The organism is Xanthomonas arboricola pv. guizotiae, assembly GCF_002940205.1.
Classification (GTDB): domain Bacteria; phylum Pseudomonadota; class Gammaproteobacteria; order Xanthomonadales; family Xanthomonadaceae; genus Xanthomonas; species Xanthomonas arboricola_C.
In genome coordinates this window covers 57,672-115,342 of sequence record NZ_MDSK01000010.1, presented here as the reverse complement: position 1 = coordinate 115,342, position 57,671 = coordinate 57,672, and the positions used below count along the sequence as shown (strand labels likewise).

Below are 57,671 nucleotides of genomic sequence, written 5' to 3'. Positions count from 1 at the left end.
GTACACCCAGCCGGCCTTGCTGGCCGCCGGCGTGGCGGTGTGGCGGCTGTGGAATGCGCAGCGCGGGCAGCGCCCGGCGGTCCTGGCCGGGCACAGCCTGGGCGAATACACCGCGCTGGTCGCTGCCGGCGCCCTGTCGCTGCACGATGGTGCGCACCTGGTCCGGCTGCGCGGCCAGTTCATGCAGGCCGCCGCGCCGGCCGGTGTCGGTGCGATGGCGGCTGTGCTGGGGGCTGAAGACGCGGTAGTGCTGGAGGTCTGCGCCGAGGCGGCCGGCAGCCAGGTGGTGGTGCCGGCCAATTTCAACTCGCCCGGTCAGATCGTGATCGGCGGCGATGCGGCGGCGGTGGATCGCGCGCTGGCCCTGCTGGCCGAGCGCGGCGTGCGCAAGGCGGTCAAGCTGGCGGTGAGCGTGCCCTCGCACACGCCGTTGATGCGCGATGCCGCCAACCAGCTCGCCGAAGCGATGGCCGGGCTGAGCTGGCACGCGCCGCAGATCCCGGTGGTGCAGAACGTCGATGCGCGCGTGCACACCGGCAGCGCTGCCATTCGCCAGGCGCTGGCCGAGCAGCTGTACCTGCCGGTGCAGTGGACCGGCTGCGTGCAGGCGCTGGCCGCCCAGGGCATCACCCGGATCGCCGAATGCGGCCCCGGCAAGGTGCTGAGCGGGCTGGTCAAGCGCATCGACAAGCACCTGGACGCCCGCCCGCTGGCCACGCCTGCCGATTACGCCGGCGCGCTCGAGGCGTGGACGCACTGATTCGACGCACCTGCCGGCGCTGCCGGCAGCCCTCACCGTTCGCGGCTGCGGTCGCGGGCTCCCCATTCGAGGAACAGCATTCATGAGCAAGCCTCTGCAAGGCGAGATCGCCCTCGTCACCGGCGCCAGTCGCGGCATCGGCGCGGCCATCGCCGACACGCTGGCCGCCCAGGGCGCCACCGTGATCGGCACCGCGACCTCGGCCTCCGGCGCTGCGGCGATCGGCGCGCGCCTGGCGGCCCAGGGCGGCCACGGCCGTGAGCTCAACGTCACCGACGCTGCGGCGGTCGATGGCCTGATCGATGCGATCGGCAAGGAATTCGGTGCGATCTCGATCCTGGTCAACAACGCCGGCATCACCCGCGACAACCTGTTGATGCGGATGAAGGACGACGACTGGCAGGCGATCATCGACACCAATCTGACCAGCGTGTTCCGCACCTCCAAGGCGGTGATGCGCGGCATGATGAAGGCGCGCAAGGGCCGCATCGTCAACATCGCCTCGGTGGTGGGCGTGACCGGCAACCCCGGCCAGACCAACTACGCTGCGGCCAAGGCCGGCATCATCGCGTTCTCCAAGTCGCTGGCCAAGGAAATCGGCTCGCGCGGGGTCACCGTGAATGTGGTGGCGCCCGGCTTCATCGATACCGACATGACCAAGGCGCTGCCGGACGAGGCCAGGACCGCCTTGCTGCAGCAGATCGCGCTGGGTCATCTGGGCCAGCCGGAGGACATCGCCAATGCGGTGGCGTTCCTGGCCGGCCCGAGCGCCGGTTACATCACCGGTGAGACCCTGCACGTCAACGGCGGCATGTACATGCCGTGAGCGTGCGCCGCCGGGAGGCGCTAAGTGGCTGATCGGCCGGGAGTTGTGATGCAATGCAAGGCCCGGTCGCTTCCACTACACTATCCAACGCGGCCATCGCAGCGGCGATGGCGTTTTGTGAGTCCCTCACAGGAGCACCGCACATCCGTGTGCGGGGATCCTAAAACTCGAACCACCACTACTCCATCTGGAGCGATATCCCCAATGAGCACCATCGAAGAACGCGTCAAGAAAATCGTCGTCGAACAACTCGGCGTCAAGGAAGAGGAAGTCACCACCAGCGCATCGTTCGTCGATGACCTGGGTGCCGACTCGCTGGACACCGTCGAGCTGGTGATGGCGCTGGAAGAAGAGTTCGAGTGCGAGATCCCGGACGAAGAGGCTGAGAAGATCACCTCGGTCCAGCAGGCGATCGACTACGTCAAGGCTCACGTCAAGAGCTGATGCGTTGTTCCTGGCTGCGGTGGCGTGCGTCAAGCCGCTGCTGCGTCAGACATCCATGGGGCCGCTGATGCGGCCCTGTGTTTTTCAAGCGTCATCCGCAAACCGCAAGCACCGTCCGTTCCGTGGTGAGGAGATCTGCAATGAGTCGTCGTGTTGTCGTTACCGGCATGGGCATGGTGTCGCCGCTGGGCAATGATCTGGCCACCAGCTGGGATGGAATCATCCACGGGCGCTCAGGCATCGGCCCGATCGCGCAGATCGATGCCTCGCAGTTCACCACCAAGATCGCCGGCGAAATCAAGAGTTTCGATCCCACGCTTTTTGTGTCCGCCAAGGACGTCAAGAAGATGGATTCGTTCATCCATTACGGCGTCGGTGCCTCGTTCATGGCGCTGGACGATTCCGGCCTGGAAATCGATGAAAGCAATGCCGAACGCGTCGGTGCCATTCTCGGCTCCGGCATCGGCGGGTTGCTCGGCATCGAAGAGCAGACCATCAAATTCCACGAGGGCGGCGCCCGCAAGATTTCGCCGTTCTATGTGCCCAGCACCATCATCAACATGCTGCCGGGCCAGGTCAGCCTGATCAGGGGCCTGAAAGGCCCGACCTTCTCGGCGGTCTCGGCCTGCGCCACCTCCAACCATTCGATCGGCACCGCGATGCGCATGATCCAGCACGGCGATGCCGATGTGATGCTGGCCGGCGGCGCCGAGCGCGGCTCCTCGCCGAGTTCGGTGGGCGGCTTCTGCGCGATGAAGGCCATGTCCACCCGCAACGACGATCCGACCGGCGCCTCGCGTCCGTGGGACAAGCAGCGCGACGGCTTCGTGCTGGGCGACGGTGCCGGCGTGCTGGTGCTGGAAGAGTACGAACACGCCAAGGCGCGTGGTGCACGCATCTACGCAGAACTGGTTGGCTTCGGCGCCAGCTCCGATGCGTTCCACATGACCGCGCCCAGCGAAGACGGCGAAGGCGCGGCGCGCAGCATGGTCGCGGCGATGCGCGATGCCAAGCTCAATCCCGAGCAGATCGGCTACCTCAACGCGCACGGCACCTCCACGCCGCTGGGCGATCTGGCCGAAACCCTGGCGATGAAGCGCGCGCTGGGCGAGCACGCCTACAAGACCATGGTCAGCTCGACCAAGTCGATGACCGGCCACCTGCTCGGCGCGGCCGGCGGCGTGGAAGCGATCTTCTCGGTGATGGCGCTGCATACCGGCATCATTCCGCCCACCATCAATCTGGAAGAGCCCGGCGAAGGCTGCGACCTGGATTACGTGCCGAACGTGGCGCGTGAGGTGCAGGTGGATGCGGTGATGTCCAACGGCTTCGGCTTCGGCGGCACCAACGGCACGCTGGTGTTCAAGCGCGTCTGACGTCCCGGCGGTGGCGTACCGCGGAGGATGCTTCGCGGTACACGCGCATGCGGATACCGGCCGTCGCGCAGGGCGCGTGTACGTGGCTGAGCGTCGCTCCGCGAGCTGATCCCTCTCTTCATGCCTGCCCTGCCTCTCTCGCAGGGCGGCGCCTCTCAGCACCCCACGCCCAACCCGGCCGATGACGCTCACCAGACCCCTGCACGCCGACATCGACCTGCTGGCGCTGCATCGGCTGGCGCCGCAGCGTTATCCGGCACTACTCGAATCCACCGCCTCCGGCACCGCGCACGGTCGCTGGGACGTCTTGCTGCTGGCAGACGGCGCAAGCCTGCGGCTGGATGCCGACGGGCGCACGCGCGACGGCGATGGACGCGTGCTGGACGGCGGCTTTCTGCAGGCACTGGATGCGGCCTGGCAGGCCGAGCGCCTGCCGCACGCTGCGACCAGCCCCTGGCCATTTCGCGGCGGCTGGGCGGTATTGCTGGATTACGAACTGGCCGCGCAGGTCGAACCGATTCTGCAGTTGCCCACGCGCAGCGATGGCCTGCCGAGCGCACTGGCCTTGCGCGCGCCTGCGGCGGTGCTGCGCGACCGGGTGCAAGGCCACTGCATCGCGCTGGCCGAGCCGGGCCGCGCCGATCTGCTGACCCGCATCGTCGAGGACATCGCCGCCTGCGCCGCGCTGCCGCCGTTGCCCGGCTGGATCGGGCCGCTGGTTGTCGACGAGGATGCGCCGGAGCGTTTCACCGATGCAGTGGAGCGCGTACTCGCGTATCTGCGCGCCGGCGACGTGTTCCAGGCCAATATCTCGCGCGCCTGGCATGCAACGTTCGCCGCGGCGGTCGATCCGGCGGCGTTGCATGCGCGCCTGCGCGCAGCCAATCCCGCCCCGTTTGCCGGCCTGTTCGTCGCGGCAGGACGCGCGGTGGTGAGTTCCTCGCCGGAGCGGCTGGTGTCGGTGCACGGCGATCTGGTGCAGACGCGCCCGATCGCCGGTACCCGCGCGCGCTTTGTTGGCGACGACGATGCCGCACGCATCCGCGAGCTGGTCGGCCATCCGAAGGAGCGCGCCGAGCACGTCATGCTGATCGACCTGGAGCGCAACGACCTGGGGCGCATCTGCGCGCCCGGCACGGTGGAGGTGGACGAGCTGATGGGCGTGGAAAGCTACGCGCACGTGCACCACATCGTCAGCAATGTATGCGGCCGTCTGCGCGCCGACGTCACTCCGGGCGAGGCGATCGCCGCGGTGTTTCCCGGCGGCACCATCACCGGTTGCCCGAAGGTGCGCTGCATGCAGATCATCGCCGAGCTCGAATGCACCGCGCGGGCCGCCTATACCGGCGCATTCGGCTGGCTCAATCGCGACGGCGACATGGATCTGAATATCCTGATCCGCACTGCCGAGGTGGCCGGGGAGCAGGTGCATTTCCGCACCGGCGCCGGGATCGTGGTGGATTCGGACCCGCAGCGCGAACTGGACGAGACCCGCGCCAAGGCGCGCGGCGTGCTGCGCGCCTTGGACCAGGCATGAGCGCTTCAACGGGACATCACCGGCGCGCGGTATCCTGCGCGGCGCTGGGGTAATGACGAGGTGCGTGTGGCGGTGACTGGCAAACGTGGATGTCTGGCCGTGCTGGGCACGGCCCTGTTGCTCGTGGCGCTGCTGGCGATTGCGGGGCTGGTGGCGTGGCGGCATTACCTGCACTTTGCCGAGACACCGGCGAGCGCGAGCGCGCCCAGCGTGGTGATCGCGCCCGGCGATTCACTCAAGGCCACATTGCGCAAGTTGCGCGCCGCCGGCGTGGCGCAGGGCACCGATCTGGAATGGCAGTTGCTCGCGCGCCAGGTCGATGCGGCCGGCAAACTCAAGGTGGGCGAATACGCGCTGGCGCCGGCGCTGTCACCGCGCGAGCTGCTCGAACGTATGCGCCAGGGCCGGGTGATCCAGTACCGCTTCACCATCGTGGAAGGCTGGAACTTCCGCCAGCTGCGCGCCGCGATCGCCACCGCCACGCCGCTGCAGCAATCCACCGCTGCGCTGGACGATGCGGCGTTGATGGCGCGGCTGGGGTTCGCCAACCAGCACCCGGAAGGGCGCTTCCTGCCGGAAACCTATCTCTACCAGCGCGGCGACAGCGATCTGGACGTGCTCAAGCGTGCCCACCTGGCCATGGACAAGGCGCTGGCGCAGGCCTGGGAGCAGCGTGCGCCGGATCTGCCGCTCGGCTCGCCGGAACAGGCCTTGATCCTGGCCTCGATCATCGAAAAGGAAACCGCGCTGGGCGCCGAGCGTCCGTTGATTGCCGGCGTGTTCCTGCGCCGCCTGCAACTGGGTATGAAGCTGCAGACCGACCCTACCGTGATCTACGGCATCGGCAGCAGTTACGACGGCAATATCCGCCGCCGCGACCTGACCACCGATACGCCGTACAACACCTACACGCGCACCGGCCTGACCCCAACGCCGATCGCCATGCCCGGCCGTGAGGCCTTGCTGGCGGCGGTGCGTCCGGCGCCGGGGAACGCCCTGTACTTCGTGGCGGTCGGCGATGGCACCGGCGCGCATGCGTTCTCGGCCACCCTGGCCGAACACAATGCCGCGGTGGCGCGTTACCTGCAGCGCCGTCGCCTGCCGCAACCGGAGCCCACTCCATGACCACTGCGTTTTCACCCTGGCAGCAGCGCGCCTACGAGCAGACGCTGGCGGCACTGGACGCTGGCCGGCTCGGGCACGGCCTGCTGATCTGCGGGCCGGATGGCCTGGGCAAGCGTGCGGTGGCGCTGGCGCTGGCCGAGCATGTGCTGGCCAGTTCGCCGGACCCGGCGCTGGCGCAGCGCAGCCGGCAGCTGATCGCCGCCGGAACCCACCCGGACCTGCAGCTGATCTCGTTCATTCCCAACCGCACCGGCGACAAGCTGCGCACCGAGATCGTGATCGAGCAGGTACGCGAGATTTCGCAAAAACTCTCGCTGACCCCGCAATACGGCATCGCCCAGATTGTGATCGTCGACCCGGCCGATGCGATCAATCGCGCCGCCTGCAACGCCTTGCTCAAGACGCTGGAAGAACCCTCGCCGGGGCGCTACCTGTGGTTGATCAGCGCGCAGCCTGCGCGCCTGCCGGCGACCATCCGCAGCCGCTGCCAGCGTCTGGAATTCAAGCTGCCGCCAGCACACGAGGCGCTGGCCTGGCTGCTGTCGCAAGGTGTCGACGAGCGGGCTGCACAGGAGGCGCTGGATGCCGCACGCGGTCATCCGGGGCTTGCGGCGCAGTGGCTGCGCGAGGATGGCCTGGCGCTGCGCCGCGCGGTGGCACAGGACCTGGAGCAGATCGTCGCCGGGCGCGCCAGCGCAGTGGAGATTGCGCAGCGCTGGACCAACGACGGCCAGGCCGACCAACGTCTGCGCCACGCGGCAGACCTTGCGCTGGCGCAGGCCTCGGCCGGCTTGACCGATCCATCGCGGTTGCACAAGCTGGCGACCTGGTTCGACGCCGCCAACCGCACCCGCGACCTGCTGCGCACCACCGTCCGCGCCGATCTGGCGGTGACGGAATTGTTGCTGGCCTGGCGCGAGGGAGAGCGTCAGGCACGTTCTAGGGGAACTCGATGAGTGCAATGAATGCACGCCAGGGCATCTTGTCGCTGGCGTTGAAGGACAAGCCGGCGCTCTACAGCGCCTACATGCCGTTCGTGAAAGGCGGCGGCATCTTCGTACCCACGCCCAAGCGCTACATGCTCGGCGACGAAGTCTTCCTGCTGCTGACCCTGCCCGACTCCAGCGAACGCCTGCCGGTGGCCGGCAAGGTGGTCTGGACCACCCCGGCCGGTGCGCAGGGCAACCGCGCCGCCGGCATCGGCGTGCAGTTGCCGGACGGCCCGGAAGGCGAGGGCGTGCGCAACAAGATCGAGACGCTGCTGGCGGGTCTGACGACCTCGGACAAGCCGACGCATACGATGTGAGGCGATGTGGTGCGGGTGCGGAAGCAAGCGTGATCGCAGTCGTGTTGGACGCGGGTCATCGAAGCTGCGTACCCGGCGTTCGAACGGCGCCGAATCGATCGCCGCGTCATCGCTGCCAGCTGGCGGGAATGCCGCGCCCGGTCACCGGAACGCGGCGTTTTCGACCGCATCATCGCCGCAGTGGATGAACCTGTTGACGATCGCCGCGGCTGCCCTATAATGTGCGGCTCGCGTCATCGGGCGGTTAGCTCAGCGGTAGAGCATTGCCTTCACACGGCAAGGGTCACAAGTTCGAACCTTGTACCGCCCACCATCGAAACTCAACAGCAGCAAGGGTTTCAGCGCGAGAAGAAGAGCCGGCCATGAGCCGGCTTTTTTGTGCTCTGCAGCTGTCCTGCAGAGCCCCGGCATCTGGACCGGCTGAGGCAGTCCCATGGACCTGGCCGATGCCTTCGAATCGCTGTTGTCGTCTGGTGCCACACCTGGTGAGTGTGGCTGGCAGTCGTTGGTCTGACGCTACCGGTAGTGATAGCGCAGCTGGGCGATCAGCAATATGCCGTTCTCGGCCTTGTAGACGATCCGGTGTTCGTCGTTGATGCGTCGTGACCAATAGCCCGCCAGTGCATGACGCAATGGCTCGGGCTTGCCGATGCCCTGGAATGGATCGCGCTGAATCACTTTGATCAAGTCGTTGATGCGTTTGAGCAGCTTCGTGTCGGTCTGTTGCCAATAGAGGTAGTCCTCCCAGGCGTGGTCCGAAAACTGCAGAATCACTCAGCCAGTTCCCGTACCTTGCCGCGACCGTCCTCAAGCTGGGCGATGGATTCCAGCAGACGTTGTGCGCTCTTTGGGCTGCGCAGCAGGTAGGCGGTTTCTTGCATGGCCTTGTAGTCCTCCAGTGACACCATGACGACGGCCCGCTCACCGCTGCGCGTGATGATCACTGGCTCGTGGTCGTTGACGACGCGGTCCATGGTGTCTGCTAGCGAAGCACGCGCGGCGCTATAGGTGATGGTGTCCATGCGGTGATCCAGGTATGTACAGGAAATTGTACGTTTATATCCGGCTGGGTCAACTGCGCGACCTGTTGGACCAAGGCCTTGTTCAAGTCGCTGACAGCCGCGTTCATCCGGTTGTGCCTGCTTGTTGCAGGCTGGGGAACGAATCGCCATCCTGCGATCCCCCGCGTTGAAGAAGGAGTGGCGATGAAGGCGCTGCTTGGAAGTGCTCTGGTTGCAACGATGTTCCTGGCGGGCTGTGCCCGTGACGTGGGCGAGCAGTACGTGGGCAAGTGGGTCAACATGAAGTCGGAGAAGAACGTGCTCAGCATCGAGCACAACGGCGAGAGCTTCATCATTCGCGACACCACGCCGGCGCTGTTCGGCGGTGGCGTCAGGACCAGGAATCATCCGGCGATCTTGAACAAGGGTGTGCTGCAGGTATCCAACGCCGGTGGCACCGTCAACTACGCGATCGACCAGGCCAGCGGGCACCTGAGCACGGGCGATACCGAGTACACGCGGGTCAAATGAGCGCTGCACGCTCGCTCACTGGGCGAGTGCTGGGTAGCGTGCTGCATGTGCGGCGGGATCACGCCACCAACGTCGCAGCGACCCTGTGGTGTGGATCGCATCGCATGACTGGTCGCCGCCGACCGTGAGTCTTGCGTGCCGAAGACTTGCGACCAAAGGCTGCGCTCGCGGCCTACGCAGGCGCGGCCAAAGCCCGCACGCCCATCTCAGGCAGGCGATGCCGACGCGTGCGTCTGCATCCAGCGCCACAACGTCGTGCGCGAGACGCCCAGCGCCTGTGCGGCGAGGGCGCGATTGCCGTTTGCGCGATCGAGCGCTGCGCGGACCGCTGCGGCAGTGAGTTGCATGCGCGAGGTTGCAAGATCGCCGTGTGCGGGGGCCGTGACGCTGCCATCAATGCGAATGTCGAACAGCTCGGGTGCCCAGCGTTCCAATCGATCCAGGTCCAGGCTGTCGTGCGGTTGGGCCTTCCAGTGGATGCACAGGCGTTCGACCAGGTTGCGTAGTTCGCGCACGTTGCCCGGCCAGGTGTGCTGTTGCAGCCGCTGCAGCGCTGCTGGAGACACTGGCGACGACAGCGCGCCGAGTTGCTGGAAGTAATGCGTCAGCAACAGGGCGATCTCGTGGGGGCGATGACGCAGCGGCGGCAGGGCGATGCGTAACGCCGCCAGGCGATAGAAAAGGTCGCGGCGGAAGCGCCCCTGTTCGACCAGGGCCTGCAAGGGCTGCAGGCTGGCGGCGACGACGCGTACGTCGACGGCGACCGGCAACGTAGCGCCGACACGCAGCACTTCGCGCTCTTCCAGCACGCGCAACAGGCGTGTCTGCAGCGGCATCGGCAGTTCGCCGATCTCGTCGAGAAACAGCGTGCCGTCCTGCGCGGCTTCGATCAGGCCGACATGGCCGCCGCGGCGTGCGCCGGTAAAGGCGCCGTCGCTGTAGCCGAACAATTCCGCCTCCAGCAGCGATTCGCTGATGGCGCCGCAGTTGATGGCGACGAAGCGGCCGCGCCGGCGGCTGCCGGCATGCAACTGGCGTGCGACCAGTTCCTTGCCGGTGCCGGTCTCGCCGCTGATCAACACGGTGCCCGGATGCGGGGCGTACAGCTGCACCAGCTCGCGCACCTGCGTGATTGCCGCGTCTTGGCCAAGCAATGCGTCGGTGTGCCGCACCCGGCGCGTGCCGGTGCGGCTGCCGCCGCGCTCGTTGCCGGGCGCGGTACCCAGCGCGATGGCGTGTTCGAGCGCCAGGCGGACCGAATCTGCCGAATACAGCAGCACGCCGGGCAAACCGGCCTGTTCGGCGAAATCGATCGCCATGCCGGTGCCGACGATGACCTGGATGCCGCTGGCGCGCAGATCGGCAATGCAGTCGCGCGCGTCTTCGGCGGTGACGAAGCGGCGGTGCTCGATGTCGAGGTCGAAGCTGTCCTGGAAGGCGCGGAACGAGGGCACGTCGGTGGCATGGGTGACCACGCCGATGCGCGGTGCGATGCGGCGTGCGCGCGCCAGCGCTTCCATCAGATCGAACCCGGTGGCCTGGATCGGCGCCAGTGGCAGTGCGAGCCGGCTGCGCAGATAGGCGGCATTGGAGCCGCCGGCGACCAGCACGTCGCAGCGCTCGCGGCGCAGGCGCTGGCCGATGACCTCCACCGCCTCGGCAAAACCGAGGTTGACCTGCTCGATGCGCGCGCGCTGGTCGAACTCGGGAATGACGTCGGCCAGCAGGCCGGTCAGGCGAGAGACGCTGACGGTCCAGATGACCGGTGGAGCGGTCTCCATCGGCTCGGTCAACCTGGGGCTGCGCATCGTTGGTGTCGCGTTGCAAGGATGTTGCATATTGTTCGTTGCGTTGCAGATTTGCAACATCTGACCCGTTTTGGCCGAATCGAATCAATGACTTGGCGTTGGCATGCCATTTGCGCCCTGTCCCGCATCCCAACCCTGGAATCGCCATGACGTCCTCACCCACCGCTTCCGCCGGCACGCGCTTCCGCGCTGCGCTGGCTGCCGAATCGCCGCTGCAGGTGATCGGCGCGATCAATGCCAACCATGCGCTGCTGGCGCAGCGTGCCGGCTACCAGGCCATCTACCTGTCTGGCGGCGGTGTGGCGGCCGGTTCGCTGGGGTTGCCGGACCTGGGCATCAATACGCTGGAAGACGTGCTGATCGACGTGCGCCGCATCACCGATGTCTGCGAGTTGCCGCTGCTGGTGGATGTGGACACCGGCTTTGGGCCGAGCGCGTTCAATATCGAGCGCACCATCAAGTCGCTGATCAAGGCGGGTGCAGCCGGCTGCCATATCGAGGACCAGGTCGGCGCCAAGCGTTGCGGGCATCGGCCGGGCAAGGAGATCGTCAGCCAGGCCGAGATGGTCGACCGGGTCAAGGCGGCAGCCGATGCCAAGGCCGATGCGGCGTTCTTCCTGATTGCGCGCACCGATGCGATCCAGATGGAAGGCGTGGATGCGGCGATCGAGCGCGCGATCGCCTGCGTGGAAGCCGGTGCCGACGGCATCTTTGCCGAAGCCGCGTACGACCTGGACACCTACAAGCGGTTTGTCGATGCAGTGGGCGTGCCGGTGCTGGCCAATATCACCGAATTCGGCAAGACACCGCTGTTCACGCGCGACCAGCTTGCGCAGGCCGGCGTGGCGATCCAGCTGTTCCCGCTGTCGGCATTCCGCGCGGCCAACAAGGCCGCCGAGGCTGTCTATACCGCGATTCGGCGCGATGGTCATCAGCAGGCCGTGCTGGACACCATGCAGACGCGCGAAGAGCTGTACGAGCGCATCGGCTACCACGGCTACGAGCAGCGCCTGGACGCGTTGTTTGCGCGCAAAGGCGCATGATCGCGCCTTGCTGCGTGCAGGTTTGGCCACTTCATCCGTGACACCGCAACACGACACCGTTTGGGAGCGCATCGCATGAACGACACCGTCAATCCCGGCTTCAAGCCGAAGAAATCCGTCGCACTGTCCGGCACTGCTGCAGGCAACACCGCGCTGTGCACGGTGGGCCGCAGCGGCAACGATCTGCATTACCGCGGCTACGACATCCTGGATCTGGCCACCACCAGCGAGTTCGAGGAAATCGCCTATCTGCTGGTGCACGGCAAGCTGCCCAACAACGGCGAACTGCGCGGTTACAAGGCCAAGCTGCGTTCGCTGCGCGGCGTGCCGGCGGCAGTGAAAACCGCACTGGAGCAGCTGCCGCCGTCGGCGCATCCGATGGATGTGATGCGCACCGGGGTGTCGGTGCTGGGCTGCCTGCAGCCGGAGAAGGACGATCACAATCATCCCGGCGCGCGCGATATCGCCGACAAGCTGATGGCCTCGCTGGGATCGATGCTGCTGTACTGGTACCACTACAGCCACAACGGCAAGCGCATCGAGGTGGAAACCGACGACGATTCGATCGGCGGGCACTTCCTGCATCTGCTGCACGGGTTTGCGCCGAAGGACTCGTGGGTGCGCGCGATGCACACCAGCCTGATCCTGTACGCCGAGCACGAGTTCAATGCCTCCACGTTTGCGAGCCGGGTGATCGCCGGCACCGGCAGCGACATGTACAGCGCCATCGCCGGCGGCATTGGTGCGCTGCGTGGGCCCAAGCATGGCGGTGCCAACGAGGTGGCCTTCGAGGTGCAGAAGCGCTACGACACTCCGGACGAGGCCGAGGCCGACATCAAGGCGCGTGTGGAACGCAAGGAAGTGGTGATCGGCTTCGGGCACCCGGTCTACACCGTGTCCGATCCGCGCAACAAGGTGATCAAGGAGGTGGCGCGCGAACTCTCCGACGAGCAGGGCAGCCGCAAGATGTACGACATCGCCGAGCGCCTGGAGACGGTGATGTGGGACATCAAGAAGATGTTCCCGAACCTGGATTGGTTCAGTGCGGTCAGCTACCACATGATGGGCGTGCCGACGGCGATCTTCACGCCGCTGTTCGTGCTGGCGCGTACCGCCGGGTGGAGCGCGCACATCATCGAGCAGCGCATGGACGGCAAGATCATTCGTCCCTCGGCCAATTACACCGGCCCGGAAGATCAGGTCTTCGTGCCGCTGGATCAACGCTCCTGAGGACGCGCCAGCGGTTGGATTGATCCACCGTGATCGCCTTCGTTCAACCAAGGCGATCAGGCGATGGCAACCGCAACGAGAGATGGCAATCCCCCGCACGCCTGAAATCCTGAATCCGATTCCCGATTCCCGATTCCCGAATCCCGAATCCCGAATCCCGAATCCCGATTCCCGATTCCCGATTCCCGAATCCCGAATCCCGAATCCCGAATCCCAAAATACCCCCGCCCGCTTCGATATCGCCAGCCATGAACAGCCAGTACCGCAAGCCCTTGCCGGGCACCTCGTTGGATTACTTCGATGCACGCGCCGCCGTGGATGCGCTGCAAACCGGCGCCTATGCAACGCTGCCGTACACCGCGCGAGTGCATGCCGAAAACCTGGTGCGGCGCGCCGAACCGCAGATGCTGGAGGCCTACCTGCGCCAGCTGATCGAGCGCAAGCGCGACCTGGATTTCCCGTGGTTTCCGGCGCGTGTGGTCTGTCACGACATCCTGGGGCAGACCGCGCTGGTCGACCTGGCCGGGCTGCGCGATGCGATCGCCGAGCAGGGTGGCGACCCGGCGCAGGTCAACCCGGTGGTGCCGGTGCAGTTGATCGTCGATCACTCGCTGGCGGTGGAACACGCCGGCTTCGACAAGCAGGCCTTCGCCAAGAATCGCAGCGTGGAAGATCGCCGCAACGCCGACCGCTTCCACTTCATCGAATGGACCAAGCGCGCATTCGAAAACATGCAAGTGATTCCGCCGGGCAACGGGATCATGCATCAGATCAATCTGGAGAAGATGTCGCCGGTGATCTGCACGCTCGATGGCGTGGCGTTCCCGGATACCTGCGTAGGCACCGACAGCCACACCCCGCATGTGGATGCGCTGGGTGTGATCGCAGTGGGCGTGGGCGGGCTGGAAGCGGAAAACGTGATGCTGGGGCGCGCCTCGTGGATGCGCCTGCCCGACATCATCGGTGTGGAACTGCTGGGCCGGCCGGCGCCCGGCATTACCGCCACCGACATCGTGCTGGCCCTGACCGAGTTCCTGCGGCAGCAACGTGTGGTCGGTGCCTATCTGGAGTTCTACGGGGCCGGCGCCAGCGCGCTGACCATCGGCGATCGCGCGACCATCTCCAACATGACGCCGGAATTCGGCGCCACTGCGGCAATGTTCTATATCGATCAGCAGACGCTGGATTACCTGCGCCTGACCGGGCGCGAGGACGCACAGATCGCCTTGGTGGAGACCTACGCGCGCCACACCGGCCTGTGGGCGGAGGATTTGGTCACAGCGCAGTACGAGCGTGTGCTGCAGTTCGACCTGTCTAGCATGGTGCGCAATATGGCCGGGCCGTCCAATCCGCACAAGCGCGTGGCCACCAGCGAGCTGGCCGAGCGCGGCATTGCCGGCGCCTGGGATGCCGTGCCGGGCCAGATGCCCGATGGTGCGGTGATCATCGCGGCAATCACCTCGTGCACCAATACCTCCAACCCGCGCAATGTCATTGCCGCGGGCTTGCTGGCACGCAATGCGAATGCACGCGGATTGACGCGCAAACCCTGGGTGAAAAGTTCGCTGGCGCCGGGCTCCAAGGCGGTGCAGTTGTACCTGGAAGAGGCCGGGTTGCTGGGCGAGCTGGAACAGCTGGGTTTCGGCATCGTCGCATTTGCCTGCACCACCTGTAACGGGATGAGCGGCGCGCTGGATCCTGCGATCCAGCAGGAGATCATCGACCACGATCTGTATGCCACCGCGGTGTTGTCGGGCAACCGCAATTTCGACGGGCGCATCCACCCGTATGCGAAGCAGGCGTTTCTGGCATCGCCGCCGTTGGTGATCGCCTATGCCATCGCCGGCACGGTGCGCTTCGATATCGAAAAGGATGTGCTGGGCATCGATGCCGATGGCGTGGCGGTGACGCTCAAGGATCTGTGGCCCAGCGATGCGGAGATCGATGCGGTGGTGGCGCGCAGCGTCAAGCCGGAGCATTTCCGTAGCGTCTACGACCCGATGTTCAAGCGCAGCGCGGGGCAGGGCATCCAGGTGAGCCCGTTGTACGACTGGCGGCCGGCCAGCACCTACATCCGCCGCCCGCCGTACTGGGAAGGCGCGCTCGCCGGTGCACGCAGCTTGCAGGGCCTGCGCCCGCTGGCGGTGCTGGGCGACAACATCACCACCGACCATCTGTCGCCGTCGAATGCGATCCTGCCCGGCAGTGCGGCAGGCGAATACCTGGCGCAGATGGGCGTGCCGGAGGAAGACTTCAATTCCTACGCCACCCATCGCGGCGATCACCTCACCGCGCAGCGCGCCACTTTCGCCAACCCCAAGCTGGTCAACGAAATGGCGGTGGTCGATGGACAGGTCACCGCCGGTTCGCTGGCGCGGCTGGAACCGGAAGGGCAGGTGCTGCGCATGTGGGAAGCGATCGAAACCTACATGATGCGCAAGCAGCCGCTGATCATCATTGCCGGTGCCGATTACGGCCAGGGTTCCTCGCGCGACTGGGCCGCCAAGGGCGTGCGTCTGGCCGGGGTGGAGGTGATCGTGGCCGAAGGCTTCGAGCGGATTCACCGCACCAACCTGATCGGCATGGGCGTGCTGCCGCTGGAGTTCAAGCCGGGCACCGACCGCAAGACGCTGGGCATCGACGGCAGCGAGACCTTCGATGTGGTCGGCGAGCGCACGCCGGGTGCCACGCTGACGCTGTCGATCCATCGGCGCAACGGCGAGCAGCTGCAGGTGCCGGTCACCTGCCGCCTGGATACCGCCGAAGAAGTGTCCATCTACGCGGCGGGCGGCGTGCTGCAACGGTTTGCGCAGGATTTTCTTGAGAGCCGGGAATCGGGAGTCGGGAATCGAGATTTGTTGAAAACGACATCAGCACCGCAAGCGCACTAGCGTCCATGGCCCTTGCCGTGGGTCTGCCACCCAATCCCCATTCTCCAATCCCCAATCCCGGCCCTCCCATGACCCATCTCCCCCAACTCCGCATTCCCGCCACCTACATGCGTGGTGGCACCAGCAAGGGCGTGTTCTTTCGCCTGCAGGATCTGCCCGCTGCCGCGCAGCAGCCCGGGCCTGCGCGCGATGCGTTGTTGCTGCGGGTGGTCGGCAGCCCCGATCCCTACGGCAAGCAGATCGATGGCATGGGCGGGGCGACCTCCAGCACCAGCAAGAGCGTGATCGTCTCGGCCAGTACGCGTGCCGGGCACGATGTGGACTATCTGTTCGGGCAGGTGTCCATCGACAGCGCATTGGTGGACTGGAGCGGCAACTGCGGCAACCTGTCGGCGGCGGTGGGGCCGTTTGCGATCGCCAATGGCCTGGTCGATGCCGCGCGGGTGCCGCGCGACGGCGTGGCGACGGTACGGATCTGGCAGGCCAATATCGGCAAGACCATCGTGGCGCATGTACCGATGACCGATGGCCAGGTGCAGGAAACCGGCGACTTCGAACTGGACGGGGTGACCTTTCCTGCCGCCGAAGTGCAGCTGGAATTTCTCGACCCGGCCGACGATGCCGAAGGCGAGGGCGGGGCGATGTTCCCCACCGGCCAGCTGATCGATCAGCTGGAGATTCCCGGCCTGGGCACGATCGCCGCGACGCTGATCAATGCCGGCATCCCGACCATCTTCGTCAACGCGCGCGACCTGGGCTATACCGGTACCGAACTGCAGGAAGCGATCAATGGCGACCCGCATGCATTGACCATGCTCGAGACCCTGCGCGCGCATGGCGCAGTGCGGATGGGCTTGATTGCGAAGGTGGAAGACGCAGCGACGCGGCAGCACACGCCGAAGGTGGCGTTCGTGGCGCCGCCGGCCGATTACACCGCCTCCAGCGGCAAGCCGGTGCATGCCGCCGAGCTCGATCTGCTGGTGCGCGCGATGTCGATGGGCAAGTTGCATCACGCCATGATGGGCACCGCCGCAGTGGCGATCGGCACCGCGGCCGCGGTGCCCGGCACCCTGGTCAATCTGGCCGCGGGCGGCGCGGCGCGTGCTGCGGTGCGCTTCGGGCATCCCTCCGGAACCCTGCGCGTCGGCGCCGAGGCGCAACTGGTGGACGGCCAGTGGCAGGTGACCAAGGCGCTGATGAGCCGCAGTGCGCGGGTGCTGATGGAAGGCTGGGTGCGGGTGCCGGTCGACGCCACCGAGGGCGGCTGATCGCCCGCTGAGACCGGGCAGGCCCCAACGCACAAATTGCACGGGCGTGTTGCATTAATTCGAACGCATTTTCGAATTCGAAAAACTTTTTCGCACGCGCTCTGCCAAATTTGTGTAAATCGTGTTAATTCTGTTGCAACGCGGCATGCAGATCAGGCCGCTCCGCCAACCGAATTCGGAGTCTTCCCATGTCCGCCAGCCGGTCGCTCAAGATCAGCGCGCTCGCCGTTGCCGTTGCTTCCCTTCTCCCGCTCCATGCCGCTGCCCAGCAGGCGCCCGGCGACGACGGTGTCGTGCGCCTGGACGCGGTCAAGGTCACGGTCGAGCGCCGCTCGGAAGATTCCAAGGACGTGCCGGTCTCGGCATCGGTGCTGCGTCCGGAATTCCTGGATGCCATCTCCACCAGCGGCTCGGATATCCGCGTGCTTGCGGGCAAGGCGCCCAGCCTCAACATCGAATCGTCCAACGGCCGTGTGTTCCCGCGCGTGTACATCCGCGGCTACGGCAATACCGACTTCAACACCTATGCCTCGCAGCCGGTGTCGCTGATCTATGACGACGTGGTGCAGGAAAACGCATTCCTGAAGGGCTTCCCGATCTTCGATCTGGAAGGCCTGGAAGTGCTGCGCGGCCCGCAGGGCACGCTGTTCGGCCGCAACACGCCGGCCGGCGTGGTCAAGTTCAATTCGGTCAAGCCGACCATCGGCGCCAATGACGGCTACGCCAGCCTGTCCTACGGCACCTACGGCACCATGACGCTGGAAAGCGGCCTGAGCATCGCCATGGGCGAGCATTGGGCGGCGCGTCTGTCCACGTTGGGCCAGCGCCGCGACGACTGGGTGGAAAACCGCGACGGCCGCGATCTGGAAGGCTATACCGATTCGGCCGTGCGCCTGCAGCTGCTGTACCAGGCCAGCGACGATTTCAGCGCGCTGTTCAACGCGCATGCGCGTCACCTGGACGGCACCGCGCGGCTGTTCCGCGCCAACATCATCCAGCCCGGCACCAACCAGCTGGTGGATGGCTTCGACGAAGAGAAATCCTTCATCGACGGCGCCAACACCCAGGAACTGCAGACCTACGGCGGCAGCGCCAACCTGAGCTGGGACCTGGGCGACATCGCGTTGCACTCGATCACCGCTTACGAAGGCATCGGCAAGTACTACAGCCGCGGCGATATCGATGGCGGCTTCGGCGCGGTGTTCGCACCGCCGTCCGGCCCGGGCGTGATTCCGTTCCCGGTGGAAACCGCCGGCGGCATCAAGAGCCTGGACCAGTACAGCCAGGAACTGCGTGCCGAATCGCAATACGACGGCCCGCTCAACTGGCAGGCCGGCCTGTACTACTTCCACGACGATGTGGAAGGCGAAAACTACACCTACAACACCTTCAGCGGCGGCGACCTGGCCAGCTACCAGCTGACCCGCCAGCGCAACACCTCGTGGGCGGCATTCGGCTCGTTGAATTATGCGGCGACCGATCGCCTGAACCTGCGCGCCGGCATCCGCTACACCTACGACAAGAAGACCTTCGACGTGCTGGCGCTGGACCGCGTCACGCTGGTCGAGCCGTCCAGCGGCGAGACCGACAACTCCAAGGTCACCGGCGATCTGGCGGCCACCTTCGCCATCAACGACGACGTCAACGTGTACGCCCGTGCCGCACGCGGTTTCCGCGGCGCCAGCTTCGGCGTGCCCTCGGGCACCGCGCCGCTGACCGTGGCCGAGCCGGAGACGGTGGATTCGTTCGAGATCGGCATCAAGTCCGACCTGTTCGACAACCGCGCGCGTCTGAGCTTCGACATCTACGATTTCCGCGTCAAGAACCAGCAGCTCACCGCGGTGGGCGGCGTCTCCAACGACGTGCGCCTGCTCAACGCCGACAAGACCAAGGCGCGCGGCGCCGAGTTCGACTTCGAAGCGCTGCTCACCCAGAACCTGCGCCTCACCGCCGGCGGCGCCTACAACTGGACCCGCATCGACGACCCGGCCCTGTCGGTGGGCGTGTGCCGCACCTGCACCGTGACCGACCCGCTCAATGCGGCCGGCAACGCCATCATCGACGGCAACGACCTGCCGCAGGCTGCCAAGTGGATGGCCAACGCCACCCTGCGTTACGGCATCCCGATGGGCAACGACGGCGAGCTGTTCTTCTACACCGACTGGTCCTACCGCAGCGAAGTGAACTTCTTCCTGTACGACTCCAAGGAGTTCACCGGCCAGCCGCTGGTCGAAGGCGGCGCCAAGATCGGCTACAACTGGGGCGCGGGCGCGTATGAGTTGTCGGTGTTCTGCCGCAACTGCACCAACCAGATCCGCGTGACCGGTGCGATCGACTTCAACAACCTCACCGGCTTCATCAACGACCCGCGCATCGTCGGTGCGCAGTTCCGCGCCAACTTCTGATCGGCGTCGTGGTGTAGCACTAGCGAACCGCCGGCCAACATGCCGGCGGTTTTTTTATGGTCGCAGGAGTGGATGCATGCAGCGGAGATGGCGAAACATGTGGTGGATGCTGGGGTTGTGGTGTGCGTCGACAGTGGCATGGGCGCAGACGCCTGCCGCCACCGCCGCGCAGCCGGCGCCAATGCCCACGTCGACGTCCTCCGAGTTGCTGGTGGTCTCCACCGATATCGGCGACGACATCGACGATGCGTTTGCGCTCGGGCTGCTGCTGCGTAGCCCGCAGCTGCATGTGCTGGGCATCGCATCGGCCTGGGGCGATACCAGCGTGCGTGCGCAGTTGCTGCAGCGCCTGTTGCAGCAGGCCGGGCGCAGCGAGATTCCGTTGGCGGTGGGCGCACGCACCACCAGCGCGATCCCCTTCAGCCAGGCGCGCTGGGCCGCCAGGGGACAGTTGCCCGGCCAGCTGCCGGATGCGGCGGCGATGATCCTGCAGCAGGCGCGCCTGCATCCTGGCAAGGTGACCTTGCTGGTGTTGGGGCCGATGACCGACGCCGCAGTGGCGCAGCAGCGCGACCCGGCCGGCTTTGCCAGGCTCAAGCGCATCGTGGCGATGGGCGGGTCGGTACGCGTCGGCTACGGCAAGTCGGCCTATCGGCCGGCCAGTGCGCCGGCGCCGGAGTACAACATCCTCTCCGATGTACCGGCGGCGCAGCGGGTGTTCGCGGCCGGCGTGCCGATCGTATTGCTGCCGCTGGACGCCACCCAGATCACGCTGGAAGAACCCGAGCGCATCGCCTTGTTTGCACATGGCGATGGGCTCACCGATGCGCTCACCCAGCTGTATTACCAGTGGCGCAATACCGATCAGCCCTGGGCCAGCGCCACCCCGACCCTGTTCGACGCAGTGCCGGTGGCCTGGCTGCTGCGCCCCGACCTGTGCCCGACCACGCCGCTGCATCTGGACGTCGATGCGCAGGGCTACACCCGCGAAGGCACTGGGGCGCCGAACGTGCAGGCCTGCCTGCGTGCGTACAAGCCGGCGTTGATCGACCTGTACATGCAGCAACTGCTGCGCTGAGCGAGCTTGCCGAAGGCCTTTTCTGGGCATCCCTCTCCCGCTTGCGGGAGACGGTGGCGCGCAGCGCGGGATGACGGTGGGTGAGTTTGAAACGCCCCCATCCGCCCTTCGGGCACCTTCCCCCGCAGGCGGGGGAAGGCAGCATTGGCAAGCGGGAAGACAGCGTTGGCAAGCGGGACGGCCAGCGTTGGCAGGCGGGAAGACAGCGTTGGCAGCGTGGAGGTGGCGCAGCATCGCCTTTGCCTTCCCCCGCAGGCGGGGGAAGGCGGCATTGGCAAGCGGAGCAGGGCAGCATTGGCAGGCGGGAAGACAGCGTTGGCAGCGTGGAGGTGGCGCAGCATCGCCCTTGCCTTCCCCCGCAGGCGGAGGGGAGGGCGGCATTGGCAGGCGGAGCAGGGCAGCATTGGCAGGCGGGAAGACAGCGTTGGCAGCGTGGAGGTGGCGCAGCATCGCCCTTGCCTTCTCCCGCAGGCGGGAGAAGGTGGCGCGCAGCGCCGGATGAGGGCGGGGCTGCCGTGCGCGGCCTCCGCAGGATGCGCGCCGCTATACTGGCCGCCTTAGTCGTGGGATAGCGCGAATGGACAGGCAGCAATCAGGGACGAACTGGCTTGGCACGCGGCGCATGCTGCTGTGGGCGGTCTTGCTGGGCGTGGCGATCGGCGCGGTGGCGTGCAAGCGCAACGAAAGCGGCCAGCTGCCTGCCGCCACTGGCGAGGCGATCAAGGCCGACAAGCAGGCCATCACCGGCTTTGCGCTGGCGCGCGCCTATCCCGACCAGACCAGCGATGGACTATCGCTGGCGCTGGAATTCTCGCGGCCGTTGGTGGGCACGCAGGACTTCGATGCGCTGGTGCGTTTCGAGGAAAAGGTCGGCACCGGCGACAGCAGCTGGACGCTGTCCGACGACGGCAAGACGCTGCGCTACCCGTACGTGGAAGCGGCCAAGGACTACACCGTGCTGGTCGACGCCAACCTGCTGGCCGCCGATGGCAGCCGCCTGGGCAAGCCGCTCAAGCAGAAGGTCTACACCGGCGCGCTCAAGCCGGTGGCCGGGTTCGCTTCGCAAGGCAGCGTGCTGCCGGCACGCGAGAGCCGCGGCCTGCCGGTGGTGTCGGTCAACGTGCCGGAAGTGGACGTGGAGTTCCTGCGCGTACGCGAGAAGTCGCTGCCGGCATTTTTCCAGCAGTTCCAGCGCGGCGGTCGTCGCGGCAGCTGGGAGCTGGAGAGCGACTACAGCGACAAGCAGCCGTTGTCCAAGCTGGCCGACCCGGTCTATGTCAATCGTTTCATTCTCGGCGGCAAGCAGAACGAGCGCGTGCTGACCTACCTGCCCACGCAGGACATCAAGGAGCTGCAGGAGCCGGGCCTGTACTTTGCGGTGATGAAGCGTGCCGGCAGTTTCGACAATGGCTTCGATACCGCGTTCTTCACCGTCAGCGACATCGGCCTGCACACGCGCGCCTACAAGGACAAGCTGTTCGTGCACACCGCCTCGTTGCAGAGCGGCGAGCCGATCAAGAACGTGGAAGTGCGCATCCTCGATGCCAAGGGCGAGCTATTCCTCAAGGGCGCCACCGACGGCAACGGCAATGCGCTGCTCAACTACACGCTCGATGCCGGCCACGTGCTGGTGGCGCGCAGCAAGACCGATATCTCGGTGCTGCCGTTCAACCAGCCGGCGCTGGACCTGAGCGAATTCGCAGTGGCCGGGCGCGAGAGCGCCTGGTTCGACGTGTTCGCCTGGGCCGGTCGCGACCTGTATCGCCCCGGCGAGACCATGCGCGTGTCGGCGATCCTGCGCGACAACGACGGCAAGCCGACCGCCGGGCCGACGAAAGGCGGGCAGCCGGTGTTCCTGCGCCTCAAGCAGCCGGACGGCAAGACCTTCCGCGAGACCAGGCTGCAGCCGGGCGAGCAGGGCTATTTCGAGTTCAGCCAGCAGATTCCGGCCGATGCGCCGACCGGCCGCTGGCAGGTGGAATTCCGCACCGATCCGGCCAGCAAGGACGCCGTGCAGGGCATGACCGTGCGCGTGGAAGAGTTCCTGCCCGAGCGCATGAAGCTGGATCTGGACAGCACCCAAAAGACCCTGAGCGCCGGCCAGCCGTTCACGCTGGTCGCCAATGCCGCGTACCTGTATGGCGCGCCGGCCGAGGGCAACCGTTTCACCGCCAAGCTTGCGGTCAGCGTCGAGCAGCATCCGCTCGAGTCCTTGCCGGGCTGGTTCTTCGGCGACCCCACGCTGGAGCTGCCGCGCGACGCCAAGGACGTGATCGATACCGAGTTCGGCAGCGATGGCGTAGTGCGCGAAGACATCGCGCTGCCTGCCGAAGCCAAGCCGGTCAGCACGATCGCGGCGGTGGTCTCGGGCAGCGTGTACGAGACCGGCGGGCGCACCGTCACCCGCAGCGTCAAGCGCGTGCTGTGGCCGGCCAAGGCACTGGTCGGCGTGCGCCCCCTGTTCGACGACAAGGACGGCACCGACGCCAACGGCACCGCGCGCTTCGAAATCACCCGCGTGGATGCCGATGGCAAGCCACAACCGGGCAAGGGCCTGAAGGCCACGCTGGTGCGCGAGCTGCGCGACTACCACTGGAACTACACCGACGACCATTGGGATTACGACTTCACCCGCCGCTTCGAGAACAAGGACACGCGCACGCTCGACATCGCCGGCGGCAACGCCAAGCTCGAGGTCCCGGTGGAGTGGGGCGAGTACCGCCTGGATGTGTTCGACCCGTCCACCGGGCTGACCACGCGCTACCCGTTCCGTGCCGGCTGGAGCTGGAACGACGAAAATCGCGGTCTGGACGCGCGCCCGGACAAGGTCAAGCTGGCCTTGGACAAGACCGCCTATCGCGCCGGCGACACGCTCACCGTCACGCTGACCCCGCCGCATGCCGGCAAGGGCGTGCTGCTGGTGGAAAGCGACAAGCTGCTGTACGTGCAGGACATCGACGTCAAGCCAGGCAGCAGCTTCGAAATTCCGGTGACCGACGCGTGGGAACGCCACGATGTCTACGTCACCGCGCTGGTGTTCCGCGGCGGCAGTGCGCCGAGCAAGATCACCCCGGCGCGTGCGGTGGGCGTGGCGTATGTGCCGATGGATCGCAAGGCGCGACGCGTGGCGGTGGGCCTGGCTGCGCCCAAACAGATGCGCCCCGAGCAGGCGTTGCCGGTGACGGTGAGCGTGCCCGAGCTGGCCGGCAAGGCGGCGCACGTGACCATTTCGGCGGTGGACGTGGGCATCCTCAACATCACCCGCTTCCCGGTGCCCGATGCCAACGCGCAGTTCTTCGCGCAGCGTCGTCTGGGCACCGATGCCTACGACATCTATGGCCGGGTGATCGAAAGTTTTGAAGGCGCCAGCGGCAAGCTCAAGTTCGGCGGCGACATGGCGCTGGAAGCCTTGCCGCAGGCCAAGCGCCCGACCGCGCGCGTGCAGACCGTTGACCTGTTCTCCGGCGCGGTGAAGCTCGATGCCAAGGGCAATGCGCGCGTGCAACTGCCGGTGCCGGATTTCAACGGCACCTTGCGGGTGTCGGCGTTGGTGTATTCGGATACGCGGTTCGGCAACCACGCGGTGGAAACCGTGGTGCGTGCGCCGATCCTGGCCGAGGCCAGCATGCCGCGTGTGATGGCACCGGGCGACCGCAGCACGGTGACGCTGGATGTGCAGAACTTCACCGGCAAGCCAGGCGAGTTCAATGTGCGCGTGGACGGGATCGGCCCGCTGGCCATCGCCGAGGCGGCGCGTAGCGTCAAGCTTGGCGTGGACGCCAAGCAGACGCTGAGCTTCCCGCTGAGCGCCACCGAAGGCTATAGCGTGGCCAAGGTGCGCGTGCGTGTGGACGGCAACGGCTTCAAGGCCGACCGCAGCTACGAGCTGCCGGTGCGTGCCGGCTGGCCGCAGGTGTTGCGTGCGCAGACGCGCGTGCTCGATCCGCTGGCGCCGATCACCCTGGACAGCGGCGTTGCCGATGGCCTGATGGCCGGCTCGGTGACCGCGCGCATGGTGGTCAGCGCACTGCCGCCGATTCCCTTCGCAAGCGCCCTGCAAGGCGCCCTGGAGTACCCGTACGGCTGCGCCGAGCAGACCACCAGCAAGGGCTACGCCGCGCTCTTGCTCGACGATGCCACCGCCAGGGCACTGGGCACCAAGGGGCTGGAGGCGGTCAAGCGCCGCGAGCGCATGGAAGGCGCATTCGGTCGCCTGGCCTCGATGCAGATCGCCAGCGGGCATTTTTCGATGTGGGGCGACGATGGCTACATCAATCCGGGCCTGACCCCGTACATCGCCGAATTCCTGCTCGACGCCAAGGACGCCGGTTTTGCGGTGCCCGACAACGTGCTGCAGAAGGCGCTCAATCGGCTCAGCGAGGACCTGCTGTCCGGTGGCAACGAGTTCTACGGGCAGGACCGCCGCGATAGCCTGAAGTTCGCCAACCAGGCCTGGTCCGGCTATGTGCTGGCACGCGTCAACCGCGCCCCGCTGGGCACGCTGCGCGCGCTGTACGACAACCAGCGCGACAAGGCGCTGACCGGCTTGTCGCTGGTGCATCTGGGCGCCGCGTTGTCGCTGCAGGGCGACACCAAGCGTGGGCAGGCGGCGATCAAGGCGGGTTTTGCCAAGGACAGCAGCGAGCGTCCGCCGTACTTCGCCGATTACGGCAGCGCGATCCGCGACGATGCCTTGATGATGGCGCTGCTGCACGAGCGTGGCTTGTCCAGGCCCGAGTACGACACCCGCGCAGTGGCACTGGGCCGCGCGCTGGATGCACGCCGCGCCACCGGCTGGCTGTGGCTGAGTACGCAGGAGCAGGTGGCGCTGGCGCGCCTGGGCAAGGCCTTGATGGTCGGGCAGGGCAAGCAGGTGTCCGGCACCCTGACCGTTGGCGGCCAGACGCAGGAGATTGCGCCGGCACGCCTGTTCGGGCGCAGTTTCGACAGCGCCGCCCTGGCGCGCGGCGTGCAGTTCGCACCGCAGGGCGAGGCACCGATGTACGCCAGCCTGGAAGTGGCCGGCATCCCGCGCAGCGCACCGGAGCCGGACACGCGCACCCTCAGCGTGGAGCGCAGCTGGTACACCACCGACGGCAAACCGTGGACGCCGCGTGCCTTGAAGGAAGGCGAAGCGCTGATCGTGCGCGTCACCATCACCGCCAACAGCAACATGCCGGACGCGCTGCTGACCGACCTGTTGCCGGCCGGCCTGGAGATCGAGAACTTCAATCTCGGCGATGCCAAGCAATGGGCCGACGTGGTGGTGGACGGCATCGGCATCAGCGAGCGTTCCAGCGCCGCCGACCTCAAGCACGAAGAGTTCCGCGACGACCGCTACGTGGCCGCGCTGGCGCTGTCCTCGGGCAGCAAGGCGCAGCTGTATTACCTGGTGCGCGCAGTCACCCCGGGCACGTACACGGTGCCACCATCGTTGGTGGAAGACATGTACCGCCCGGAACTGCGCGGCGTGGGGCGCAGCACGCCAGCGACGATGACGGTGGTGCAGCCGTAGGGCAGTAGGAGCGCGCTCGCGCGCGATGGGGCTTTACCGGTAACGCCTCATCGCGCGCAAGCGCGCTCCTACGTTCGGGGGTTTCCTCACCGCAGCGGGCGTCTCGCTCCGATGCAAGCGTTTGCGTGGCTGGGCCAGCATGCATCGATGATCAACTCCATTTCCGCAGGACAGCGTGCGCTTCGTCGTGGCCGGCGCTCGCTGGCAGTTGCTGCTATCTCCTCACCGTTACAACCTGGCAGCGGCGACGTGTGTTCGACGATTTTCAGCTGGCCGCGTCAGCATGCCGCGCGTTCATCGCCGCGCTGCCAGAAGATGCCACGTTGCTTGCCTGGGTGCTGATGCCGGACCATGTCCATTGGCTGGTGCAGTTAGGCGATGTCACTCCGCTCGCGCGGACGGTGTCCTGCATGAAGGCAGCAAGCACGCGTGCAGTCAACCAGCAACGCGGGGTGCCCGCCGCGGTTTGGGCGCGGGCCTACCACGACCGCGGCCTGCGCAAGGACGACGATCTGCGCAGCGTGGCTCGTTACCTGATCGCCAACCCGCTGCGCGCCGGACTGGTCGAGCGGGTCGGCGACTATCCATTCTGGGATGCAATCTGGCTGCCGTAGGAGCGCGCTTGCGCGCGATGAGGCTTTCCCGGGAATGCCCAATCGCGCGCAAGCGCGCTCCTACGCCAGCGCTGCTTCGCCTGCGGCGACAGTGCTGCGCACTGTCTTTTCGATGCGATGCAAGCGACATGCAAGGGTCATTTTTAGTGGCTACGTTGGCGTGCTTTCTTATAGGCGCGGCGTCTTTGCTGCGCGATCGCAGGATTCCATGCAGCGCTCCGATTCGTACCGTTTGCACCTGTCCGTTCTCGCCGTTGCCATTGCGGCGTGCTCGCCAGCTCCGCACGCGCGTGCCAACGAGCGTGCGGCCATTCCAGTCGACGCTTCAGCTCAAACGGCTGCTGCGGCCATGACCACGACCGCGGGCGCATCAGCGAGCGCAGCTACAACTACAGCTACATCTACATCTACAGATACAACCAATAATGACGAGACAACCACGCCCGCGGCTGAAGTTGCGACTGCAAGGAAACGTTCTTCATTGCCAGCAGATACATCCGCTGATTCCATAGACCCTGCATCGCCTGCATCGCCTGCATCGCCTGCATCGTCCACTTCGCCTGCATCACCCACGTCGCCTGCATCGGCACAACGCGAGGTATCCACTGGCGACGCAGCGGCCACCACCAGAACCGGCATGCAGACCCTCGACGCCATGCAGGTCACCGGCGTGCGCCGTGCCAATGCCGCCGCGGTGGAAAGCAAGCGCGCGGCGACCAACATCACCGATGTGATCAGCGCCACCGACGTGCGCGCCTTGCCCGACAGCACCATCGTCGAAGCGCTGCGCCGCGTGCCCGGCCTGTCGGTATTGCCGGCCACCGATAACGAACATCCGCGCGACGAGGCCGCCACACCGGTCTTGCGCGGCCTGGGCCCGTCCTACAACAACGTCACCATCGATGGGCTGACCATTGCCTCGCCCGGCACGCCGAACGGCACGCTTGGCTCGATCACCCGCGGCGTGCGTCTGGACCTGCTGCCGGCGTCGATGGTCAGCGAACTGCAGGTGGTCAAGACCTTCACGCCCGACCTGGACCCCAACGCAACGGGCGGGGCGATCAACCTCAAGACGCGCAGCGCGTTCGAAAACGGCGGCAAGCCCTTCTTCAGTGCCGAAGCCGCGCTGGGCCACGCCAACGATGTCGGCAAGCCGCGCGACCAGGACGACCCCGGCTATCGTCTGAACGCCACCGGCAGCCGTACCTTCGGCAGCGAGCAGCAGTACGGGGTCACCCTGTCGGCCAACTACCAGACGCTGAGCAGCTACACCGAAACCCATATGACCACCGACACGGTGCATTACGGGTTCTACGACAACAACGGCGTGCTGCAGACCGGCGCCAATCTCGGCAATGGCTGGGCGGTGCCGCAGCAGGACAAGTACTGGTACGTGCAGAACCAGCGCGACCGCTATGGCGTCACCGGCAAGTTCGAAGTGCATCCCAGTGCCGCCCTGGAAGCCCATGCAACGGCCGGTTACTACTATTTCAAGGACAACATGGAGCGCAACGAGGTCATCATCGACCCGCGCAACCGTGGCCAGGTGTTCAATCAGACCGCCACCTCCGGCAGCTATCCCGGCGGCGACATCGAGGTGGGCTATTCCAACCAGATCGTCACCACGCGCACCAAGGTCGCGCAGCTGGGCACGATCTGGCGGCCCACCGATCGGCAACAGTTCTCCGCGCGCAGCGCCTGGTCGGATGCGACCTACGACGAGCCGATCCGCATGATCAAATATGCCACCGGCATCACCCGCGCCGCACCGGTACCGGTGGGCCAGACCGGCAGCGGTGTGACCATCAATGCCACGCCCAACTACGCATTCAACTACGACACCTCCGGCTTCGATCAGCGCTTCGGGGTATCGCCGCAGGCCTACAACGATCTGGGCAACTACAGCCTGTCGTACTGGCGCCCGGACTACAAACGCACTGCGGCCGATCGCATCCTCACCGGCCGGCTGGATTACGGTTTCAACCAGGGCGAGAGCGATCAGGGCATCGGCTTTGCCGCAGGCGTGTCGTACACCACCGACAAGCCGTCCTACGACATCTATCGCGTCGAGTATCAGCCCAATGCCAGTGCGCCGGCGTTCGGCCTGGCCGATGTGGCGGGCACCGGCCGGGCGCCGATGCGCTATGCCGGTTTGAACCTGATCACCATCGATCCAGACAAGGCCCATCGCGCATTGGCTGCACCGCCGCTGAGCGCGTTCAACAGCACCGACCAGCAGGCCTTCAGCAATCAGGACAACTTCACCCACGCCGAAAAGACCTTCGGCAGCTATGGGCTGGTGAGCTATCGCAGCGATCGGCTCAACGTACAGGCCGGTGTGCATTTCGACAGCACCAAGCTGGACACGGTGGGGCGCCAGCGCCAACTCGATGCCGCCAGCAACCGCTACGTCTATGTCGATAACCCGACCACTGCGGATTACCACTATCTGCTGCCTTCGGCCATCATGACCTACCACCTGACCGATGCACTGGATCTGCGCGCCGGCGCAAGCCGCACGCTCGGCCGCCCGCCATACGATGCGTACGCGGCGCGCACCTCGATCGGCTTCGTCAACACGGCCGATGCCGGCAACCCGAATGCGCAAGGCGTCACCGTCACCATCGGCAACTCGGACATCAAGCCGCGCGTGTCCAATAACCTGGATCTGTCGCTGGAATGGCGCCTGCCCGGCGATTTCGACGCGTTCGCGTCCACGGCCGTGTTCGACAAGCGCATCCAGGACGAGATCTTTACGCTTTCGCGCACCGACAGCTTCACGTTCGACGGCACCACCTACGCCAACGCGTTGATCAGCACGCCGGCAAATGCCGCCAAGGCGCGTATCCGCGGGGTGGAATTCAACGGCATCGTCAACACCCTGGCGCCGATCGCGCCGTGGCTGAGTGGAGTCGGTTTCAGCGCGAATGTTGCGGTGCTCGATGGCAGCCTGGATGTGCCCTACAGCGTTGGCAGCGGCAACAATGTGAGTCAGCGCGAGCGCAAGCTCGACAACCTGGTCGGACAGCCCGATTACACCGCCAACGCCACGCTGTTCTATAACACCGGCGGGCTGGAGCTGCGCGCGGCCTACAATCGCCAGGGCAAGGCCTTGCGTGCCATCGTCAGCAATATCGACTGGCAGGACCTGTATTGGTCGCCGCGTTCGCAGCTGGATGTCACCGCGACCTATGCGATCAGCAAACAGCTCAGCCTGATCGGCCAGGTCAGCAACCTCACCCACAGCCGCATCACCAGCGTGACCGGCCCCGGGCAGAACCTGCTCAAGGACAGTTATTCGGTACCCACGACGTATTGGTTCGGCTTGCGCTTTACGCCGACATTCTAGGCGCGGCGAAGCTGGCATGACGAGTAGAGCCCAGGTAGGTGCGTGCAGTGCGTGGAAATCAAGATGTGCACCTGGCAGATGCCATGCCGCGTGCCGACCGCGCTCACCTGACGGTAGCGCAATGGTTCTGTTAACCCCTTCATAGTGGAGTTGTTCGATGAGCTTACGTACTGCCGCCACCGTCGCGGCCATGCTGTGCGCGGCACTGGCCACCCATGCGAGCGCGGCGCCCACCGGCGTGGCCGCAATCCAGGCCCGGCTGACCAATCCTGACGGCGGCATCGTGGTGGTGGCCCATCGCGGTTGCCACGCGCCGGCACCGGAACATGGTTTCAAGGACAGCGCACCGGAGAACTCACTGGCCGCGCTGGAGCGCTGCATCGCCATCGGCGCCGACGTGATGGAAACCGATGTGCGGCGTGCCGCCGATGGCACCCTGGTGATGCTGCACGACGCCACCGTGGACCGCACCACCGATGGCACCGGCAAGCTGTCCGAGCTGACGCTGGCCGACCTGCAGAAACTGCGCCTGCGCAGCGATGAAGGTGGTGCGCAGGCGCCGCTGACTAACCAGCGCTTGGTCACGCTCGAGCAGATGCTCGCCAAGGCCAAGGGGCACATCCTGCTCAACCTCGACGTCAAGGATGCGATCTATGTGCAGGTGGTCGACGCAGTCGCGCGTGCCGGCATGCAGCACCAGGTGATCGTCAAGGCCGAAGCCGGCATCGCCACGCCGCCACTGGCGGCGATGCCGCCGTTCGACACCGTGTATTTCTTCCCGATCCTGATCAACGCCCATGGCAATGCCGACCTGGCCGCGATCGCCACTGCGCAGACCCGCAACGCGCATCCGGTCGCGTTCGAGCTGCCCAAGATGACAGCAGCGCAATTGCCGGCGTTGGTTGCAGTGAGCAAGGCACACAAGGTGCGGCTGATGGTCAACTCGCTGTGGGACGGCTTCATTGCCGGCTACGGTGGCGACGCCGATGCCGCGCGCGATCCCGACAAGGTGTGGGGCCGTCTTTACCGCGAGGGCGTGTCGATCATCCAGACCGACGCGCCGGAAGCCTTGCTGCGCTATCGCGCCAAGCTCGAAAAACGCTGAGCGCACGACATCATTGGTGACGCCGTGTGGTCCGGCTTCTCCCGCGGTCGTGGCGAAGCTACGCTGAGCTTCCGCGACCGCCGAGGCGCAGAAACGTGGGCCGGCACCAGGTGATTGGCGCTGCGCCAGTGGCCTAAACGCGTTTTGCGCTGCATGCTTGGCATGATGGATGAGCGATCGCAGGCACAGACAGGAACAGAACGGACGCAGCAGCGCCCGCAAGTGCCGAGGCACCAGGTCCGAAACGGACGTCGCTGGTTGAGCTGGCTACGCTGGAGCGCCGTGGCACTGTTGTCTGCGGTGTTGCTGCTGGACCTGGCATTCCCACTGCCGCTGCCCAGATCACGGGACACCTCCACGCTGGTGGTGGCACGCGATGGCACGCCGCTGCGCGCATTCGCCGACCGCAACGGGGTGTGGCGTTATCCGGCCAGCCCGCAGAGTGTGTCGCCGCTGTATCTGCAGGCGCTGCTCAATTACGAGGACCGCTGGTTCTGGCGCCATCCCGGAGTCAACCCGTGGGGCTTGTTGCGTGCCGGCGGGCAGTGGATCGGGCAGGGGCACATCGTCTCCGGCGGTTCGACGTTGACCATGCAGGTGGCGCGCATCCTCGACCCGCATACGCGCACGCCGTGGGGCAAGGCCAAGCAGCTGCTGCGCGCGCTGCAGCTGGAAGCGCACCTGAGCAAGCGCGAGATTCTGACGCTGTATCTGGAGCGCGCGCCCTATGGCGGCACCATCGAAGGCGTGGAAGCGGCCAGCTGGGCGTACCTGGGCAAGCCGGCCAAGGCCTTGTCGCAGGCCGAAGCTGCGTTGCTGGCGGTATTGCCGCAATCGCCCAGCCGCCTGCGCCCGGATCGCCATCCCGAGGCCGCGCAACGCGCGCGCGACAAGGTGCTCGATCGCATGGTGGAGCTGGGCGTGTGGTCGCGCGCGCAGGTGGACGATGCGCGGATCGAACCGGTGGTGACGCGCTCGCTCAAACCGCCGTTGCATGCGGCGCTGCTCGCGCAGCGGTTGCACAGCGCGCAACCGCGCGCGGCACGCATCGTGACCACGCTGGATGTGGAACTGCAGCGCACCCTGGAAGAACGCGTCACCACATACTTTTCGCAGCTGCCCGAGCGCACCTCCGCGGCATTGCTGGTGGTGGACAATGCCACCATGGAAGCGCGCGCCTATGTCGGCTCGGCCAGCTTCGGCGATCGCAAGCGGCTGGGGCATGTGGACATGGTGCAGGCCTGGCGCTCGCCCGGTTCCACGCTCAAGCCGTTCCTGTACGGCATGGCGCTGGACGATGGGTTGATCCACTCCGAAAGCCTGTTGGTGGATGCGCCGCAGAGTTTTGGCAGTTATCGGCCCGGCAATTTCGATGCGGCGTTCAATGGGCCGGTGAGCGCGACGACGGCGTTGCGGTTGTCGCTGAACGTGCCGGCAGTGGACCTGCTCGACCGGATCGGCCCGGCGCGGTTTGCCGCGCGGCTGTCCAATGCCGGGATCGCGCTGCGCTTTGCGCACGGCAGCGTGCCCAATCTGGCGCTGATCCTGGGTGGCACGGGCGCGCAATTGCAGGAACTGGTCGGTGCGTTTGCGGCGCTCAATCGTGGCGGCATCGCCGGGCGCGTGCGCTACACACCGGACGATCCGCGCATCGAGCGCCGGCTGATGTCGCCGGGTGCGGCCTGGATCGTGCGCGAGATCCTGCAACGCAATCCGCGCCCCGGTTACGGCAGCGGCACCTTCGACACCGCCACGCGCCCGGGCGTGGCCTGGAAGACCGGCACCAGCTACGGCTACCGCGATGCCTGGGCGATCGGCGGCACGCGTCGCTACACGGTCGGGGTGTGGGTGGGGCGTCCGGACGGCACGCCGCTGCCGGGCCAGTACGGCGCCGTCACCGCACTGCCGCTGATGTTCGAAGTCATCGATGCCTTGCCGCGCAGCGCCGGCGATAGCGCGCCGGCGCCGATGCCGGCCACCGTGCAGGCGCTGGACATCTGCTGGCCGCTCGGCGGCGCGGCCGAGCAGACACCGGCTGTGCAATGCGCACGCCGTGCCGACGCCTACGTACTCGATGGCGCAGTGCCGCCCACCTTTGCCGAGCGCGATGCGCGGCTATGGCAAAGCGGGCAGCTGCATTTCGACGTGGATGCGCGCAGCGGCCAGCGGCTGTCGCAGGAGTGCAGCCAGGCGCATGAACGCGTGCCGCATGCAGTGGCGCGCTGGCCGGCATTGGTGTCGCCCTGGCTCAGTGCCGCCGAGCGCAAAGCCGCGCAACTGCCGCCACTTGCGGCGGACTGTCTGCCGGATGGGCGCATGACCGGTGGCGGTGTGCTGCGTATCGACGGGCTGAGCGATCGCGCCACGCTGGCACGTGCCAACGCCACCTCGCGTCCGGTGCGCCTGCAACTGCGTGCCCTGGGCAGCGACGCGCGCATCGACTGGTTGCTGGACGGCCGCTGGATCGCACAGACCAACGCACGCCAGGGATTTCAGCGCGAATTTGCCGAGGTCGGCACGCATACGCTCACCGCAATGGCCAGTGACGGTGCATGGACGCAGCTGCGCTTTCGCGTCTTGCGCTGACCGCGCACGTGCTGCGCCCGGCCAGCATGCACACACCCGTAGGAGCGCACCTGGGCGCGATGGGGCGTTACCGGGAATGCCCCATCGCGCCCGGGTGCGCTCCTACGGTATCCAGCGGTTTCATCATCGAGTCGATTTCAAGCTCGACTTCAATTTCCATGGCGATGAGCGACGCCGCTCATCGATCGCAACGCATCGCTGCATTGCAATCACCCGGCTCACTCGCCGATCCAGCCTTCCAGCATGTCCGCGAACTCGTCGGCGTGCTCTTCTTCCTGGGCCAGATGGCCAGTGACGGTGCATGGACGCAGCTGCGCTTTCGCGTCTTGCGCTGACCGCGCACGTGCTGCGCCCGGCCAGCATGCACACACCCGTAGGAGCGCACCTGGGCGCGATGGGGCGTTACCGGGAATGCCACGTCGCGCCCGGGTGCGCTCCTACGGTATCCAGCGGTTTCATCATCGAGTCGATTTCAAGCTCGACTTCAATTTCCATGGCGATGAGCGACGCCGCTCATCGATCGCAACGCATCGCTGCATTGCAATCACCCGGCTCACTCGCCGATCCAGCCTTCCAGCATGTCCGCGAACTCGTCGGCGTGCTCTTCTTCCTGGGCCAGATGGCCAGTGACGGTGCATGGACGCAGCTGCGCTTTCGCGTCTTGCGCTGACCGCGCACGTGCTGCGCCCGGCCAGCATGCACACACCCGTAGGAGCGCACCCGGGCGCGATGGGGCGTTACCGGGAATGCCCCATCGCGCCCGGGTGCGCTCCTACGGTATCCAGCGGTTTCATCATCGAGTCGATTTCAAGCTCGACTTCAATTTCCATGGCGATGAGCGACGCCGCTCATCGATCACAACGCATCGCTGCATTGCAATCACCCGGCTCACTCGCCGATCCAGCCTTCCAGCATGTCCGCGAACTCGTCGGCGTGCTCTTCTTCCTGGGCCAGGATGTCTTCCAGGATGCGCTTGGTGGTGGTGTCCTTGTCGCCGATGAAATCGATCATCTCGCGGTAGCTGTCGATGGCGATGCGCTCGGCGATCAGGTTTTCCTTGACCATGTCGCGCAGGTCGCTGCCTTCCTTGTATTCGGCATGCGAGCGCTTGGTCAGCGTGTCCGGGTTGAGGTCCGGTTCGCCTCCCAGCTGCACGATGCGCTCGGCGAGCCTGTGTGCATGCGCCTGTTCCTGCTGCGCATGCTCCAGGAACTCGCCCTTGACCGCGTCGGCAAGCATGCCCTTGGCCATGAAATAGTGGCGGTAATACCGCAGGGTGCACACGTACTCGGTGGCCAGTGCGGTGTTGAGCAGCTCGATCACCGCCTCGCGGTCGGCGTGGTAGCTCTCGGTGATGGCGCCGTCTTCGATGCTCTGGCGTGCGCGGCTGCGCAAGGTGGCGGTATCGGTGATGCCGTCGGGGAGTTGCTTGGCTGGCTGGGTAGACATGGCTGGCCGGTTTCCTTGTGAGTGGTTGGGGGGAATCAATGCATCAATCTGGCAGGTGCTGCAGCACGTAATCGGCGGCAGACACCTTGAATTCGCCAGGCTCTTCGACGAACAAGGCCTTGACCACGGCGTCGTCGGCATACAGTGCATAGCGGCGCGAGCGCAGGCCCATGCCCGAGCCGCTGGCGTCGATCTCCAGGCCCAGCGCGCGGGCCAGTTCGGCGTTGCCGTCGGGCAGCAGGTGCAGACCGTCGGGGATCAGCTGGCTACGGCCCCAGGCTTGCATCACGAACGGGTCGTTGACCGCGGTGCACAGCACCTCGATGCCGCGTTTGCGGAATGCGTCGAAGTGCTCCACATAGCCCGGCAGGTGCTTGGCCGAGCAGGTCGGGGTGAACGCGCCCGGCACCGCGAACAGCAGCACCTTGCGGCCGGCGAACAGGCTGTGGGTGTCGACCGCCTCGATGCCCTCGCGCAGGCGCTTGAGCACGACTTCGGGAATGCGGTCACCAACGTGGATGGTCATCGGGCGGGCTCCTGTGGCTGAACGAAGTCTAGAAAGGGGCGGGGGAAAAGCGCGTCAACGCGCTTGAAATCCGCAGCGGCACGCCTATCTGACGCACATGGCCGGCGCAACGGCGCGCGCCGCGGCAGCCGGCCCCTCACCCAACCTTTTGGAGGCTCGCAATGAACGTCGTTCGTTATCCCCAGTGGCCCACCCATGCGCTGCAGAACGAGATCAAGCACGTGTTCGACCGTTTCTTCGAGCAGAACGGCGACACCGACGAATCGGCGGTGGTGACCGCGCAGTGGGTGCCGCGCGTGGACATCAAGGAAGAGGCCAACCACTTCGTGCTGTATGCCGACCTGCCGGGCATCGACCCCGGCCAGATCGAGGTGCAGATGGACAAGGGCATCCTGTCGATCAAGGGCGAGCGCAAGGGCGAGTCCAGCACCGAGACCGAGCGCTTCTCGCGCATCGAGCGCCGCTACGGCAGCTTCCACCGCCGCTTTGCGCTGCCCGACAGTGCCGACCCGGACGGCATCACCGCCACCGGGCACAACGGCGTGCTGGAAATCCGCATCCCCAAGCGCCCGGCGGCCACCCCGCGCCGCATCCAGGTCGGCAACGGCCAGGATCCGGCCGGCAATACGGTGCAGTAAGCCAGCAAAACCTGGAGCGGAGCGGCATGCTTCGCTTCCCGGCGGCAACCGCACCGTAGAATAGCTGCGGTTGCCCGCCCGGCTGCGATATGACCGGCTCGTGGCCTCGGCTGCGGGCCGTTTTTTTTCAGAGGTGATTAGATGGAATTCAAGGATTACTACGCAACGCTGGGCGTGGAGCCCAGCGCGGGCGATGCGGAGATCAAGACTGCCTACCGCCGGCTGGCGCGCAAGTACCACCCCGATGTCAGCAAGGAGGCTGGCGCCGAAGACAAGTTCAAGGCGATCAACGAAGCCTACGAGGCGCTGCGCGACCCCGCCAAGCGCAAGGCCTACGACCAGCTCAAGGCACAGGGCTTCCGCCCGGGCGACGAGTTCCAGGCTCCGCCCAGCTACGGCGGTGGGCAGGGCTACGACTTCGAGGAGGTGTTCGGCAACGGCGGCGCCGGTGGCGGCTTCAGCGATTTCTTCGAAAGCCTGTTCGCCAGCCAGCGCGGCGGCCGGCCGCGTGGCCCGGGCGCCGGTGCAGGCGCGGGTCCGCAGGCGCGCGGCGACACCCGCGCCAAGCTGGCGGTGCCGCTGGAAGCGGTGTATGCGGGCGACAGCGTGCGCATCACCATCAACGGCAAGCAGCTGGATGTGCGCGTGCCCAAGGGCGTGCAGCCTGGCCAGGTAATCCGCCTGAGCGGGCAGGGCAATGGTGGCGGCAACCTGCTGCTGGAGATCGAGTACGCCGCGCACCCCCAGTTCGAGGTGGACGGGCGCAACATCCTGTACACCCTGCAGGTCATGCCCTGGCAGGCGGCACTGGGCACCACCATCAGCGTGCCGACCCTGGGCGGGTCGGTGGAGTTGAAGGTGCCGGCCGATTCGGACGCCGGGCGCAAGCTGCGCCTGCGCGGCCGCGGCCTGCCGGGCATCACGCCGGGCGACCAGATCGTGGAGCTGGAAATCCTGGCCCCGGCCCCCACCGACGATGCGCAGAAGAAGGCCTACCGCAACCTGGCCAAGGCGTTCGGCGAATCGGTGTAGGCCGCGTGGGTCGAGGCGGGGATGAGGTGGGGGGTCGGCAGGCAGGTGGCGCGCCAGTGAACGTCGATCTGCGCGGTTAATCGCCGCCGTCCCCTCATCCGGCGCTGCGCGCCACCTTCTCCCGATGGGAGAAGGGAGCAATCGCCCTCTTCGTGGAGGGATTGGGGTGGGGGTTCGGCAGGCAGGTGGCGCGCCAGTGAACGTCGATCTGCGCGGTTAATCGCCGCCGTCCCCTCATCCGGCGCTGCGCGCCACCTTCTCCCGAGGGGAGAAGGAAGCAGTCGTCTCTCTTCTGGTGAAGGATTGAGGGCGGGGCAGCATGCACGCGATGCAGCGGTGAACGACCTTCTGCGACGTTGTTGAATCCAGTTGCCCCCTGTGCAACGTAGTACGCGTTGACCAGGGCAACAGCAACGCGCCACCGGATCGCACTTCGCAACAGCTATCGCCGGGCGCACCGCCTGGCCCAGCTACCGAAAGCGCGGCCGGCGCACTACACTCGCCGCGCACACTAGGGGAAACACATGGCACGCATTCTGATCGTCGACGACTCGCCGTCGCAGCTGCTGGGGATTCAGCGCATCGTCGAGAAGCTGGGTCACGAAACCATCACCGCAACCGATGGTGCTGCCGGCGTGGAAGCGGCCAAGTCCTCGCTGCCGGATCTGGTGCTGATGGATGTGGTGATGCCCAACCTCAACGGCTTCCAGGCCACGCGCACGCTCAAGCGCGAGCCGACCACCCAGCACATCCCGGTGATCCTGGTGACCACCAAGGACCAGGACACCGATCGCATGTGGGGCATGCGCCAGGGCGCGCGCGCCTACATCACCAAGCCGTTCTCCGAAGACGAGTTGCTGGAAGTGATGGAGCGCGTGTTCAACCAGAAAGACGAACCGCCGACCGTCTAAGCGCGCCGGCGAGGTGCGACCGGGGCGCGGCTTCGTTCTGCAATGAGTGATTCCGTTCCGCGCGTTTCCCTGTGCGCCAAGCCGGCGCTGGCCGCGGCTGGCGCGATCGACGAAGGCATGCGCATGGGGCCGCGTTCGACCGCGTCGGGGCAGTGCCACCCGCCACCGGACGCTGATGCCACAACCAACTGCGCGACCTTGCCATCTGCACGTGGGTGCTCTCAGGCCATCGGCTGCATCCGGCACGACTGCCCGCAGGCGGCAGGGGGACTGCAGGCAGGTCCGGTTGTGTTGCGTGCCAGGCCGCGCGCGTCTGATGCGTGTCGGCCTCCAGGCGCGGCGCTACGGCGCGACATGCGCAAGGCCTGCGGAAGACGGCCCGATGGCGATTTCGCTTCCGGCGCACGCGTATCAACACTGTGACCGGCAACGCATCCGTTGCGCAGCCTGGCCGTGATCCCGCTTGAGCCAGCGTCGCCCGACGTTGAATCGGCAGACCGACAGGCGCCGCGCGTCCGCGAGCATCGCGCCGCCACCGGCAGCAACGCCTATCCAAGGCCGCCCGCCTCCGCCTTGTCTGCCCCGAACTGCCAAGGCCAGCACGCGTGCGGCTCTCCGGCCCCCGGGACTGCGTCGACACCGTGCCTGGACCGGACCGGGCCCTGCCGTCGCCCGATGCGTCGCCGTTCGATCCACCCCAGCGGCTAAACCGGGATGCGCCAATCGGGGCCTTTCAAAACGGTCGGTCTGCCCCATCTAGTAGAATCATCGAATCACACAACACGGCGGCACTGCGGGACTGGCCCGCACAGCCCCTCGATCATGGAGCGTGCATGGCCTGGAACACACCCGGCAACAAGGGCGGAGACGGCCCGGACCCCAACCGTCGCAGGTCCTGGGGCCCGCGCGGTGGTGGCAACGGTGGTGGCTGGGGCAATCTGCCCGCCCCGTTGAAGGAGCTGTTCGACGGCGGCGTGGGGCGCTGGATTCTGGTCGCGGTGGTGCTGATGGTGCTGTTCTCCAGCTTCCAGCTCATCGGCGAGCAGCAGCGCGGCGTGGTGCTGCGCTTCGGCCAGTTCTCGCGCATCCTGCAGCCCGGCCCGAACTTCAAGCTGCCCTGGCCGGTCGAGTCGGTGCGCAAGGTCAACGCCACCGAGATCAAGACCTTCAGCAACCAGGTGCCGGTGCTGACCCGCGACGAGAACATCGTCAACGTCTCGCTCAACGTGCAGTACCAGATCAGCGACCCGCGCAAGTACCTGTTCGGTTCGCGCAATGCCGACCTGGTGCTGGAGCAGGCCGCGCAAAGCGCCGTGCGTGAGCAGGTGGGGCGTTCCGACCTCAATACCGTGCTCAACAATCGCGGCCCGCTGGCCATCGCCTCCAAGGACCGCCTGCAGGCGGCACTGGATGCCTACAACACGGGTCTGTCCGTCACTGGTGTGACCCTGCCGGACGCGCGTCCGCCGGAAGAAGTGAAGCCGGCCTTCGACGAGGTCAACGGCGCCCAGCAGGTGCGCGAGCGCCTGATCAACGAAGCCCAGGCCTACGCCGCCAAAGTGGTGCCCGAGGCACGCGGCCAGGGTGCGCGCACCCGCACCGGCGCCGAAGGCTACAAGCAGGCGGTGATCTCCAGGGCCGAGGGCGACGCCGATCGCTTCACGCTGTTGCAGGAGCAGTACGCCAACGCCCCCGAGGTCACGCGCAAGCGCCTGTGGTTGGAAACCGTGCAGAAGGTGCTGTCGGAGAACCGCAAGGTGATCGGCAGCGATGGCCGCCAGGTCATCTATGTGCCGCTGCCGGCCGACGCCGGCAAGTCCGCCAGCAACAGCGGTGCTGCGGGCAACGGCGGCATGCCGTCGATGGTGCCGCAGGATGTGCTGTTGAATCCGCCGCAAACCAGTGGCGGCAGCGAGGGCATCCGCAATCCGGAGCGCGGCCCGCGCCCGACCGGCCGTGAGGGAACCGAATAATGAAGAATTCGCTAGTCATCGGCCTGGTCGTCGCCGTGTTGCTGACCCTGATGGGCTCGGTGTTCGTGGTGCGCGAGGACCAGACCGCCATGGTGCTCAACCTGGGCCGTGTGGTGCGAGCCGACCTCAAGCCCGGCCTGCACTTCAAGATCCCGGTGGTGGAGTCGGTGCGCGTGTTCGACCGCCGCTTCCAGGTGCTGGACACCGCCCCGGCGCGCTACTTCACCGCCGAGCAGAAAGACGTCAGCGTGGACTTCTTCGCCATCGGCTACATCTCCGATGTGCGGGCGTTCTATCGCGCCACCGGTGGCGAGGAGTCGGTCGCCAATTCGCGCCTGGCGCCGATCATCACCGATTCGCTGCGTAACCAGATCAACTCGCGCACCCTGCAGCAGCTGGTCTCCGGCGACCGCAGCGAGTTGATCGCCAACCAGCTCAAGGGCATCAACGGCGCGATCAAGGGCTTAGGGATGCAGATCACCGACCTGCGCATCAAGCAGATCGACCTGCCGACCGACAGCAAGGTCATCACCGACGTCTACGAGCGCATGCGCGCCCAGCGCAAGCAGGAAGCCAGCAAGCTGCGCGCCGAAGGCGAGGAGCAGGCCCTGACCATCCGCGCCCAGGCCGACCGCGAGTCCACCGTGATCGTGGCCGACGCCGAGCGCGATGCGCAGAAGCTGCGCGGCGAAGGCGACGCCGAGGCCGCCCGCATCTACGGCCAGGCCGGTGCCAAGGATCCGTCGTTCTACGCGTTCTATCGCAGCCTGGAGGCGTACCGCGGCTCCATGACCGACGGCAACGGCGTGGTGGTGCTGGACAAGAACGACCCGTTCCTGCAGTACCTCAAGAGCGATCGTTGATCGCTCTGCGCTGAATCGACAACGCCNCGACGGGCCTTACCGGGGATGCCAGTCGCGCCCAGGTGCGCTCCTACGCATGGCACATGTGGCGGATGGATCGGGCGCATGGCGCTTCGTGCACTGCGATGCCGATGGGTAGGTCCGGAATCCGCAGCTGCCTGGAGCGCCTCTTCCGTCGTGTTGGTCAGACCCGGCCCGGTAGGAGCGCACCCGGGCGCGACGGGCCTTACCGGGGATGCCAGTCGCGCCCAGGTGCGCTCCTACGCATGGCAGATGTGGCCGATGGATCGGGCGCATGGCGCTTCGTGCACTGCGATGCCGATGGGTAGGTCCGGAATCCGCAGCTGCCTGGAGCGCCTCTTCCGTCGTGTTGGCCAGACCCGGCCCGGTAGGAGCGCACCCGGGCGCGACGGGCCTTACCGGCGGACCCCGCTGATTGCCTTTGACAATCAGTCGTCATATGGATTCCCCCTAGCGCAGAACGCGGCAACCGCCGATATCCCGTGTGGTCCAAGGCCGCCAGCATCGCGCCATGACCAACATCGACTCCCCAGGGCATCGCGCGCTGCGCCGCGGCAGGCAGTCTTCGCCCAACAGCGTTTACCTGCTGACCACCACGACATGGCAGCGTCGCGCCGTATTCGCCGATTTCCTGCTCGCAGCAACCGCCTGCCGGGCATTCACCGCAGCAACGCCTCGCGATGCCAGGCTGCTGGCCTGGGTGTTGATGCCGGATCATGCACACTGGCTGTTGCAGCTGGGGAGCGTCACCGCGTTGGCCGACGCCGTGTCCCGGATGAAAGCGTGCGCAGCGCGTTCGGTGAACGATCAGCGGCAGCATCACGCACCGGTCTGGAGCCGCAGCTACCACGACCACGCGTTGCGCAAAGACGACGACCTGCACGCAGCCGCGCGTTACCTCATCGCCAATCCGCTCCGGGCCGGGCTGGTCACCCACATCGGCGATTATCCGTTCTGGGACGCGATCTGGCTCTGAGCGTCGAGCCGCCAGCAGGCCTAGTGCATGCCCACCGTTTGCCGCGCGCCGCCGCGTAGGAGCGCACCTGGGCGCGACCGGCTTTACCGGGAATGCCTGTCGCGCCCGGGTGCGCTCCTACTGGGTGGGTTTGTCGGGGGCGCCTGTCGTGGATTGGGCGATGGTGCTTTGGGCGGTCTGCCGGTTTGACTAGGCTCGCTACGTTGCCGCGTAGGAGCGCACCTGGGCGCGACGGCCTCAACGGTAATGCCGGTCGCGCCCAGGTGCGCTCCTACGAGCCATTGGGGTTGGCGCGACGGGATCTCCCGGGCTAGGGGCCGGCAGCGCTCGGAGCACCGCGCAACCGACGGCCAGCCGCAATCTGACCCGCCCCCGATCCGCCGGCCGCCAGGGGTAGTGCACGTCACCGGAAACCCGGATAATGCACAAAAGCCGGCCGGGCACGCTCACACAGGGCACCTCGTTCGGCTTTTTCCGTGTCAGGGCTTCACGCGCCGCTGCAACGCTCCCCGATGGAGCCGCGCGCCAGGCGGCGCCGCCAGCCGTGAACCGGTCCCATCCCGCGGCCCCGATGGCCGCAGCAAAACTCAGGAGTTCACCCGTCATGGGTCAGTCAGTTGTGGTGCTCGGTGCCCAGTGGGGCGATGAAGGCAAGGGCAAGATCGTCGATCTGCTTACCGAAGAAATCGGTGCGGTGGTCCGCTTCCAGGGTGGCCACAATGCCGGCCACACGCTCGTCATCAACGGCAAGAAGACCGTGTTGCATCTGATTCCGTCCGGCATCCTGCGCGACGACGCGCTGTGCCTGATCGGCAATGGCGTGGTGATCTCCCCGGCCGCGCTGATCAAGGAAATCAGCGAGCTGGAAGACGCCGGCGTGGAAGTACGCTCGCGCCTGAAGATCTCCCCGGCCGCGCCGTTGATCATGCCGTACCACATCGCCCTGGATCAGGCGCGCGAGAAGGCCGCCGGCGGCAAGGCCATCGGCACCACCGGCCGCGGTATCGGCCCGGCGTACGAAGACAAGGTCGCCCGCCGCGGTATCCGCATCGCCGACCTGCATTACCCGCCGCAGCTGGAAGAGCTGCTGCGCACCGCGCTGGATTACCACAACTTCGTGCTGACCAAGTACCTGGGCGTGGAAGCGGTGGACTTCCAGAAGACCTTCGACGAAGCGCTGGCCTTCGGCGACTACGTGCAGCCGATGAAGTCGGACGTGGCCGGCATCCTGCACGACCTGCGCAAGCAGGGGAAGCGCGTGCTGTTCGAAGGCGCGCAGGGCGCGTTGCTGGACATCGACCACGGCACCTATCCGTACGTCACCAGTTCCAACACCACCGTCGGCGGCGCACTGGCCGGCACCGGCGTGGGCGCCGATGCGATCGACTACGTGCTGGGCATCGCCAAGGCCTACGCCACTCGCGTCGGTGGCGGCCCGTTCCCGACCGAGCTGGACGACGCAGTGGGCCAGGGCATCCGCGACCGCGGTGCCGAGTACGGCGCCTCCACCGGCCGCCCGCGCCGCTGCGGCTGGATGGACATCGTCGCGCTCAAGCGCGCGGTGGCCATCAACGGCATCTCCGGCCTGTGCATCACCAAGCTCGACGTGCTCGACGGCATGGAAAAGCTCAAGGTCTGCATCGCCTACGAATACCGCGGCAAGCGTACCGAATACGCCCCGCTGGACGCGCAGGGCTGGGAAGAGTGCACCCCGGTGTACCTGGAGTTCCCGGGCTGGACCGAAAACACCCACGGCATCACCGAGTGGGACAAGCTGCCGGTGGCCGCGCGTGCCTACCTGCGCGCGCTGGAAGAACTGGCCGGCTGCCCGATCTCGATCGTCTCCACCGGCCCTGATCGTGATCACACGATGGTGCTGCAGGATCCGTTCGCCTGATCGGCTGACGCCAGACGCGGCATCGTCCAACGGCCCGGCTTGTCCGGGCCGTTGGCATTTGAGGATTGCTGAGATTTGCCATGACTTCCGGCGGTGCCTGCGCGCACCGTTCCGGAGGATCATCCGCGGCCTGGCGCCGCTTGCCTGCCCACTTCGCCCACATCGAGAATTTCCCATGCGTCTTCCCCTGGTGACCGCCATCGCACTGGCCCTGGTCGGTACAAGTCCGGCCGCCTCCGTGCTCGCCGCCACGGCCGCTACGACGAGCGCCGCCGCCTCGTCCATCACCACCCAGTTGCCGCGCACGGCCAAGCCCACGCATTACGCGGTGGAGATCACGCCGCATGCCGACAAGATGACGTTCGACGGCAAGGTCGCCATCGACGTCAGCGTGCTGCAGGCCACCGACCGCATCGTGTTGCAGGCAGCCAACCTGAGCTTGGCGCGGGGCACGCTCACCCAAAAAGGCGGCAAGCCGCAAGCTGCCAAGGTCAGCACCGATGCCGAGGCGCAGACCGCCACGTTCGCGTTCGACAAGCCGCTGGCAGTGGGCGAGTACGTGCTGTCCATCGACTACAGCGGCGTGATCAACACGCAGGCCAACGGCTTGTTCGCGCTGGATTACACCACCGCGCAAGGTGCGCGCCGGGCGTTGTTCACCCAGTTCGAAAACTCCGATGCGCGCCGCTTCATTCCTTCCTGGGACGAGCCAAACTTCAAGGCCACCTTCGACCTGGCGATCAATGCGCCGGCCGGGCAGATGGCAGTGAGCAACATGCCGGTGGCCTCGTCCAAGCCGGGCGCAAACGGGCGCACCCGCATCGCCTTCCAGACCTCGCCCGAGATGTCCACGTACCTGCTGTTCGTCAGCGTGGGCGATTTCGAGCGTGCCACCGTCACCGCCGACAACGGCACCGAGATCGGCGTGATCGCGCAGAAGGGCAAGGTGGGCCAGGCGCAGTTCGCGCTGGAATCCGGCCGCGACGTGCTGCACGAATACAACGCCTACTTCGGTATCCCGTACCCGCTGCCCAAGCTGGACAACATCGCCGCGCCCGGGCGCAGCCAGTTCTTCAGCGCCATGGAAAACTGGGGCGCGATCTTCACCTTCGAATACTCGTTGTTGCTGGATCCGGCGGTGGCCAACATCGACACCAAGCAAGGCGTGTTCACCGTCGCCGCGCATGAGATCGCGCACCAGTGGTTCGGCAACCTGGTGACCATGGCATGGTGGGACGACCTGTGGCTCAACGAAGGCTTCGCCAACTGGATGGAGGCGCGCACCACGGCAAAACTGCATCCGGAATGGGATAGCGACAAGACCGGCCCGGCGCTGAAGAGCCGCGCGGCGATGCGGCGCGATGCGTATGCGACCACCCACCCGGTGGTGCAGCACGTGGCCACCGTGGAGCAGGCCAGCCAGGCCTTCGACGCCATCACCTACCAGAAGGGCGAGGCGGTGATTGCCATGCTGGAAGACTACGTCGGCTCGGACCACTGGCGCACCGGCGTGCGCAGCTACATCAAGCAACACCAGTACGGCAACGCGGTGACCGACCAGCTGTGGCAGCAGATCGACGCGGTGGCCCCCGGCAAGCAATTCACCCAGGTGGCGCACGACTTCACCCTGCAGCCGGGCGTGCCGTTGATCAAGGCCAGCAGCCGCTGCGTCGGCGGCCAGACCGCGGTGACGCTGGAGCAGCGCGAGTTCACGCTGGACCGCCCCGACAAGCAGCCGTTGCGCTGGCATGTGCCGGTCGTCCTGCGCAGCGGCGATGGCGCGCCGGTGCGCGTGCTGGTGGATGGCACGGCGCAGGTGCAGGTGCCGGGCTGCGACGCACCAGTGGTGGTCAATGCCGGGCAGAAGGGCTACTTCCGCACCTGGTATGCGCCCGCGCAGTTCAGGGCGCTGACCGACAGGTTTGGACTGCTGCCGGTGGTGGACCAGGTGGGCGTGTTGAACGACACCAACGCACTGGCCGGTGCCGGCGTGCAGGCGCAGGCCGACGTGCTGGATCTCACCGCCCAGGTGGCGGCAGGCGCATCGCCCGATGTCTGGGACATGGTGGCCAGCATCTATAACGATGTGGATGGCAGCTTCGAGCGCGACCCGGCTGCGCGGACGGCGTGGCGTGCCTATGCCGTGCCGCGCCTGTCGGCCGAATTCGCAACGCTGGGCTGGGACAAGCGCGATGGCGATTCGGCGCAGATCCAGCAGTTGCGTACCCGCCTGATCGCCACCCTCAGCGACATGGGCGATGCCGCCGTGATCGCCGAGGCACGCCGGCGCTTTGCCGCCTTCCAGGCCAACCCCGCCTCGCTGTCGCCGGAACTGCGCGACAGCGTGCTGGGCGCGGTTGCGCACAATGCCGACGCCGCCACCTGGGACGCCTTGCATGCCTTGGCCAGGCAGGAAACCTCGTCGATGGTGCGCGACACCTATTACGACTTCCTCTCCATGCCCAACGACGAGGCACTGGCCAGGCGCGCGCTGGAACTGGCGTTGACAGCCGAGCCGGGCGCCACCACCGGTGCGAGCATGATCGACCGGGTCGCTTCCCGGCACCCGGAACTTGCCTTCGACTTCGCGGTGGCGCATCGCACGCAGGTGGACACCCTGGTGGATTCCACCTCGCGCGCCCGCTACTACCCCGGCTTGGGCATGGACTCGGCCGAGCTTGCCACCGCCGACCGGATCAAGGCCTATGCCGAGCAGTACATCGCACCCACCTCGCGGCAGGCCGCGGACAACGCCATCAACACGATCCAGACGCGGGTGAAGCTGCGGGCGGCCTCGCTGCCGCAGATCAAGGCGTGGTTGAAGGCGCGCAAGCGCTGAGCGTTGCGGTCATCGCAGCACAGGAAACAGCCCGGTCTTGCCGGGCTTTTTCTTTGCCGCGCCGGCAGTCACCTGGAGGTGGGAGCGAGGCCGCCGAGCAGCGTTATGCCGGCATCGTGGCGTCCGGGAAGACCATCGCCTGGGACGACATGCGTGGCTATCTGGAAAAGCGCATGGCCGGCGAGTCGGCAAAGCGTCCCACGGCCCGCAAACTAGCCCGGTAGCATGGCGCGTATCGAGCTGGCAGCGGAGGTTGCACAGGATCTTGAGCGGATCTTCGAGCACCTCCAGCGCCATGAGGCCGCACATGTCGCAGCACACCTGCACGAGATCATTGCGGCAATCGATGTGCTGGAAACCAATCCACTGATCGGCCGGCCGGCGGCGACAAGTGCGAACTGGTGATCGGTCACGGCGCGCACGGCAATCTGGCGCTGTACTGCCATGTCGCGCAGATCGACATGGTGTTTGTTCTGGCCATTCGCTCGCGACGTGAGGCGGGCTTTGCGGGGCCGTGATGCCCGTTGTTCCCTCATCGCCGTAGCCAAGGCAGACGTCGCCGCGTCATGCCCCAAACGCGCCATCGATCGTATGCATCGCCCCGGTGACAAAGCTCGCTTCCGGGCCCGCCAGCCAGGCCACCATGCCGGCCACTTCGTCGGCGCGGCCGTGGCGTTTGATCGCCATGAAGCTGTGCATCAGGTCTTTCATCGGCCCGTTTTCCGGGTTGGCGTCGGTATCGATCGGGCCCGGCTGCACCACGTTGATGGTGATGCCACGCGGCCCGAAGTCGCGGGCCAGCCCGCGCGCCAGTCCTTGCAGCGCGGATTTGCTCAGCGCGTAGGACGCCATGCCGGGCAGCGGCATGCGGTCGCCGTTGACCGAGCCGATCACGATGATCCGCCCGCCGGGCGGCATCTGCCGCGCGGCCTCCACGGCGGCGTGGTAGGGCGCGTGCACATTGATGCGGAACAGCCGGTCCACCGCGTCCGGATCCTGGTCCAGCGCATCCCCGAACAAGGCGATGCCGGAGTTGACCACCAGCACATCCAGCGGCCCGCTGCGCCGCACCGTATCGATGACCGCATCGCGGTCGGCGCTGTCGGCCAGCACCGCGGTGCTGCCGGTGTCACCGGCCAGGCGCTGCGCCGCCTCGGCAGAACAGGCATAGGTAAACGTCACCCGCGCGCCCTCGGCCGCGAAGCGCCGCACGATGGCGGCCCCAATCCCCCGGCTGCCACCGAGCACCAACACCGACGTGTCCTTGAACGCTGGCATGCATCACCTCGCAATTAATGTAGCGAGTAATACATAATAGATTCCGCCTGCCGTCAAGAGTTTTGTAACTATGACTACAGAAACCTCCCGGGCCCGTGGCCGGCCGCGCGCGTTCGACCCGGACCAAGCGGTCGCCACCGCGCAGCAGCTGTTCCATGCGCGCGGCTACGACGCACTGAGCGTGGCCGACCTCACCCAGGCGCTGGGCATCAACCCGCCCAGTTTCTACGCCGCCTTCGGCAGCAAGGCCGGCCTGTATGCGCGCATCCTCGATCGCTACGCGCAGACCGGGGCCATCCCGCTGCCGCAACTCCTGGACACCGCCCGCCCGCTGGCCGACGCGCTGGCCGACGTACTGGAGCAGGCTGCGCGCTGCTACGCCGCAGACCCCGCCGCCACCGGCTGCCTGGTGCTGGAAGGCACGCGCAGCAACGACGCGCAGGCGCGCGAGGCGGCCTGTGGTTTCCATGTCGCCGCCCAGGAGTTGATCCGCTCCCACATCGCCAAGCAGTGCCCGCATGACGCAGACCGGCTGGCGGACTTCGTCAGCACCACCATGGCCGGGCTGTCCGCCAGCGCCCGGCATGGGCAGAGCCTGGAGCGTCTGCTGGCGAGTGCGCGCTTGGCGGGGGAGGCGCTTCGGGTGGCGCTGCGCGGCTAGGCAGGGCGCGGGTAGGCAAGGTGCGAGCGGGCAGAGGGCTTTCGATGGCGTGCGCGCACCTGCTCGCTAATCGAGGTGCGCTTGCCGCTACCCAGTACGGTCAATGGGCAGGTGGTACGAGACGATCGTGATCGGCCGTCGCTCAGGCGAAGTCGTTGTCGGATGATTGGTGCGGTAAATCAGGAAGGGACGGGGCAGCGCGTGTGGGTCATCCATGCTCCAGGCTGGCTTTAACACAGGCCACTTCAACCTCCTTGTGCAATGCTGGTGAGCACATGGAGCCGCGCGCAGCGTGTTGGTTGAACGTTCCGAACCATCCGAATTGCTGCTCACCCCCGGACAGTCGCGCTGAGTCCATACCAGATGGCGTCTTTGCGGGATGCGGCGTCTATTTCGGTCCCGAAATGAGAGTGTCGCTGAACCGTTTTCGTCTGCGATCAGTCACTTGACCGAGCCTGCTCATACGGCCACAGTCCGTGGCGTTCGCCCTCTCCGTTCAAGGATGCCCGTGAAGAAGCTGACGCATTGCATCGTGGCGACCGCGCTGGCGCCCATCATGACGCTTGGGTGTGCACGGCTTTCGATGGAACAGGCTGCCGCAAAACCGCCAAGTGGTGCACAAAAAGCATCGTCTTTTCCTCAGGCGCCTGCTGCCACGCCTTCACCTTGGGTGTCCTTCAAACTGGAACGGCAGATGGGCGCCGTCTGTGTGGACCGTACGCAATCACGGGGCTCCTCGCCTGCGCCTTTGCTAAGGGACGGGTTTTGCAAGGGCCCGGCACCTGCGCACATGGCGGCTGCATTGCTTGCCCTGCCTGCAGATGCGGTCGATGCCTCGCCGCAAGCGCGCGAAGCGCGCCTGCGCGATGCCGTGTACGTGGCCGCACCCGGATTGGGACGGCGCGCGGACTTCACCGTGGTAGCGGGTGAACTGACGATCCGTTCGTTTGAAAGCGCTGATCCCGACAAAATGGTGTACTTGGTCTGGCCGGTGAAATGTGGCGCGGGCGAGGCAGGCCTCGCATGCCAGTCAGGCAAAGGGCGAAAGGCGTATCGCGTCACCAAGGACGGCACCGCACGCGATGTCAGTGCAGCGGTGTTTCCACCAGCGCCTAGCCTGACTGCAGAAGATGTTGCCCGGCAAAACGACCACGGCGGCTCGGAGCTTTTTCTGTTCGATGACAAGCTGCCCTTGGCGCCGACAATGCGATGGTTGATGGAATTCGATCCTGACCAGCCGCTGGCCACCGATGACCAGAAGCGCGTCGGGTCTTACGCTCATTTTGGTTTTCTTCGGTGGACAGGCGAACGCTTCGAGCTGGTAGAACGAGTCGCTAGAGCGCAGTGGCCTTGTCGCCAGCAGCGCACAGGCGAACCGGCATGTGCGGATTATCCAGATGGTGAGGACCGTTTCATCAGCGAGTGACCACTTCTGCAAGGAGCATCGAAATGGCGAGATCCAACGATTTAGACATCCGTGCGACTGCCGACCAGATTTCTGCGTTGTTCAACGCCAATCGACAGGCCGAGGCGCTGCGCATGCTTGATGAGCGCAGACAAGGCCAGTCAGAGGTCGTGCGTGACGCACTGGATCGCTATATCGGCGCAGCGTCCGCCGGTGCAATCGCCAATCATCAACAAGTGCCGGTCGCCGCTGCAGATACCAGTGTGCTGCAACGCTTGCAACTAGCCGCGTCAAATCAGCCAGCAATTCCGCCGCAAGCGCAAATGGCTGCCTTGAGCGACGCACAGCGCTATGACGTCTACGCCAGCATCGTGCAGGTGAGAGGTAACGAAGCCGCGCACGAGGCACTCTCGCGACCCAACGAGCGCGTGGTATTAGGCCTTCGCCAGGAAAACTCAACGCTTGCGGCCATGCAGGATCGCGCGCATGCCGGAAGCTTGCGGAGCGACGATCCGGCAACCCCTGCCATCAACGAAGCTCAGGGCGGCACGGGCGTCTACAACGACCGCCTGGTCGTACTGTGGAAGGATGCCGATGGCACGCGTCATACGCAGGTCGCCCAACAAGCAAACACCGAGCCGACTGCGCAGTACGATCATCATGCAGGCAACACGGGGCGGCGCCCGCGTGCGGAAGGCGGCATGGAGAACAGGACATTTGCACCGTCGCCAGGCTTTGAAAGCATCACCAGGCCCAGGAAGATCGAAGGCGAGGATGTCAATGCCGATGGCATCAGGGATCTCGGTCGCCTGAGCGAAGGCACCATCGAGATGCGGATGGGGCAGCACCCAAATCCCAGCCGGCCAGGCACCCAAGACAACGCATTACGCCCAAGTCAGGCGGCAGTCGATGCAGGGAGGGGCGGCGTACAGCGGGATAGCAATGCGGACGGCTGGTTTGATCAAGCCGATCTCAACGGTGTGCAAAATCTCAACGACACCTTCAAGATTCATCGCGGTTCCAGCGGCAGTACCGATTCGGCTGGCTGCCAGACAATTCATCCAGCCGAGTACGATGGGTTCATCGCGGCGGTTCAAGGCAACCCAGCGCAGACGCGCTGGCAATACGTGCTGACCAGCACTACACCCGGGCCGGTGCGGGAGCAGCAACAGGACCAAGGGCGAGGGCGTGAAGGGGTACAGCCAGGGCAGGAGGAGCAGGGGCATCGGCCGGCCCAGCCGCAGCGGCAGAACGGCGGGCCTGCAGCGCCGGTGCCTGGGAGGCCACGACAGGCAGACGCAGAAGACGCCCAACCCGCGCCTCATCCGTTGCATGCACAGGCCAGCACCTTGGTTGGCCGGTTGGACGCCAGCATGGGCCGCGCCAGCGATGCGCACAGCGAGCGGATGAGCGCCAGCCTGGCCCATCTGGCAAAGGAGCACGGGCTCGAGCGCATCGACCACGTAATGCTGAGCAACCAGACGCCGCGTGCAGCGGCCGGTGCCACCGTGTTCGTGGTACAGGGCGAACCCAGCAACCCGGCCCATCTGCGCGCCAGCATGCCCACCGACGTGGCCGTCACTACGCCGGTGGAGCAATCGCTGGCAAAGCTGCAAGAGCTAGATGCGCGTACCTTGGCGCAAGCGCAGAGTCAGGCGCAGGAAAGATTTGTGGCGCAGGAAGAGGCTGTCAAACCACGAAGCATTGGGTGAGAGCTTTTGGCTTTTGTTTTTGACCTGTAGACCACCGCTCCAGGCCGCGTGTAGCTGAGACTGCCTGCACAAACACGCCGTTCGCCGCATCCCATATTCCGGAATATGGAATGCGGCAGACTCGGCTGTGGAATTGAAGCCCAAGGGTCTCGTGGTGCCACACAAGCAGGTCGCCCAGGCGGGCCTCGACCTGTGCATCCCTTGGAGAAGTGCTGTGTATGCGACATCGTCGGCTTGGGTTCGCAAAGAAAACTTGAAGCACCGGCGCTCGCTTGCGATGATGCATCGCAATTGCAACGCACTGGGCCTGCCATGAAATCCGCATCTCTTCCATCGCTCCGGGTAGACCCGGCGCTGCGCGAAGCGGCCGAGGCCGTGTTGCAGGAGGGTGAGACGCTGTCCAGCTTCGTCGAGCACTCTGTGCGCGCCCAGGTGCAGCAGCGCCAGCAGCAGGAAGCCTTCATTGCACGCGGGCTGGCCTCGCGTGACAGCGCCAAGGTATCTGGCCGGTACATCGACGCGAAGGATGTGCTGGCCGGGCTGCAGTCCCAACTGGACCAGGCGCGCAAGGGCTGAGCCAAGGTGGGATTTTCTGTCCGCTTCACGCAGCAAGCGCGCGAGGATCTTGCGCGTCTTTACGACTGGCTGCTACAGCGTGCCGAAGGCGACTTCACCGTGGCCGAGCGTGCGCTGCAGGCCATCGGCGATGGCGTCACCGTGCTTGAACTGGCCCCGTTGAGCTGCCGCAAGGCGGGGCTGGCGGACCCGTTCTTGCGCGAGCTGGTGAACGGTTTCGGTGCCAGCGGCTACGTGCTGCTGTTTGAGGTGGAAAGCGATCAGGTCGTCACCGTTTTAGCAATCAGGCATCAGCGTGAAGACGACTATCATTAAGCACGGCGTTAGCGCCAACGTCGCGCCACAGGGGGAGTAGATGGCCAATATCAGCAGGCGCCGCACGGGGGAATTGACCCGAGCGCTGTTCCATATCCTCAAGACCCAGCCGGAGGGCATGCGCGCCGCAGACGCGCTGGCGGCGCTGGAAAAGCAGGTTGTGCTCACCGAGTACGAAGCGGGCGATTACGAAACCGGCGGCCGTCGCTTCGAGAAGATCGTGCGCTTCAGCACCGTGGCGCCGGTCAAGGCCGGCTGGCTGGTCAAGGACAAAGGCATCTGGACCCTCACGCCAGAGGGGGAAGCGGCGCTTGACGCGTATCCGGATCCAGAGGAGTTCATTCGCGCGGTGGGGCAGCTATACAAGAAATGGAAGAGTGCCCAGCCCGTTGCAGACGAGGTCGACGATCCCGAAGGCGAACTTACCGAGGAATCGGCCAGCATCACGCTGGAAGAAGCCGAAGAAATGGCATGGACCGAGATCGAGGCTTACCTCGCTGCGATGCCGCCGTATGACTTCCAGGAACTCGTGGCCTCGCTGCTGCGGGCGATGGGGTATTACGTTGCCTGGGTTGCACCGCCAGGCAAGGACGGTGGCACTGACATCATTGCCTACAACGACCCGCTCGGCACCCGCCCGCCACGGATCAAGGTGCAGGTCAAGCGCAATGCCAACTCGCCGCGGATTGATGTGACGGGCCTGCGCAGTTTTATGGCTGTGCTTGGAGAGGGCGACGTTGGCCTGTATGTCGCGTTGTCAGGTTTCACCAAGGATGCCGACTACGAAGCGCGGCAGTCGCATCGTCGCATCAATCTGATCGATGCGCGGAAGTTGGTGGAGCTATGGACCACGCACTATTCACAGCTTGAGGACACCGCCAGGGCCCGTCTGCCGCTCAAGCCGGTTTGGTTTCTGGCCGGAAGAGAATGAGTAGGTCCGAGCATCGTGCGCGCCATGCTTGAAACAACTCCTGGCGAAGTGGCTATCGATGCCGAAAAATTACTTTGTGCCGCTGAAGCGGTTTCACTGGCAGGCGTGATGCAGGCCCTCAACCAGTACGGAACAACGCAGTGACATCCACCGAGCAAAATACCGAACGTTTTCTCGCCACGTTGCAGTCCTTTGGTGGCTCTGCTGGCAACGGCAAGCTGCGAGAGGAACTTGGCTGGCAGGAAAGTACGTATCTACGCATCAAACACCTGTTGATCGAGCAAGGCGACATCGTGTCTGGCCGAGGGCGCGGCGGTTCCGTCGCGCTTGCTGAGACGGCTGTGGTGCAAAACAGGGCCAGAAATTCTGGTGTAAAACAGGCAGGAAAAGTAGTGGAAGTTCTTAAAGTAAAGGCAACCAAGACGCATGCCGAGGCAGACACAGTGCCGTCGGTGAGGCGCAGCGGCGTAGTCAAAAAGTCTGACTTGTACAGCTCCATCTGGGCGTCCTGCGATGAGCTGCGCGGTGGCATGGACGCTGGTCAGTACAAGGACTATGTGCTGTTCATGCTGTTCATCAAGTACATCAGCGACAAGTACGGCAATAGCAAGGACTTCGCTCCACCTGTCGTCATCCCGCCTGGCGCCTCGTTCAAGGACATGGTGGCGCTCAAGGGCAAGGCCGATATCGGCGACAGGATCAACACGCAAGTCATTCAAAAGCTGATCGACGCCAACACCAAGCTGGCGCGCAGCGACTTCCCCGACTTCAACGACCCCAACAAACTTGGCGAAGGCCCGGCCATGGTCGAGCGGTTGGGCAATCTGATCGCCATCTTCGAAAAGCCCGAGCTGAACTTCGCCAACAACCGGGCCGACAACGACGACCTGCTCGGCGATGCGTACGAGTACTTGATGCGCCACTTTGCGCAGGACTCCGGCAAAAGCAAAGGCCAGTTTTACACTCCCTCTGAAGTCAGTAGCATCATCGCCCAGGTGATCGGTATCTCGCATGCCAATAGCCGTGGATCTACCACCGCCTACGATCCAACCTGCGGCTCAGGCTCACTGCTGCTGAAAGTGGCCGCCGAGGCGAGCCGGCAGATCACGCTGGAAGGTCAGGAAAAGGACGTGACCACTGCCGGCCTGGCGCGGATGAACATGATTCTGCACCACTTCCCCAGTGCCACCATCCTTGGCGGGGACACGCTGTCCAACCCCAGGTTCAAGGATGGTGAGCAGCTGCGTAGCTACGACTATGTGGTCGCCAACCCGCCGTTCTCGGACAAGAAGTGGTCCACTGGGCTGACACCCTCCAACGATCTTTATCAACGTTTTGCTTGGGGCGCACCGCCGGCCAAGCAGGGCGACTACGCCTATTTGCTGCACGTCATTCGTAGCATGAAGGCAACTACCGGCAAGGGCGCCATCATCCTGCCGCATGGCGTGCTGTTTCGTGGCAATGCGGAAGGCGTCATTCGCAAAAACCTGGTGCGCTCAGGTGTGCTCAAGGGCATCATCGGCCTGCCGGCCAATCTGTTCTACGGCACCGGCATCCCCGCCTGCATCCTGGTGCTGGACAAGGAAAACGCTGGCGCCCGCAAGGGCATCTTCATGATCGACGCCAGCAAAGGCTTCATCAAGGACGGCCCCAAGAATCGCCTGCGTGAGCAGGACATCCATCGCATCGTTGATACCTTCCGCCGTGGCGTGGATGTGCCGCGCTATGCCCGGATGGTGTCGCTGGGGGAAGTCTCCAGCGACAGGAATAGTTACAACCTCAACCTGCCGCGCTACATCGACAGCAGCGAGCCGGAAGACCTGCAAGATATCGATGCCCACCTCAACGGCGGCATCCCCGAACGCGATATCGATGCCTTTGCTGCTGACTGGCAGGAAATGCCAGCCCTACGCGAGGCGCTGTTCGAGGCCGAGCGCCCAGGCTATGCGCGGCTGCGTCAGCCTGTTGCAGACGTGCGCTCGATCATCCAGAGCCACCCGCAGTTCCAGCAATTCCGCAGCAAAGTCGAGACCCTATTCGGCAAGTGGCGGCAGGCCGTCACGCCGCTACTCACCGGCATCCAGCCGGGCGACAAACCCAAGGCGCTGATCTCGCAGATCTCCGAAACCCTGCTCGCGACCTTTCACGCCGCACCCCTGCTTGACCCTTACGACATCTACCAGCACCTGATGGACTACTGGGCAGAAGTGATGCAGGACGACGCCTACCTGATTGCTGCCGACGGCTGGGTGGCCCAGCCTCGGCGCATCGTAGAAATCGACAAGAAAGGCAAAGCCAAGGACAAGGGCTGGATCTGCGATCTGCTGCCCAAGTCCTATATCGTTGCCTGCTACTTGGCCACCGAACAGGCTGAGTTGGAGGCCAAACAAGCCGAACTCGAAAGCCTCTCCAGTCAATTTGCGGAATTGCAGGAAGAACACGGCGGCGAAGAAGGTCTCTTGTTTGAAGCGCAGGATGAAAAAGGCGTTTTGACCAAGGCAAGCGTTGGCCAGCGCTTTGATGCTGCGCAAGAAGGGGGCGTGGACGTTGCCGAGCTTGGTGAAATTCAGCTGCTTCGCAAGTGGCTGGAGCTAAAGGAGAACGAAGTCGCGCTGAAAAGAGCGGTCAAGACGCTAGAGGCAAAAATCGACCAACAAGCCCAAGATCAATACGCCGCTCTGAGCGAGGCTGAGGTTAAAGCGTTGGTGGTCGAAGATAAGTGGCTAGCCCACCTGCAAGCCGATGTGCAAAAGGAGATGACACGCATCTCGCAAACGCTTGCCCAGCGTATCCGCGAACTAGCCGAACGCTATGAAGTTCCAATGCCCAAGCTAGAAGATGACTTAGCTATCCTCAGTGCCAAGATAGAAATGCACCTAAAACGGATGGGCGCGGCATGGAAGTGAAATCAGGATACAAGCAGACGGATGTGGGATTGATTCCGGAGGACTGGGATTTGGTTCCGGTTGGGGATTTATTTAATTTCAAGAATGGTTTAAATAAGGCAAAGAAATTCTTTGGCTATGGAAGTCCAATTGTCAATTATATGGACGTTTTCGGGAATCGAGCGCTTTGTAAAAGCAAAATATTGGGCTTGGTTGATGTGAGTTTTAAGGAAAAGGGCGCATATGGTGTTCAAAGGGGGGATGTGTTTTTTACCCGTACTTCCGAAACTATTGAGGAGGTGGGTGCTACATCTGTAATGCTAGATGATGCTGATGGTATGGTTTACAGCGGTTTTGTTTTGCGTGCGCGTCCGATTGGCAGAAGGCTTGATGATAAATTTAAAGTATACTGCTTTTCACCACCTTATTTCCGCAGGCAGGTTGCTGAAAGAGCGAGCTATACTACGCGCGCACTGACTAATGGTCGTTCCCTGTCGGCAACTATGCTGGTGTGCCCTCCGGTTTCAGAGCAGCGCGCTATTGCTAGTGCCCTCAGTGACATGGACTTACTGCTGGGCGGATTGAATCGCCTAATCGCCAAAAAGCGGGGCATCAAGAAGACTGTTATGCAACAACTTCTCACCGGGCAAATCCGATTGCCGGGATTTAGTGAAAAGTGGGAGTTGAGGCGGTTAGGGGAATTAGGATCCACCTATGGTGGGCTTGTAGGAAAGAGTAAGAAAGATTTTGGATCTGGTGCAGCAAGGTATGTTCCATTTGTCAATGTCATAATGAATGTACGAGTTGACTGCAGTACGTTCGATTCGGTAAACATCAATTCTGGTGAGAACCAAAATAGAGTTTTAAGAGGAGATCTGCTTTTTAATGGATCTTCTGAGACGCCGGAGGAGGTTGCATTGTGCTCCTTCATGGCGGATGAGGTGGAAAATCTCTATCTGAATAGTTTTTGCTTTGGCTTCCGTAT

The 57,671-nt window shown here is 65.4% G+C and carries 43 protein-coding genes, 1 tRNA gene and 3 pseudogenes (2 of these 47 cut by a window edge); 38 read left to right on the top strand and 9 right to left on the bottom strand.

Translation table 11 applies throughout. The features are described from left to right. The 9 genes from fabD to XarbCFBP7408_RS08330 all read left to right on the top strand — a co-directional run. On the top strand, positions 1–760 hold the 3' portion of the coding sequence (fabD, locus tag XarbCFBP7408_RS08370) for an ACP S-malonyltransferase (RefSeq protein ID WP_104562563.1). Its footprint begins 185 nt before the window's first position; 760 of the gene's 945 nt are visible here — the last part of the coding sequence; the start codon falls outside the window, past its left edge; the stop codon is at positions 758–760. 82 nt (positions 761–842) lie between these two features. Then, positions 843–1,586, top strand: coding sequence for a 3-oxoacyl-ACP reductase FabG (fabG, locus tag XarbCFBP7408_RS08365; RefSeq protein WP_104562562.1), 744 nt, complete (start codon positions 843–845; stop codon positions 1,584–1,586). Between the two features lie 204 nt (positions 1,587–1,790). Next, the gene (acpP, locus tag XarbCFBP7408_RS08360) at positions 1,791–2,030 is read left to right on the top strand and encodes an acyl carrier protein (protein ID WP_002814322.1); all 240 of its coding nucleotides are present in this window, start codon (positions 1,791–1,793) and stop codon (positions 2,028–2,030) included. A gap of 140 nt (positions 2,031–2,170) precedes the next feature. Continuing rightward, a complete protein-coding gene (fabF, locus tag XarbCFBP7408_RS08355; RefSeq protein WP_104562561.1) occupies positions 2,171–3,406 on the top strand; it encodes a beta-ketoacyl-ACP synthase II in 1,236 nt (411 codons plus the stop codon). Positions 3,407–3,587: 181 nt separating this feature from the next. Next, the gene (locus XarbCFBP7408_RS08350) at positions 3,588–4,943 is read left to right on the top strand and encodes an aminodeoxychorismate synthase component I (protein WP_104562560.1); all 1,356 of its coding nucleotides are present in this window, start codon (positions 3,588–3,590) and stop codon (positions 4,941–4,943) included. Positions 4,944–5,003: 60 nt separating this feature from the next. Further along, entirely contained in the window at positions 5,004–6,068 is a 1,065-nt protein-coding gene (mltG, locus tag XarbCFBP7408_RS08345) for an endolytic transglycosylase MltG (RefSeq protein ID WP_104562559.1), read from the top strand. Then, a complete protein-coding gene (locus tag XarbCFBP7408_RS08340) occupies positions 6,065–7,024 on the top strand; it encodes a DNA polymerase III subunit delta' (RefSeq protein ID WP_104562558.1) in 960 nt (319 codons plus the stop codon). Before mltG ends, XarbCFBP7408_RS08340 begins: the two co-directional genes overlap by 4 nt. Further along, positions 7,021–7,374 (top strand): PilZ domain-containing protein, encoded by a 354-nt coding sequence (locus XarbCFBP7408_RS08335; protein ID WP_104562557.1) that lies wholly within the window; start codon positions 7,021–7,023, stop codon positions 7,372–7,374. The genes XarbCFBP7408_RS08340 and XarbCFBP7408_RS08335 overlap by 4 nt, the downstream gene beginning before the upstream one ends. Before the next feature lie 238 nt (positions 7,375–7,612). Then, positions 7,613–7,687, top strand: a tRNA-Val gene (locus XarbCFBP7408_RS08330). Between the two features lie 203 nt (positions 7,688–7,890). On the opposite strand, the gene XarbCFBP7408_RS08325 is transcribed toward XarbCFBP7408_RS08330, so the two are convergent. Together XarbCFBP7408_RS08325 and XarbCFBP7408_RS08320 are read right to left on the bottom strand one after the other, a co-directional pair. Further along, complete coding sequence (locus XarbCFBP7408_RS08325; RefSeq protein WP_104562556.1) at positions 7,891–8,148, bottom strand: Txe/YoeB family addiction module toxin; 258 nt, start codon at positions 8,146–8,148, stop codon at positions 7,891–7,893. After that, positions 8,145–8,396, bottom strand: a complete 252-nt coding sequence (locus XarbCFBP7408_RS08320) for a type II toxin-antitoxin system Phd/YefM family antitoxin (RefSeq protein WP_104562555.1) — start codon at positions 8,394–8,396, stop codon at positions 8,145–8,147. Before XarbCFBP7408_RS08320 ends, XarbCFBP7408_RS08325 begins: the two co-directional genes overlap by 4 nt. Before the next feature lie 183 nt (positions 8,397–8,579). Here XarbCFBP7408_RS08320 and XarbCFBP7408_RS08315 point away from each other — a divergent pair, with 183 nt between their 5' ends. Next, entirely contained in the window at positions 8,580–8,906 is a 327-nt protein-coding gene (locus tag XarbCFBP7408_RS08315) for a hypothetical protein (RefSeq protein WP_104562554.1), read from the top strand. Between the two features lie 206 nt (positions 8,907–9,112). Here XarbCFBP7408_RS08315 and prpR read toward each other — a convergent pair whose 3' ends face one another. After that, on the bottom strand, positions 9,113–10,714 hold the full coding sequence (gene prpR / locus XarbCFBP7408_RS08310; protein ID WP_104562553.1) for a propionate catabolism operon regulatory protein PrpR: 1,602 nt from the start codon (positions 10,712–10,714) through the stop codon (positions 9,113–9,115). A 146-nt stretch (positions 10,715–10,860) separates the two neighbouring features. Here prpR and prpB point away from each other — a divergent pair, with 146 nt between their 5' ends. The 8 genes and pseudogenes from prpB (at position 10,861) to XarbCFBP7408_RS08270 (ending at position 26,758) form a co-directional block, all read left to right on the top strand. Further along, positions 10,861–11,757, top strand: a complete 897-nt coding sequence (gene prpB, locus XarbCFBP7408_RS08305; protein ID WP_104562552.1) for a methylisocitrate lyase — start codon at positions 10,861–10,863, stop codon at positions 11,755–11,757. Between the two features lie 75 nt (positions 11,758–11,832). Beyond that, positions 11,833–12,987, top strand: coding sequence for a bifunctional 2-methylcitrate synthase/citrate synthase (gene prpC, locus XarbCFBP7408_RS08300; protein ID WP_104562551.1), 1,155 nt, complete (start codon positions 11,833–11,835; stop codon positions 12,985–12,987). Positions 12,988–13,235: 248 nt separating this feature from the next. After that, on the top strand, positions 13,236–15,878 hold the full coding sequence (gene acnD / locus XarbCFBP7408_RS08295) for a Fe/S-dependent 2-methylisocitrate dehydratase AcnD (RefSeq protein ID WP_104562550.1): 2,643 nt from the start codon (positions 13,236–13,238) through the stop codon (positions 15,876–15,878). A gap of 68 nt (positions 15,879–15,946) precedes the next feature. Beyond that, complete coding sequence (prpF, locus tag XarbCFBP7408_RS08290; RefSeq protein ID WP_104562549.1) at positions 15,947–17,146, top strand: 2-methylaconitate cis-trans isomerase PrpF; 1,200 nt, start codon at positions 15,947–15,949, stop codon at positions 17,144–17,146. Between the two features lie 188 nt (positions 17,147–17,334). After that, positions 17,335–19,551, top strand: coding sequence for a TonB-dependent receptor (locus XarbCFBP7408_RS08285; protein WP_104562548.1), 2,217 nt, complete (start codon positions 17,335–17,337; stop codon positions 19,549–19,551). A gap of 106 nt (positions 19,552–19,657) precedes the next feature. Continuing rightward, positions 19,658–20,629 (top strand): nucleoside hydrolase, encoded by a 972-nt coding sequence (locus tag XarbCFBP7408_RS08280; protein ID WP_104562597.1) that lies wholly within the window; start codon positions 19,658–19,660, stop codon positions 20,627–20,629. Positions 20,630–21,206: 577 nt separating this feature from the next. Further along, entirely contained in the window at positions 21,207–26,144 is a 4,938-nt protein-coding gene (locus tag XarbCFBP7408_RS08275) for an alpha-2-macroglobulin family protein (RefSeq protein WP_104562547.1), read from the top strand. Between the two features lie 147 nt (positions 26,145–26,291). Next, positions 26,292–26,758, top strand: a pseudogene (locus tag XarbCFBP7408_RS08270) (REP-associated tyrosine transposase). 330 nt (positions 26,759–27,088) lie between these two features. Here XarbCFBP7408_RS08270 and XarbCFBP7408_RS23090 read toward each other — a convergent pair. Then, positions 27,089–27,397: a hypothetical protein gene (locus XarbCFBP7408_RS23090; RefSeq protein WP_258072066.1), complete on the bottom strand. Its 309-nt coding sequence runs from the start codon at positions 27,395–27,397 to the stop codon at positions 27,089–27,091. Between XarbCFBP7408_RS23090 and XarbCFBP7408_RS08265 the strand changes: the two genes are divergently transcribed. The 3 genes from XarbCFBP7408_RS08265 to pbpC all read left to right on the top strand — a co-directional run bounded on the left by XarbCFBP7408_RS08265 (position 27,396) and on the right by pbpC (position 33,798). Further along, positions 27,396–30,107: a TonB-dependent receptor gene (locus XarbCFBP7408_RS08265; RefSeq protein WP_258072065.1), complete on the top strand. Its 2,712-nt coding sequence runs from the start codon at positions 27,396–27,398 to the stop codon at positions 30,105–30,107. The genes XarbCFBP7408_RS23090 and XarbCFBP7408_RS08265 overlap by 2 nt on opposite strands. Positions 30,108–30,264: 157 nt before the next feature. Further along, entirely contained in the window at positions 30,265–31,212 is a 948-nt protein-coding gene (locus XarbCFBP7408_RS08260; RefSeq protein WP_181106693.1) for a glycerophosphodiester phosphodiesterase family protein, read from the top strand. 165 nt (positions 31,213–31,377) lie between these two features. Then, positions 31,378–33,798 (top strand): penicillin-binding protein 1C, encoded by a 2,421-nt coding sequence (pbpC, locus tag XarbCFBP7408_RS08255; protein ID WP_104562595.1) that lies wholly within the window; start codon positions 31,378–31,380, stop codon positions 33,796–33,798. Between the two features lie 218 nt (positions 33,799–34,016). On the opposite strand, the pseudogene XarbCFBP7408_RS08250 reads toward pbpC, so the two are convergent. The 4 genes and pseudogenes from XarbCFBP7408_RS08250 to XarbCFBP7408_RS08235 all read right to left on the bottom strand — a co-directional run. Next, positions 34,017–34,082 (bottom strand): annotated as a pseudogene (locus tag XarbCFBP7408_RS08250) (bacterioferritin); the annotation flags it as partial. Positions 34,083–34,351: 269 nt separating this feature from the next. Further along, positions 34,352–34,417: pseudogene (locus tag XarbCFBP7408_RS08245) on the bottom strand (bacterioferritin); the annotation flags it as partial. A gap of 269 nt (positions 34,418–34,686) precedes the next feature. Beyond that, positions 34,687–35,247 carry a ferritin-like domain-containing protein gene (locus tag XarbCFBP7408_RS08240; RefSeq protein WP_104562545.1) on the bottom strand — a complete coding sequence of 187 codons (561 nt, stop codon included), beginning with the start codon at positions 35,245–35,247 and terminating at the stop codon, positions 34,687–34,689. A 43-nt stretch (positions 35,248–35,290) separates the two neighbouring features. After that, complete coding sequence (locus tag XarbCFBP7408_RS08235) at positions 35,291–35,773, bottom strand: peroxiredoxin (RefSeq protein WP_016903926.1); 483 nt, start codon at positions 35,771–35,773, stop codon at positions 35,291–35,293. A 161-nt stretch (positions 35,774–35,934) separates the two neighbouring features. Here XarbCFBP7408_RS08235 and XarbCFBP7408_RS08230 point away from each other — a divergent pair, with 161 nt between their 5' ends. From XarbCFBP7408_RS08230 to XarbCFBP7408_RS23455, 9 genes are all read left to right on the top strand, one after another. Continuing rightward, positions 35,935–36,411 carry an Hsp20/alpha crystallin family protein gene (locus XarbCFBP7408_RS08230; RefSeq protein ID WP_104562544.1) on the top strand — a complete coding sequence of 159 codons (477 nt, stop codon included), beginning with the start codon at positions 35,935–35,937 and terminating at the stop codon, positions 36,409–36,411. A gap of 141 nt (positions 36,412–36,552) precedes the next feature. Beyond that, positions 36,553–37,443 (top strand): DnaJ C-terminal domain-containing protein, encoded by an 891-nt coding sequence (locus XarbCFBP7408_RS08225; protein WP_104562543.1) that lies wholly within the window; start codon positions 36,553–36,555, stop codon positions 37,441–37,443. A gap of 524 nt (positions 37,444–37,967) precedes the next feature. Beyond that, on the top strand, positions 37,968–38,354 hold the full coding sequence (gene pilH / locus XarbCFBP7408_RS08220) for a twitching motility response regulator PilH (RefSeq protein ID WP_024938599.1): 387 nt from the start codon (positions 37,968–37,970) through the stop codon (positions 38,352–38,354). 833 nt (positions 38,355–39,187) lie between these two features. Further along, the gene (hflK, locus tag XarbCFBP7408_RS08215) at positions 39,188–40,327 is read left to right on the top strand and encodes an FtsH protease activity modulator HflK (protein ID WP_104562542.1); all 1,140 of its coding nucleotides are present in this window, start codon (positions 39,188–39,190) and stop codon (positions 40,325–40,327) included. Further along, the gene (gene hflC / locus XarbCFBP7408_RS08210) at positions 40,327–41,190 is read left to right on the top strand and encodes a protease modulator HflC (protein ID WP_104562541.1); all 864 of its coding nucleotides are present in this window, start codon (positions 40,327–40,329) and stop codon (positions 41,188–41,190) included. Before hflK ends, hflC begins: the two co-directional genes overlap by 1 nt. A 532-nt stretch (positions 41,191–41,722) precedes the next feature. After that, complete coding sequence (locus XarbCFBP7408_RS08205; protein ID WP_104562540.1) at positions 41,723–42,187, top strand: REP-associated tyrosine transposase; 465 nt, start codon at positions 41,723–41,725, stop codon at positions 42,185–42,187. Between the two features lie 604 nt (positions 42,188–42,791). Further along, a complete protein-coding gene (locus XarbCFBP7408_RS08200; protein WP_104562539.1) occupies positions 42,792–44,084 on the top strand; it encodes an adenylosuccinate synthase in 1,293 nt (430 codons plus the stop codon). Between the two features lie 175 nt (positions 44,085–44,259). Continuing rightward, on the top strand, positions 44,260–46,923 hold the full coding sequence (locus XarbCFBP7408_RS08195; RefSeq protein ID WP_104562538.1) for a M1 family metallopeptidase: 2,664 nt from the start codon (positions 44,260–44,262) through the stop codon (positions 46,921–46,923). A gap of 225 nt (positions 46,924–47,148) precedes the next feature. Next, on the top strand, positions 47,149–47,328 hold the full coding sequence (locus XarbCFBP7408_RS23455) for a type II toxin-antitoxin system RelE/ParE family toxin (RefSeq protein ID WP_429001401.1): 180 nt from the start codon (positions 47,149–47,151) through the stop codon (positions 47,326–47,328). Between the two features lie 159 nt (positions 47,329–47,487). Here the strand turns inward: XarbCFBP7408_RS23455 and bdcA are convergent, their stop codons facing one another. Next, a complete protein-coding gene (bdcA, locus tag XarbCFBP7408_RS08185; protein ID WP_104562537.1) occupies positions 47,488–48,201 on the bottom strand; it encodes an SDR family oxidoreductase in 714 nt (237 codons plus the stop codon). A gap of 70 nt (positions 48,202–48,271) precedes the next feature. Between bdcA and XarbCFBP7408_RS08180 the strand changes: the two genes are divergently transcribed. The 8 genes from XarbCFBP7408_RS08180 to XarbCFBP7408_RS08140 form a co-directional block, all read left to right on the top strand. Further along, on the top strand, positions 48,272–48,862 hold the full coding sequence (locus XarbCFBP7408_RS08180; RefSeq protein WP_104562536.1) for a TetR/AcrR family transcriptional regulator: 591 nt from the start codon (positions 48,272–48,274) through the stop codon (positions 48,860–48,862). A gap of 790 nt (positions 48,863–49,652) precedes the next feature. After that, entirely contained in the window at positions 49,653–50,288 is a 636-nt protein-coding gene (locus XarbCFBP7408_RS22705) for a hypothetical protein (RefSeq protein ID WP_181106698.1), read from the top strand. Between the two features lie 23 nt (positions 50,289–50,311). Next, positions 50,312–51,979, top strand: a complete 1,668-nt coding sequence (locus tag XarbCFBP7408_RS22700; protein WP_429001400.1) for an XVIPCD domain-containing protein — start codon at positions 50,312–50,314, stop codon at positions 51,977–51,979. Between the two features lie 312 nt (positions 51,980–52,291). Beyond that, positions 52,292–52,555 carry a YlcI/YnfO family protein gene (locus XarbCFBP7408_RS08160; RefSeq protein ID WP_104562534.1) on the top strand — a complete coding sequence of 88 codons (264 nt, stop codon included), beginning with the start codon at positions 52,292–52,294 and terminating at the stop codon, positions 52,553–52,555. Between the two features lie 6 nt (positions 52,556–52,561). Next, entirely contained in the window at positions 52,562–52,870 is a 309-nt protein-coding gene (locus tag XarbCFBP7408_RS08155; RefSeq protein WP_104562533.1) for a type II toxin-antitoxin system RelE/ParE family toxin, read from the top strand. A 40-nt stretch (positions 52,871–52,910) separates the two neighbouring features. Then, positions 52,911–53,801 (top strand): restriction endonuclease, encoded by an 891-nt coding sequence (locus XarbCFBP7408_RS08150; protein ID WP_104562532.1) that lies wholly within the window; start codon positions 52,911–52,913, stop codon positions 53,799–53,801. 140 nt (positions 53,802–53,941) lie between these two features. Beyond that, positions 53,942–56,707, top strand: a complete 2,766-nt coding sequence (locus XarbCFBP7408_RS08145) for a type I restriction-modification system subunit M (RefSeq protein WP_104562531.1) — start codon at positions 53,942–53,944, stop codon at positions 56,705–56,707. Then, on the top strand, positions 56,698–57,671 hold the 5' portion of the coding sequence (locus XarbCFBP7408_RS08140; RefSeq protein WP_104562530.1) for a restriction endonuclease subunit S. Its footprint extends 295 nt past the window's final position; 974 of the gene's 1,269 nt are visible here — the first part of the coding sequence; its start codon is at positions 56,698–56,700; the stop codon falls past the right edge of the window. The genes XarbCFBP7408_RS08145 and XarbCFBP7408_RS08140 overlap by 10 nt, the downstream gene beginning before the upstream one ends.

What these genes read in the sequence shown, in the direction of transcription:
- bdcA (WP_104562537.1), bottom strand. Translation starts at nt 48,201, where the DNA reads ATGCCAGCGTTCAAGGACACGTCGGTGTTGGTGCTCGGTGGCAGCCGG.
- XarbCFBP7408_RS23455 (WP_429001401.1), top strand. Translation starts at nt 47,149, where the DNA reads ATGGCGCGTATCGAGCTGGCAGCGGAGGTTGCACAGGATCTTGAGCGG.
- XarbCFBP7408_RS08235 (WP_016903926.1), bottom strand. Translation starts at nt 35,773, where the DNA reads ATGACCATCCACGTTGGTGACCGCATTCCCGAAGTCGTGCTCAAGCGC.
- XarbCFBP7408_RS23090 (WP_258072066.1), bottom strand. Translation starts at nt 27,397, where the DNA reads ATGCCGGTTCTGGTGGTGGCCGCTGCGTCGCCAGTGGATACCTCGCGT.
- XarbCFBP7408_RS08150 (WP_104562532.1), top strand. Translation starts at nt 52,911, where the DNA reads ATGGCCAATATCAGCAGGCGCCGCACGGGGGAATTGACCCGAGCGCTG.
- XarbCFBP7408_RS08320 (WP_104562555.1), bottom strand. Translation starts at nt 8,396, where the DNA reads ATGGACACCATCACCTATAGCGCCGCGCGTGCTTCGCTAGCAGACACC.
- XarbCFBP7408_RS08180 (WP_104562536.1), top strand. Translation starts at nt 48,272, where the DNA reads ATGACTACAGAAACCTCCCGGGCCCGTGGCCGGCCGCGCGCGTTCGAC.
- XarbCFBP7408_RS08160 (WP_104562534.1), top strand. Translation starts at nt 52,292, where the DNA reads ATGAAATCCGCATCTCTTCCATCGCTCCGGGTAGACCCGGCGCTGCGC.
- XarbCFBP7408_RS08285 (WP_104562548.1), top strand. Translation starts at nt 17,335, where the DNA reads ATGTCCGCCAGCCGGTCGCTCAAGATCAGCGCGCTCGCCGTTGCCGTT.
- acnD (WP_104562550.1), top strand. Translation starts at nt 13,236, where the DNA reads ATGAACAGCCAGTACCGCAAGCCCTTGCCGGGCACCTCGTTGGATTAC.
- XarbCFBP7408_RS08280 (WP_104562597.1), top strand. Translation starts at nt 19,658, where the DNA reads ATGCTGGGGTTGTGGTGTGCGTCGACAGTGGCATGGGCGCAGACGCCT.
- XarbCFBP7408_RS08335 (WP_104562557.1), top strand. Translation starts at nt 7,021, where the DNA reads ATGAGTGCAATGAATGCACGCCAGGGCATCTTGTCGCTGGCGTTGAAG.
- hflK (WP_104562542.1), top strand. Translation starts at nt 39,188, where the DNA reads ATGGCCTGGAACACACCCGGCAACAAGGGCGGAGACGGCCCGGACCCC.
- prpC (WP_104562551.1), top strand. Translation starts at nt 11,833, where the DNA reads ATGAACGACACCGTCAATCCCGGCTTCAAGCCGAAGAAATCCGTCGCA.
- pbpC (WP_104562595.1), top strand. Translation starts at nt 31,378, where the DNA reads ATGGATGAGCGATCGCAGGCACAGACAGGAACAGAACGGACGCAGCAG.
- XarbCFBP7408_RS08225 (WP_104562543.1), top strand. Translation starts at nt 36,553, where the DNA reads ATGGAATTCAAGGATTACTACGCAACGCTGGGCGTGGAGCCCAGCGCG.
- fabG (WP_104562562.1), top strand. Translation starts at nt 843, where the DNA reads ATGAGCAAGCCTCTGCAAGGCGAGATCGCCCTCGTCACCGGCGCCAGT.
- XarbCFBP7408_RS22700 (WP_429001400.1), top strand. Translation starts at nt 50,312, where the DNA reads ATGGCGAGATCCAACGATTTAGACATCCGTGCGACTGCCGACCAGATT.
- prpB (WP_104562552.1), top strand. Translation starts at nt 10,861, where the DNA reads ATGACGTCCTCACCCACCGCTTCCGCCGGCACGCGCTTCCGCGCTGCG.
- prpR (WP_104562553.1), bottom strand. Translation starts at nt 10,714, where the DNA reads ATGCGCAGCCCCAGGTTGACCGAGCCGATGGAGACCGCTCCACCGGTC.
- fabF (WP_104562561.1), top strand. Translation starts at nt 2,171, where the DNA reads ATGAGTCGTCGTGTTGTCGTTACCGGCATGGGCATGGTGTCGCCGCTG.
- XarbCFBP7408_RS08200 (WP_104562539.1), top strand. Translation starts at nt 42,792, where the DNA reads ATGGGTCAGTCAGTTGTGGTGCTCGGTGCCCAGTGGGGCGATGAAGGC.
- prpF (WP_104562549.1), top strand. Translation starts at nt 15,947, where the DNA reads ATGACCCATCTCCCCCAACTCCGCATTCCCGCCACCTACATGCGTGGT.
- acpP (WP_002814322.1), top strand. Translation starts at nt 1,791, where the DNA reads ATGAGCACCATCGAAGAACGCGTCAAGAAAATCGTCGTCGAACAACTC.
- XarbCFBP7408_RS08350 (WP_104562560.1), top strand. Translation starts at nt 3,588, where the DNA reads ATGACGCTCACCAGACCCCTGCACGCCGACATCGACCTGCTGGCGCTG.
- XarbCFBP7408_RS08205 (WP_104562540.1), top strand. Translation starts at nt 41,723, where the DNA reads ATGACCAACATCGACTCCCCAGGGCATCGCGCGCTGCGCCGCGGCAGG.
- XarbCFBP7408_RS22705 (WP_181106698.1), top strand. Translation starts at nt 49,653, where the DNA reads ATGGCGGCTGCATTGCTTGCCCTGCCTGCAGATGCGGTCGATGCCTCG.
- XarbCFBP7408_RS08195 (WP_104562538.1), top strand. Translation starts at nt 44,260, where the DNA reads ATGCGTCTTCCCCTGGTGACCGCCATCGCACTGGCCCTGGTCGGTACA.
- XarbCFBP7408_RS08275 (WP_104562547.1), top strand. Translation starts at nt 21,207, where the DNA reads ATGGACAGGCAGCAATCAGGGACGAACTGGCTTGGCACGCGGCGCATG.
- pilH (WP_024938599.1), top strand. Translation starts at nt 37,968, where the DNA reads ATGGCACGCATTCTGATCGTCGACGACTCGCCGTCGCAGCTGCTGGGG.
- XarbCFBP7408_RS08315 (WP_104562554.1), top strand. Translation starts at nt 8,580, where the DNA reads ATGAAGGCGCTGCTTGGAAGTGCTCTGGTTGCAACGATGTTCCTGGCG.
- XarbCFBP7408_RS08230 (WP_104562544.1), top strand. Translation starts at nt 35,935, where the DNA reads ATGAACGTCGTTCGTTATCCCCAGTGGCCCACCCATGCGCTGCAGAAC.
- XarbCFBP7408_RS08265 (WP_258072065.1), top strand. Translation starts at nt 27,396, where the DNA reads ATGCAGACCCTCGACGCCATGCAGGTCACCGGCGTGCGCCGTGCCAAT.
- hflC (WP_104562541.1), top strand. Translation starts at nt 40,327, where the DNA reads ATGAAGAATTCGCTAGTCATCGGCCTGGTCGTCGCCGTGTTGCTGACC.
- XarbCFBP7408_RS08260 (WP_181106693.1), top strand. Translation starts at nt 30,265, where the DNA reads ATGAGCTTACGTACTGCCGCCACCGTCGCGGCCATGCTGTGCGCGGCA.
- XarbCFBP7408_RS08340 (WP_104562558.1), top strand. Translation starts at nt 6,065, where the DNA reads ATGACCACTGCGTTTTCACCCTGGCAGCAGCGCGCCTACGAGCAGACG.
- XarbCFBP7408_RS08240 (WP_104562545.1), bottom strand. Translation starts at nt 35,247, where the DNA reads ATGTCTACCCAGCCAGCCAAGCAACTCCCCGACGGCATCACCGATACC.